General features: G+C 61.2%; 50 protein-coding genes and 2 pseudogenes (2 of these 52 running past the window's edge). 29 read left to right on the plus strand and 23 right to left on the minus strand.

Annotation, left to right across the window (positions count from 1 at the left end; all coding sequences use genetic code 11):
- From DKY63_RS21415 to DKY63_RS21425, 3 genes are all read right to left on the minus strand, one after another.
- A protein-coding gene (locus DKY63_RS21415) for an efflux RND transporter permease subunit (RefSeq protein ID WP_110967960.1) crosses the window boundary here: on the minus strand, positions 1-350 show its start. Its footprint begins 2,740 nt before the window's first position; 350 of the gene's 3,090 nt are visible here — the first part of the coding sequence; it begins with the start codon at positions 348-350; its stop codon lies off the left edge, out of view.
- Positions 350-1,528, minus strand: coding sequence for an efflux RND transporter periplasmic adaptor subunit (locus DKY63_RS21420; protein WP_239499321.1), 1,179 nt, complete (start codon positions 1,526-1,528; stop codon positions 350-352). Before DKY63_RS21420 ends, DKY63_RS21415 begins: the two co-directional genes overlap by 1 nt.
- A gap of 389 nt (positions 1,529-1,917) precedes the next feature.
- On the minus strand, positions 1,918-2,358 hold the full coding sequence (locus DKY63_RS21425) for a YkgJ family cysteine cluster protein (protein WP_110965911.1): 441 nt from the start codon (positions 2,356-2,358) through the stop codon (positions 1,918-1,920).
- A gap of 257 nt (positions 2,359-2,615) precedes the next feature.
- Here DKY63_RS21425 and DKY63_RS21430 point away from each other — a divergent pair, with 257 nt between their 5' ends.
- The 5 genes from DKY63_RS21430 (at position 2,616) to DKY63_RS21450 (ending at position 11,726) form a co-directional block, all read left to right on the plus strand.
- Positions 2,616-5,066, plus strand: a complete 2,451-nt coding sequence (locus DKY63_RS21430) for a glycogen/starch/alpha-glucan phosphorylase (RefSeq protein WP_110965912.1) — start codon at positions 2,616-2,618, stop codon at positions 5,064-5,066.
- A 229-nt stretch (positions 5,067-5,295) separates the two neighbouring features.
- Entirely contained in the window at positions 5,296-8,499 is a 3,204-nt protein-coding gene (locus tag DKY63_RS21435; RefSeq protein ID WP_110965913.1) for a DUF2339 domain-containing protein, read from the plus strand.
- A complete protein-coding gene (locus DKY63_RS21440; protein WP_110965914.1) occupies positions 8,496-9,866 on the plus strand; it encodes a DUF3999 domain-containing protein in 1,371 nt (456 codons plus the stop codon). The genes DKY63_RS21435 and DKY63_RS21440 overlap by 4 nt, the downstream gene beginning before the upstream one ends.
- Before the next feature lie 242 nt (positions 9,867-10,108).
- Positions 10,109-11,119, plus strand: coding sequence for a class 1 fructose-bisphosphatase (locus tag DKY63_RS21445; protein WP_110965915.1), 1,011 nt, complete (start codon positions 10,109-10,111; stop codon positions 11,117-11,119).
- A 4-nt stretch (positions 11,120-11,123) separates the two neighbouring features.
- Positions 11,124-11,726, plus strand: coding sequence for a DUF924 family protein (locus DKY63_RS21450; protein ID WP_110965916.1), 603 nt, complete (start codon positions 11,124-11,126; stop codon positions 11,724-11,726).
- A gap of 117 nt (positions 11,727-11,843) precedes the next feature.
- Here the strand turns inward: DKY63_RS21450 and DKY63_RS33140 are convergent, their stop codons facing one another.
- Together DKY63_RS33140 and DKY63_RS33145 are read right to left on the minus strand one after the other, a co-directional pair.
- Positions 11,844-12,608, minus strand: coding sequence for a methyl-accepting chemotaxis protein (locus DKY63_RS33140; protein ID WP_430523163.1), 765 nt, complete (start codon positions 12,606-12,608; stop codon positions 11,844-11,846).
- Positions 12,609-12,701: 93 nt separating this feature from the next.
- Positions 12,702-13,787 (minus strand): annotated as a pseudogene (locus DKY63_RS33145) (HAMP domain-containing protein); the annotation flags it as partial.
- 230 nt (positions 13,788-14,017) lie between these two features.
- Here DKY63_RS33145 and bamE point away from each other — a divergent pair.
- Together bamE and DKY63_RS21465 are read left to right on the plus strand one after the other, a co-directional pair.
- Positions 14,018-14,272: an outer membrane protein assembly factor BamE domain-containing protein gene (gene bamE / locus DKY63_RS21460; protein ID WP_110965918.1), complete on the plus strand. Its 255-nt coding sequence runs from the start codon at positions 14,018-14,020 to the stop codon at positions 14,270-14,272.
- Between the two features lie 31 nt (positions 14,273-14,303).
- Positions 14,304-14,873, plus strand: coding sequence for a lipocalin family protein (locus DKY63_RS21465; protein WP_110965919.1), 570 nt, complete (start codon positions 14,304-14,306; stop codon positions 14,871-14,873).
- A gap of 107 nt (positions 14,874-14,980) precedes the next feature.
- Here the strand turns inward: DKY63_RS21465 and DKY63_RS21470 are convergent, their stop codons facing one another.
- Complete coding sequence (locus DKY63_RS21470; RefSeq protein ID WP_110965920.1) at positions 14,981-16,345, minus strand: formimidoylglutamate deiminase; 1,365 nt, start codon at positions 16,343-16,345, stop codon at positions 14,981-14,983.
- A gap of 146 nt (positions 16,346-16,491) precedes the next feature.
- Here DKY63_RS21470 and hutC point away from each other — a divergent pair, with 146 nt between their 5' ends.
- From hutC to DKY63_RS21565, 19 genes are all read left to right on the plus strand, one after another.
- On the plus strand, positions 16,492-17,202 hold the full coding sequence (gene hutC, locus DKY63_RS21475; RefSeq protein WP_173677901.1) for a histidine utilization repressor: 711 nt from the start codon (positions 16,492-16,494) through the stop codon (positions 17,200-17,202).
- A complete protein-coding gene (locus DKY63_RS21480) occupies positions 17,199-17,768 on the plus strand; it encodes a HutD/Ves family protein (protein ID WP_110965921.1) in 570 nt (189 codons plus the stop codon). The genes hutC and DKY63_RS21480 overlap by 4 nt, the downstream gene beginning before the upstream one ends.
- A 21-nt stretch (positions 17,769-17,789) precedes the next feature.
- Positions 17,790-17,951, plus strand: a complete 162-nt coding sequence (locus tag DKY63_RS32200) for a hypothetical protein (protein ID WP_162634916.1) — start codon at positions 17,790-17,792, stop codon at positions 17,949-17,951.
- Between the two features lie 282 nt (positions 17,952-18,233).
- Entirely contained in the window at positions 18,234-19,916 is a 1,683-nt protein-coding gene (gene hutU, locus DKY63_RS21490; RefSeq protein WP_110965923.1) for a urocanate hydratase, read from the plus strand.
- Between the two features lie 144 nt (positions 19,917-20,060).
- Positions 20,061-21,533 (plus strand): purine-cytosine permease family protein, encoded by a 1,473-nt coding sequence (locus DKY63_RS21495; RefSeq protein WP_110965924.1) that lies wholly within the window; start codon positions 20,061-20,063, stop codon positions 21,531-21,533.
- Between the two features lie 69 nt (positions 21,534-21,602).
- Positions 21,603-22,571, plus strand: a complete 969-nt coding sequence (locus DKY63_RS21500; protein WP_110965925.1) for an ABC transporter substrate-binding protein — start codon at positions 21,603-21,605, stop codon at positions 22,569-22,571.
- Positions 22,572-22,642: 71 nt separating this feature from the next.
- A complete protein-coding gene (locus tag DKY63_RS21505) occupies positions 22,643-23,494 on the plus strand; it encodes an ABC transporter permease (RefSeq protein WP_110965926.1) in 852 nt (283 codons plus the stop codon).
- A complete protein-coding gene (locus DKY63_RS21510; RefSeq protein ID WP_110965927.1) occupies positions 23,491-24,321 on the plus strand; it encodes a quaternary amine ABC transporter ATP-binding protein in 831 nt (276 codons plus the stop codon). The genes DKY63_RS21505 and DKY63_RS21510 overlap by 4 nt, the downstream gene beginning before the upstream one ends.
- 161 nt (positions 24,322-24,482) lie before the next feature.
- Positions 24,483-26,006, plus strand: coding sequence for a histidine ammonia-lyase (gene hutH / locus DKY63_RS21515; RefSeq protein ID WP_110965928.1), 1,524 nt, complete (start codon positions 24,483-24,485; stop codon positions 26,004-26,006).
- A gap of 115 nt (positions 26,007-26,121) precedes the next feature.
- Entirely contained in the window at positions 26,122-27,654 is a 1,533-nt protein-coding gene (gene hutH / locus DKY63_RS21520) for a histidine ammonia-lyase (RefSeq protein WP_110965929.1), read from the plus strand.
- Positions 27,655-27,755: 101 nt separating this feature from the next.
- Complete coding sequence (gene hutI / locus DKY63_RS21525; protein ID WP_110965930.1) at positions 27,756-28,961, plus strand: imidazolonepropionase; 1,206 nt, start codon at positions 27,756-27,758, stop codon at positions 28,959-28,961.
- Between the two features lie 10 nt (positions 28,962-28,971).
- Positions 28,972-29,775: an N-formylglutamate deformylase gene (gene hutG / locus DKY63_RS21530; RefSeq protein WP_110965931.1), complete on the plus strand. Its 804-nt coding sequence runs from the start codon at positions 28,972-28,974 to the stop codon at positions 29,773-29,775.
- Positions 29,776-30,020: 245 nt separating this feature from the next.
- Positions 30,021-30,992: a prolyl aminopeptidase gene (gene pip, locus DKY63_RS21535; protein ID WP_110965932.1), complete on the plus strand. Its 972-nt coding sequence runs from the start codon at positions 30,021-30,023 to the stop codon at positions 30,990-30,992.
- On the plus strand, positions 30,989-31,426 hold the full coding sequence (dtd, locus tag DKY63_RS21540) for a D-aminoacyl-tRNA deacylase (protein ID WP_110965933.1): 438 nt from the start codon (positions 30,989-30,991) through the stop codon (positions 31,424-31,426). The genes pip and dtd overlap by 4 nt, the downstream gene beginning before the upstream one ends.
- 321 nt (positions 31,427-31,747) lie before the next feature.
- Positions 31,748-33,565 (plus strand): glucan biosynthesis protein G, encoded by a 1,818-nt coding sequence (locus DKY63_RS21545; RefSeq protein WP_110965934.1) that lies wholly within the window; start codon positions 31,748-31,750, stop codon positions 33,563-33,565.
- A complete protein-coding gene (gene mdoH / locus DKY63_RS21550; protein WP_110965935.1) occupies positions 33,558-36,128 on the plus strand; it encodes a glucans biosynthesis glucosyltransferase MdoH in 2,571 nt (856 codons plus the stop codon). The genes DKY63_RS21545 and mdoH overlap by 8 nt, the downstream gene beginning before the upstream one ends.
- Before the next feature lie 307 nt (positions 36,129-36,435).
- Positions 36,436-37,233, plus strand: coding sequence for a transporter substrate-binding domain-containing protein (locus tag DKY63_RS21555; RefSeq protein WP_110965936.1), 798 nt, complete (start codon positions 36,436-36,438; stop codon positions 37,231-37,233).
- A 128-nt stretch (positions 37,234-37,361) separates the two neighbouring features.
- Entirely contained in the window at positions 37,362-38,321 is a 960-nt protein-coding gene (locus DKY63_RS21560) for an amino acid ABC transporter permease (RefSeq protein ID WP_110965937.1), read from the plus strand.
- Positions 38,314-39,048, plus strand: coding sequence for an amino acid ABC transporter ATP-binding protein (locus DKY63_RS21565; RefSeq protein ID WP_110965938.1), 735 nt, complete (start codon positions 38,314-38,316; stop codon positions 39,046-39,048). The genes DKY63_RS21560 and DKY63_RS21565 overlap by 8 nt, the downstream gene beginning before the upstream one ends.
- A 158-nt stretch (positions 39,049-39,206) precedes the next feature.
- Here the strand turns inward: DKY63_RS21565 and DKY63_RS33150 are convergent, their stop codons facing one another.
- The 11 genes and pseudogenes from DKY63_RS33150 to ubiE form a co-directional block, all read right to left on the minus strand.
- Positions 39,207-40,070 carry a methyl-accepting chemotaxis protein gene (locus DKY63_RS33150; protein WP_430523164.1) on the minus strand — a complete coding sequence of 288 codons (864 nt, stop codon included), beginning with the start codon at positions 40,068-40,070 and terminating at the stop codon, positions 39,207-39,209.
- Positions 40,062-41,123 (minus strand): annotated as a pseudogene (locus tag DKY63_RS33155) (methyl-accepting chemotaxis protein); the annotation flags it as partial. The gene DKY63_RS33150 and the pseudogene DKY63_RS33155, both read right to left, overlap by 9 nt.
- Before the next feature lie 232 nt (positions 41,124-41,355).
- Positions 41,356-42,063 carry a 16S rRNA (uracil(1498)-N(3))-methyltransferase gene (locus tag DKY63_RS21575; protein ID WP_110965940.1) on the minus strand — a complete coding sequence of 236 codons (708 nt, stop codon included), beginning with the start codon at positions 42,061-42,063 and terminating at the stop codon, positions 41,356-41,358.
- On the minus strand, positions 42,060-42,854 hold the full coding sequence (gene tatC / locus DKY63_RS21580) for a twin-arginine translocase subunit TatC (protein WP_110965941.1): 795 nt from the start codon (positions 42,852-42,854) through the stop codon (positions 42,060-42,062). Before tatC ends, DKY63_RS21575 begins: the two co-directional genes overlap by 4 nt.
- Complete coding sequence (tatB, locus tag DKY63_RS21585; protein ID WP_110965942.1) at positions 42,851-43,291, minus strand: Sec-independent protein translocase protein TatB; 441 nt, start codon at positions 43,289-43,291, stop codon at positions 42,851-42,853. The genes tatC and tatB overlap by 4 nt, the downstream gene beginning before the upstream one ends.
- A 10-nt stretch (positions 43,292-43,301) precedes the next feature.
- Positions 43,302-43,580 carry a twin-arginine translocase TatA/TatE family subunit gene (locus DKY63_RS21590; protein ID WP_110965943.1) on the minus strand — a complete coding sequence of 93 codons (279 nt, stop codon included), beginning with the start codon at positions 43,578-43,580 and terminating at the stop codon, positions 43,302-43,304.
- 25 nt (positions 43,581-43,605) lie between these two features.
- Positions 43,606-43,938, minus strand: a complete 333-nt coding sequence (locus DKY63_RS21595; RefSeq protein ID WP_110965944.1) for a phosphoribosyl-ATP diphosphatase — start codon at positions 43,936-43,938, stop codon at positions 43,606-43,608.
- Positions 43,931-44,332, minus strand: a complete 402-nt coding sequence (gene hisI, locus DKY63_RS21600; RefSeq protein ID WP_007899278.1) for a phosphoribosyl-AMP cyclohydrolase — start codon at positions 44,330-44,332, stop codon at positions 43,931-43,933. The genes DKY63_RS21595 and hisI overlap by 8 nt, the downstream gene beginning before the upstream one ends.
- Before the next feature lie 81 nt (positions 44,333-44,413).
- Positions 44,414-46,018, minus strand: a complete 1,605-nt coding sequence (gene ubiB, locus DKY63_RS21605) for a ubiquinone biosynthesis regulatory protein kinase UbiB (protein WP_110965945.1) — start codon at positions 46,016-46,018, stop codon at positions 44,414-44,416.
- Positions 46,015-46,638, minus strand: coding sequence for a ubiquinone biosynthesis accessory factor UbiJ (locus DKY63_RS21610; protein WP_110965946.1), 624 nt, complete (start codon positions 46,636-46,638; stop codon positions 46,015-46,017). Before DKY63_RS21610 ends, ubiB begins: the two co-directional genes overlap by 4 nt.
- Positions 46,638-47,408, minus strand: a complete 771-nt coding sequence (gene ubiE, locus DKY63_RS21615) for a bifunctional demethylmenaquinone methyltransferase/2-methoxy-6-polyprenyl-1,4-benzoquinol methylase UbiE (RefSeq protein ID WP_007975568.1) — start codon at positions 47,406-47,408, stop codon at positions 46,638-46,640. The genes DKY63_RS21610 and ubiE overlap by 1 nt, the downstream gene beginning before the upstream one ends.
- Positions 47,409-47,574: 166 nt before the next feature.
- On the opposite strand from ubiE, the gene DKY63_RS21620 reads away from it, so the two are divergent.
- The 3 genes from DKY63_RS21620 (at position 47,575) to DKY63_RS21635 (ending at position 49,420) form a co-directional block, all read left to right on the plus strand.
- Positions 47,575-47,850: a polyhydroxyalkanoic acid system family protein gene (locus tag DKY63_RS21620; RefSeq protein ID WP_110965947.1), complete on the plus strand. Its 276-nt coding sequence runs from the start codon at positions 47,575-47,577 to the stop codon at positions 47,848-47,850.
- A 246-nt stretch (positions 47,851-48,096) separates the two neighbouring features.
- Positions 48,097-48,519 carry a phasin family protein gene (locus tag DKY63_RS21630; protein WP_110965948.1) on the plus strand — a complete coding sequence of 141 codons (423 nt, stop codon included), beginning with the start codon at positions 48,097-48,099 and terminating at the stop codon, positions 48,517-48,519.
- Positions 48,520-48,529: 10 nt separating this feature from the next.
- Positions 48,530-49,420 carry a phasin family protein gene (locus DKY63_RS21635; protein WP_110965949.1) on the plus strand — a complete coding sequence of 297 codons (891 nt, stop codon included), beginning with the start codon at positions 48,530-48,532 and terminating at the stop codon, positions 49,418-49,420.
- 185 nt (positions 49,421-49,605) lie between these two features.
- On the opposite strand, the gene DKY63_RS21640 is transcribed toward DKY63_RS21635, so the two are convergent.
- From DKY63_RS21640 to hslU, 6 genes are all read right to left on the minus strand, one after another.
- Positions 49,606-50,226, minus strand: a complete 621-nt coding sequence (locus DKY63_RS21640) for a TetR/AcrR family transcriptional regulator (protein WP_110965950.1) — start codon at positions 50,224-50,226, stop codon at positions 49,606-49,608.
- A gap of 171 nt (positions 50,227-50,397) precedes the next feature.
- Positions 50,398-52,080 carry a class II poly(R)-hydroxyalkanoic acid synthase gene (gene phaC / locus DKY63_RS21650; RefSeq protein ID WP_110965952.1) on the minus strand — a complete coding sequence of 561 codons (1,683 nt, stop codon included), beginning with the start codon at positions 52,078-52,080 and terminating at the stop codon, positions 50,398-50,400.
- Between the two features lie 128 nt (positions 52,081-52,208).
- Positions 52,209-53,063: a poly(3-hydroxyalkanoate) depolymerase gene (phaZ, locus tag DKY63_RS21655; protein ID WP_110965953.1), complete on the minus strand. Its 855-nt coding sequence runs from the start codon at positions 53,061-53,063 to the stop codon at positions 52,209-52,211.
- Positions 53,064-53,235: 172 nt separating this feature from the next.
- On the minus strand, positions 53,236-54,915 hold the full coding sequence (gene phaC / locus DKY63_RS21660) for a class II poly(R)-hydroxyalkanoic acid synthase (RefSeq protein ID WP_110965954.1): 1,680 nt from the start codon (positions 54,913-54,915) through the stop codon (positions 53,236-53,238).
- 256 nt (positions 54,916-55,171) lie between these two features.
- Positions 55,172-55,543 (minus strand): gamma-butyrobetaine hydroxylase-like domain-containing protein, encoded by a 372-nt coding sequence (locus DKY63_RS21665; protein ID WP_162634917.1) that lies wholly within the window; start codon positions 55,541-55,543, stop codon positions 55,172-55,174.
- 137 nt (positions 55,544-55,680) lie between these two features.
- Positions 55,681-56,906, minus strand: the 3' portion of a protein-coding gene (hslU, locus tag DKY63_RS21670; protein WP_110965956.1) for an HslU--HslV peptidase ATPase subunit. It continues 112 nt past the right edge of the window; the window shows 1,226 of its 1,338 coding nt (coding positions 113-1,338); its start codon lies beyond the right edge, outside the window; it ends in the stop codon at positions 55,681-55,683.

Consider the following 56,906-nt stretch of genomic DNA (forward strand, 5'->3'; position numbering starts at 1 on the left):
GTATTGATCGCCACCTGCACTTCCTGACCTGCAGTGTCGATGTTTTTCTCCAGGCTGAATTGCAGCGTCAGCGTCAACTTCCCCAGCGAACTGGTCGACGTCATTTCGGTGATGCCGGCGATGGAGCTGAGCTGCACCTCCAGGGGCGTTGCAACAGAGGACGCCATGGTTTGAGCGCTGGCGCCGGGCAGCGTGGCGGTAATCTGGATCGTCGGGAAATCCGCCTCGGGCAGCGGCGCGATGGGCAGGCGCAGGTAGGCGACGACACCCAGAAGGACCAGGGCAAAGCTCAGCAGAAGAGTGCCGATCGGGCGGTCCATGCACCAGGCGTAGACATTGCGGCTGGGCATCATGGTGTGCTCCTGCTGGCGACGGGGGTAACCGTTGTTTCGTTGGCTTCGATAAGGTTGACTGCCGATCCGGGGCTCAGTCGCGAATAGCCGTCTGTGACGATTTTCTCGCCCGCCTGGACGCCCTCTACCACAGCGATGGCCGCATCGAAGTACGTCACCTGGACGGGTTGGGGGAAGGCTTTGCCATCGCTGATGCGCCAGACGAATGTATCTTTCGCACCCAGGCGCAGCGCCCGTTGCGGCACGACCAGGGCGTCGTGCAAGGTGCCGGCCTGAAGCTTGATCACGACCGACTGATCCGGCCATAGATGGCCTTGCGGATTGGCAACAGTGCCTTTAATCCGCACGGTCCCGGTGGCCGTGGAAACCCGATTGTCGATCAGGTCCAGATTTCCCTCCGCCAGTAGGGGGCCACCGTCACTGGCGTAGGCGCGCAAGACCACAGACGATTGATCGGCCCGGGTCATCAATGCTTGCAACTGTGGAAGGCGAGCCTGGGGGAGAGCGAATTCAATGCTGATGGGGTCCAGTTGAACGAGCGAGAACAACGCCTGTGCATCGCTTGCCCTCACGTAGTTGCCTTCGTGGAGGTTGTGGATGCCGGCGCGACCATCGGCGGGTGCATGAATCCGGGTGTGGGACAACTGAACCTGTGCGGCGGATACCGTGGCTTGCTGGTTCCTGACTGTCGCTTGCAGTTGGGCAACCAGCCCGGTTTGTTGATCCAGTGTCTGTGTGGAGACAGCCTGCATGCTGGCCAGCTCGCGATAGCGCTTGAGATCGCGAGTTGCCGACGCCAACTGGGCCTGAGCAACGGCCTGCTGTGCCTTGGCCGCTTCCAGGGCCGCGACAATGGCGCGATCGTCGATGCGTGCCAGCAGGTCGCCTTTCTTGACGAACTGCCCCTCGCTCACGGGCAACTCCAACAACTGTCCATCCACCTGGGGGCGGATATCGACACTGCGCAGCGAGCGTACGTTACCGATGGCATTTATAAGGGCGGGGACGTCTTGACGGCCGACTTCGGCTACGGTCACCGGTACTGCGGGAGCAGTTGTCGCGGTGCCCGCAGAGTTGCCTGGCCACAACCAGTAGGTCATCCCGCCAATGATGAGCAGACTGCAAAACGTCAAAGAGGTACCGATGAATACCCGGCGCATTTTGTGTGGAGGCATGAAGAAAACTTCCTTGGTGATTATTGTTTTCACCGCACAAGGCGCACCTGCCATTAACTCTTCAAGAGCAATGCTAAGGACTTGGTTTTGACAGGTATTGCGGGTGAGTAATCGCGATGGTGTTTTTCATGCATTAACAAACTGTTATCAGCTGGCGGTATGAATGTCAGGTATTAATTCATGGTGTTGCAGAGATTAAGTTTGGGTATGTGCTACAGGGGGGATTTAAAGAGGTGCCTTAATATTTAATGTTTTCCTATAATGAAATAGGACTTTTCCTACATTAAATAAAGAAGTTGATACAGCGCGCTGAAAAGCCCGAGCAAGTTTTCGGGCTTTTCAGAAAGTTGGGTGGGAAGTACTTGAAAGTGTTCGTTTAAAAACGACGGTCAGAATTTTTCCAGGGTCCGACGGCTATTGGTCTCGCGCTCGACGTCCTTCGGCTTGTACGCGCAATACCCCGGACGCGGTCCGATTTTCGGATGGTTGCGGCAGGTGTCGGGGCGCTTGTCATAAATGGTGCACAGGCGACTCTTACGATCCAGGTAGTAGCAATCGTTGTTGCTCATGCGCTGGAGAGTGAATATGCCCGTTTTCTGATTGAAGCGCTCGACCAACCCTTCCTTCTGCAGGCGCTTGGCGATGTTCTTCGGCGGATCGCCCAGCTCGAATTCATCGACCACACCGATCCGGACCAGATCCTTGATCTTGACCTCGACCGGCAAGGTGCAGCAGCTGGAGATGCACGAGCCGCACATCGGGGCCGAATATTTGGCCCAGGTCTCGAGACGGTCGATCTCGGCTGCGGCGATCAGGTTGGGCTTCATCATCGGTTGTTACCAGGCGTGTGCATCAGGGCGCGCGATCATACCGGGACTGGTGGATTTTTGAACAACCTTTCGCCAGATTTTTTCAGCACCGGCCGATAACAGGGTCAAACCGGCACAACACCTGCATTGATTCAATGCACACGACAATCAATTGCCGGACCGTTCGCACTCACAGGAAAAACTGCCGAACCAGAGCCTCTACCGCCTGTCAGACCGTCTAGGCTCAGACAACTCAAAGCTCGCTCGAGGTCCAATCGATGACTCAAGAACCACTTGTTCGCGAAGCAGAGGTGGCCGCATTCCGCGACGCCGTCTTGACCAAACTCACCTATGCGGTGGGCAAAGACCCGGATCACGCCTTCGACCATGACTGGTTCGAAGCCATTGCGCTGGCAGCGCGCGATCATATGGTCGAACACTGGATGGACCACACGCGACAGATCTACCGCAAGGGTCAGAAGCGGGTTTACTACCTCTCCCTGGAATTTCTCATTGGCCGGCTGCTCTACGACAGCCTGAGCAACCTCGGCCTGCTCGACGTGGCGCGCGAGGCGTTGACGGAGCTGGGCGTCGACCTTGAACGCATCCGCCTGCTGGAACCCGACGCAGCGCTGGGTAACGGCGGCCTCGGGCGTCTGGCGGCGTGCTTCATGGAAAGCATGTCGACCCTGGGCATCGCCGGTCATGGCTATGGCATTCGTTACGAGCACGGCCTGTTTCGCCAGGCGATTGTCGACGGCTGGCAGCAGGAACAGACCGAGCACTGGCTGGATTTCGGCAACCCCTGGGAGTTCGAGCGTCCCGAGGTGGTCTACCCGATCGGCTTCGGCGGCAGCGTCGAGACCGTGACCGACAGCGAAGGCAAGACCAAACAGGTCTGGCACCCGGCGGAAACCGTCCGGGCCATTGCCTACGACACGCCGGTGGTCGGCTGGCGCGGGGCGAGCGTCAACACCCTGCGCCTGTGGCGCGCCCGGGCCATGGAAGATCTGCACCTGGAACGTTTCAACGCCGGCGACCACTTGGGGGCGGTGGCCGAAGTGGCCCGGGCCGAAAGCATTTCCCGCGTGCTCTATCCGGCGGACAGTACTGAAGCCGGCCAGGAACTGCGCCTGCGCCAGGAGTACTTCTTCGTCGCGGCCTCCTTGCAGGACTTGCTGCGCCGCCACCGCAACATGCACACCTCGGTACTGACCCTGGGTGATCATGCGGCGATCCAGCTCAACGACACCCACCCTTCGATTGCCGTGGCAGAGCTGATGCGGCAGTTGGTTGACGTTTACGATGTCGAATGGGCTGCGGCATGGGAGGTGACTGTCGCCACGCTTTCGTACACCAACCACACCCTGCTGCCCGAAGCGCTGGAAACCTGGCCGGTGGGCCTGATGGAGCGCATGCTGCCACGGCACATGCAGATCATTTACCTGATCAACGCCCAGCACATCGATTCGCTGCGAGCCAAGGGCATCCACGACTTCGACGTGCTGCGCGCGGTGTCTTTGATCGAAGAGGACAACGGTCGTCGCGTGCGCATGGGCAACCTGGCGTTCCTCGGCTCCCACAGCGTCAACGGCGTATCCGGACTGCATACCCAACTGATGCGCAAAACGGTGTTCTCCGAGTTGCACAAGCTCTATCCGGAACGTATCAACAACAAGACCAACGGCATTACCTTCCGCCGCTGGCTGTTCCAGTCGAATTCGGAATTGACCTCGATGCTGGTCGACTCACTCGGGCCAGAGGTGCTGGACAACCCCGAGGAGCGCTTGCTCGCGCTGGAGCCGTTCGCCGAGAAGAACGCCTTCCGCAAGGCCTTTGCCGAACAACGCCTGCACAGCAAGAAAGCCCTGGCGTACATCATTCATGAGCGACTGGGGGTGGCGGTCAACCCGGCGGCGATGTTCGACGTGCAGGTCAAGCGGATCCACGAGTACAAGCGTCAACTGCTCAACCTGATGCACACGGTGGCGCTGTATCAGGCGATTCGCGCCGAGCCGGAAATCGACTGGGTGCCGAGGGTGAAGATCTTTGCCGGCAAGGCGGCGGCCAGTTATCACCAGGCCAAGCTGATCATCAAACTGACCAACGACATCGCCCGGGTGGTGAACAACGACCCGACCGTGCGTGGCCTGCTCAAAGTGGTGTTCCTGCCCAACTACAACGTCAGCCTGGCGGAAAGCATCATTCCGGCGGCGGACCTGTCCGAACAGATTTCCACCGCCGGCTTCGAGGCATCCGGCACCAGCAACATGAAGTTCGGCCTCAACGGCGCGCTGACCATCGGCACGCTGGACGGCGCCAACGTGGAAATGTGCGAGCGCATCGGCGCCGAGCACATGTTCATCTTCGGCCTCAGCGCCCAGCAGGTGGAAGCACGCAAGCAGAATCACGAGTTCAGCGCGGTGCCGGACATCGCCGCCTCCCATCGGCTCAATGATGTGCTGCAAGCGATTCGCGGCGGGGTGTTCTCGCCGGATGATCCGGCGCGCTACAGCGGGCTGATCGACTCGCTGGTGGACTACGACCGCTTCTTTGTCTGCGCCGATTTTGATTCCTACTGGAATGCGCAGATGCGGGTCGAAGCTCACTGGCACGATTCCCAGCAATGGTGGCGTTCAGCGGTGCTGAACACCGCGCGGATGGGCTGGTTCTCCTCGGACCGGACGATTCGCGAGTACGCCACGGATATCTGGAAGGCTCTGGAGTAACGTTCTGATCAGGTCGATATACTGAGCTTCAGATCAGCCAGACTCACGGCCTGGCGCAATCCATTGTGGGAGCGAGCTTGCTCGCGATAGCGGACTGACATTCAGCATTGATGCTGACTGTCATGCCCTCATCGCGAGCAAGCTCGCTCCCACATGTTTTTTGCTGTTTCACACTAAACTGATTCGAACGCTGGACCGCCCGGACTCGGGTCGCTTAGGGATATCAACCATGCAATGGATGTTGATGCTGATTGGCCTGGTGCTGGGCTGGATACTCGATGAGTCGTTCGGCGAAGCGCTGCTGGGCGGGTTGTTCGGGCTGACGATTGGCCAGGCCATACGCATCGCCCGTTTGGCTTCCCAGGCCAACGAGCAGCAGAAGCTGCTGGAGCAGGCCCGGGTTGCATTGCATGGCGTCGAGCAACGGTTGGCCTTGCTGGAGGAGTCTGGCGTCTCGGCGACAGAGCCGTCTCAATCCATTGGTGAATCGGTTCCGATTGCCGAGAATGTCGCTCCTATTGAAGCCCCCGATTTGGTCTGGGAATTGCCACCGGAGCCGGAGTCGGAACCGCTGACGGCTGCTACCGAAACCGCCCGACCACTGCCCGACGACCCGTGGAAAGCCTCATCCGCCCTCCGCCAGTCGCAACAACCCGCGATCCCTCGCGAGCCCAATGTCATCGAACGCGCCCTCGCCGCTGCCCGAGCGTGGCTATTGGGTGGCAATACCGTGTTGCGGGTCGGCGTGGTGCTGTTGTTCCTCGGTCTTGCCTTCCTGCTGCGCTACGCCACCGAGGGCCTGGTGGTACCGCTCGAGCTGCGTTACGCCGGTGTCGCGGCCGCGGCGCTGGGCCTGCTGGGGCTGGGTTGGTGGCTCCGGGCACGTAACGCCAACTACGCGTTGATCCTGCAAGGCACTGGGGTTGCCGTGCTGTACCTGACGGTCTTTGCCGCGATGCGCCTGCACCCGTTGCTCGAACCCTCCGCGGCGTTCGGGCTACTGGTGGCGGTGACGGTGTTCTCGGCCATTCTGGCCATCACTCAGGATTCCCTCGGACTGGCCGCTGCGGCCGCCCTCGGCGGATTCGCCGCGCCGTTGCTGGCGTCCACCGGTGCCGGCAGTCACGTCGCCTTGTTCAGCTATTTCACCTTGCTCAATGCCGGCATTCTCGCCATCGCCTGGTTCAAGGCCTGGCGCCTGCTCAACGTGATCGGTTTCGTCGGCACTTTCGGCATCGGCTTCGCCTGGGGCGCGCGCTCCTACACACCGGAGCTTTTGTGGAGCACCGAGCCGTTCCTGATTCTGTTCTTCTTGATGTACCTGGCCATCGGTCTGCTGTTCGCCCGGCGCAAGTTGCTGGAGATGAGTGATGTGTCGCAAGAGGACAGTCGCGAAGCGTTGCTGCACTGGTCCGCGCGCAAGGGCGCTTACGTCGATGGCACGTTGCTGTTCGGCCCACCGTTGGTGGGCTTCGGCCTGCAATTCGCGCTGGTGCAACACATGGCCTTCGCCCCCGCGTTCAGCGCCCTGGCGTTGGGCATTCTGTACATGGGCCTGGCCCGTTTGTTGTTCAAAGGCCGCACGTTGCTGCTGGCGGAAACCTGCCTGGCCCTGGGCGTGATCTTCACCAGCCTGGCGATTCCCCTGGGCCTGGATGCGCGCTGGACGACGGCCGCCTGGGCCGTGGAAGGCGCGGGGATTTTCTGGCTCGGCCTGCGTCAGCAACGGCGGCTGGCACGAGCATTTGCCTTGCTGCTGCAACTGGGCTCGGCGCTGGCATTTTTCAGCGAGTTGGGCGAAGGCGAGAGCAGCCTGCTCAAGGGTGCACCCTTGGGGGCGCTGATGTTGGGTGTCGCGTTGCTGTTCAGCTTTCATCAGTTGCACACATCGATGCCCGAGCGAACGTCGCCTTGGGAGCGCAAGGGCTCACCGGTATTGGCTGGCCTTGGCCTGTCGTTTCTCTATCTGCTGGCACCGTTGTTTTTCTTGGCCCAAGGCACGGCGATCTGCTGGGCATTGGCCGGGTTGATCACCTTGTTTGTAGGCCTGCGGCTACCGTCGCGCACGTTCGTTTTCACATCGATGGCCATTCAGGTGCTGGGTGGCGCGTTGTTCCTGGTGAGCGGGTGGCTGCTCGAAGAGGGTTTGCGTCCACTGGCCCATGTTGATTTCTGGACGCCGTTGCTGCTCGGTCTGGCGGGGCTGGTCGGGGCCTGGTGCTTGCAGCGTGCGGCAGCCTTTGATGGATTGAACCTGCAACGTCTGTCTGCGGGATTTTTGGTGTGGGGTGCCGGTTGGTGGGCGTTGGCATGGAGCAGTGAAGTCCTGCGGTTCGCCCCGTTGCCGCTGCAAGCGACGCTGTTGCTCGCCGTCGCTGCGCTGAGCGTTGCGCTATGGGCGGTGCTGGCGCTGCGCCTGAAGTGGTCAGCCCTCGGCTTGCTCTGCACCGTGTTGATTCCCGCTGCCGGTCTGGTGCTGCTGGCCGCCTGGCATTCCCGTTATAACCCGGCCGCCGGCTTCGGCTGGCTGGCATGGGCGGCGGTGTTCATCGTGCATTTCATTTCACTGCGACGCCTGGCGCCGATGTTGCCGGCGTGGGCCCTGAGTGGTGCGCATGTTCTGGGTTGCTGGCTGCTGATCGGCGTGCTGGCGCTGGAGTTGCGTTACGGCCTGCTGCTGATGTCCGAGCAATACAACGCCTGGCGCTGGCTGGGCTGGGCGATCCTGCCGAGCCTTTATCTGGTGATGATGGCCGCGCCGCGAAACTGGCCGTGGCCGGTGTCCGAGCATTCGCGCGAGTATCGCGTTCTGGCGGCGGCACCGCTGGCGCTGTTGATGCTCGGCTGGTTCTGGCTGGCCAATGCCTTCAGCGATGGCAACGCGGAGCCGCTACCTTACGTACCTTTGCTCAATCCGCTGGAACTGGGTCTGTTGTTCGCCTTGTTCGGCGTCTACGTCTGGTCACGCAGTGCCTTGGCGTCACTGGCATTGGGCAAGGTCTACCTGAATCAAGCCACGCAGATGATCGTCGGCATTTCGTTGTTTGCCTTCTTTACCGCCATGGTGATGCGCGCGGCACATCATTGGAGCGGGGTGCCGTTCGAGCTGGAGGCATTGCTCGAGTCAATGCGGGTGCAGGCCGGACTGTCCATCGTCTGGACCTTGATGGCCCTGGGCCTGATGATCGGCGGACACCTGCGCCATCGTCGCGAAGTCTGGCTGATCGGCGCGGCGCTGATCGGCCTGGTGGTGGCCAAACTGTTCTTTGTCGAGCTGAGCAACCGCGGCGGACTGGCCCGGATCGTCTCGTTCATCGGCGTTGGCGTGTTGCTGCTGGTGGTGGGTTACTTCGCCCCGTTGCCTCCCAAGCGCGCCGAAGCGCTGCCGGACGCCGAAAACCCGGCATCCAAAACCGAAGGAGTGTCGTCTTGAGTCGGAAGCTGAACCTCAGTTGGTTGGGCATCGTTGCGATGGGTGTGGCGCTGGCGGCCGGTGCCGAGGAAAAACCTGCGGATTTCGCCACTCAGGTGCCGTTGTCGGTGAGCGGCGCGGGCCCCTGGTATCGCCTGGAGCTGCCGCTGGCTGTGCTGCTCAATGCGCGGCAGAGCGATCTGGGCGACGTGCGGGTGTTCAATGCGGCCGGTCAGCCGCAGGCCTACGCCCTGGCCCGGGAAGCCGCGCACACCGAAGAAAACCGCATGCTGACCGAGGTCAAATGGTTCCCCCTGTACAACTCGGCGGACGACACCGAACGCGCACCGAGCGTGCGTGTGCAATCGAGCGCCAATGGCGCCTTGGTCGAGGTCCAGCCTTCCAGTCAGCTGGAACCGGGCGAGGAACAGTTGCGGGGCTGGTTGCTGGACGCCAGCGCCATCAAGGCACCGTTGCAACAACTGGTTCTCGACTGGACCAGCGAGCGCGAGGGCTTCCAGCGTTTCACCATCGAGGCCAGCGACGATTTGCAGCACTGGCAGTCGTGGGGTGAAGGGCAGGTGGCGCGGCTGGCCTTTGCCGACGAACGGGTCGAGCAGCATGAAGTCGGCCTGCCGGGGCAGTCGGCGCGCTATCTGCGCTTGCTGTGGAGCACACCGCAACCGGCGCCGATCCTGACCTCGGCGCAACTGCAAAGCGCCAACCCGCGCAGCCTGCCGCTGCCGCTGGCGTGGTCGCAAGCGTTGGCCGGCACCCGCGTGAAGTCCGGTGAGTACACCTGGCAGTTGCCGATGGGATTGAGCGTCGAGCGAGTACAGGTCGCCCTGGATCAGGCCAATAGCCTGGCGCCCGTGACCTTGTCCGGTCGCCGCGACAGCAGCCTGCCGTGGCAACCGATGAGCAGCGGGTTGCTCTACCGCCTGACGCAGAACGGCGAGGATGTGGTGCAGAACGAATTGCAGCTGTCGGGGCAAACCGTGCAGCAGTTCAAGTTGACGGTGGACGAGCGGGGCGGTGGACTCGGCGAGCAGGCGCCAGGCCTGAAGTTTGCCGTTCGCGCCACGCAACTGGTGTTTCTGGCACGGGGGCCGGGGCCTTATACGCTGGCGTTGGGCAGTGCGACGGCAAAGGCTGCCAGCCTGCCCTTGTCGATGCTGATTCCGGAGTACAACCCGGCGAAGCTGGCGACTTTGGGCAAGGCCTCGGTCGATGGCACGGCGGTGGTGGCGCCGGCTGCCGCAGCGGTTCAAGCGTCTGCGGGCACCGACTGGAAGAAGTTCGGCCTGTGGGCGGTGTTGTTGCTCAGTGTGCTGTTTCTGGCGGCGATGGCGTTCAGTTTGCTGCGCAAGTCCTCGGTCAAACCCTGAAGGCAGAGCGCTACGCACTCTAATCGCGAGCAGGCTCGCTCCCACAGTTGAAATGGGCATTCCTGTGGGAGCGAGCCTGCTCGCGATAGCGGTTTAACCGTCGGTAAAAATGCCCGATTCGATCTACGCTAATCCCCGCGCATGAACTCTCTTCAGCCGATCACGTCTGATAGGAGGCAATGCGCCTCGACTCGCGCTAAACTGCGCGGGTTTTTAGCCCCCCCCATTCCTCGGAGCCTTCCATGTCCCGCGTTACCTTGAGTCGCTATTTGATTGAGCAGACCCGTAGCAACAACACTCCTGCCGATCTGCGCTTCCTGATCGAAGTGGTGGCGCGTGCTTGCAAGGAGATCAGCCACGCCGTTTCCAAAGGCGCCCTGGGCGGCGTTCTGGGCAGCATGGGCACTGAAAACGTTCAGGGCGAAGTGCAGAAGAAGCTCGACGTACTGTCCAACGAAATCCTGCTCGAAGCCAACGAATGGGGCGGTCACCTGGCCGGCATGGCGTCCGAAGAAATGGACAATGCCTACCAGATCCCGGGCAAGTACCCGAAAGGCGCCTACCTGCTGGTATTCGACCCGCTGGACGGTTCGTCGAACATCGACATCAACGCACCGGTCGGCACCATCTTCTCGGTGCTGCGCTGCCCGAACGAATACCTGAGCCAGAACGAAGCCCTGAACGAAAAGGCCTTCCTGCAGCCAGGTACCCAGCAAGTCGCCGCCGGTTATGCTATCTACGGCCCGCAGACCATGCTGATCCTGACCCTGGGCAATGGCGTCAAGGGCTTCACCCTGGATCGCGAAATGGGCAGCTTCGTCCTGACTCACGAAGACATCACCATTCCTGAATCCACCCAGGAATTCGCCATCAACATGTCCAACCAGCGTCACTGGGAAGCCCCGGTGCAGCGCTACGTCAGCGAATTGCTGGCTGGCGAAGAAGGCCCGCTGAAGAAGAACTACAACATGCGCTGGGTCGCAGCGATGGTTGCGGACGTGCACCGCATCCTGACCCGTGGCGGTCTGTTCATGTACCCGCGCGATGCCCGTGAGCCATCCAAGCCGGGCAAGCTGCGCCTGATGTACGAAGCCAACCCGATGTCGTTCCTCGTGGAACAAGCGGGCGGCGCCTCCACCGACGGCCACCAGCGCATTCTCGATATCCAGCCTGAAGGCCTGCACCAGCGTGTAGCGGTGTTCCTCGGTTCGAAGGAAGAAGTGGCCCGCGCCACGGCGTACCACAAGGAGTAAAACCATGAACGAGCCCTGGCAGCCGTTGCTCGAGTGGTGGTTCGGAACGTCCGGATCAGCGAAGGAAGTGGCGGCGCAGAAGGGCAAGTTATGGTTCGGCAAGCGTGACAGTCAGGACCTCGAGGCGCGCGAGCGTTTCGGGGAACTGGTCGAACAGGCACTGGCCGGCGGATTGACCGAGTGGGCGCAACGCCCCGAAGGTTGGCTGGCCTTGGTGCTGTTGCTCGATCAACTGCCACGCATGCTCTTTCGCGATTCCCCCAAAGCCTTTTCCGGAGACATCAGAGCCCAGGCCCTGGTGGCGCAAGGCATTGCCGCGGATTTCGACCGGCAACTGCAGCCGATCCAGCGGGTATTCATCCTGCTGGTATTCGAGCACTGCGAAAACCTCGACGTGCAAAACGAATGCATCTCGCGCTATCTGGAACTGCTGGCGCAACAACCGGAAAGCGACCGGGCGCTATTTGCCGATTACCTGGACTATGCCGAGAAGCATCAGAAGGTGATTGCGCAGTTTGGGCGGTTTCCTCATCGCAATGAGGTGTTGGGGCGGGAGAGTACGGCGCAGGAGCTGGAGTTTCTGAGTAAGCCGGGTTCCAGGTTCTGAATCTTTATTGCGGCTGATACCGCCATCGCGAGCAGGCTCGCTCCCACAGTGGATCTGCGTCGTTCACAAATCCATTGTGGGAGCGAGCCTGCTCGCGATGGGGCCGGTGAGGGCGCGTTAGATTCGGAAGCTACCCACCAGATGCTTCAACCGCGCCGCCTGCTGCTCCAGATCGGCGCACGCGCGCAAGGTCGCCTGCAGGTTCTCCACACCTTCCTGATTCAGCGTGTTGATTTCGGTGATGTCGACGTTGATCGACTCCACCACCGCTGTCTGCTCTTCGGTGGCGGTCGCTACGGATTGGTTCATGCCGTCGATTTCGCCGATGCGCTGGGTCACGCTGCCCAGGCGTTCGCCGGCCTGGTTGGCGATGCCGACGCTGCTCTCGCTCTGGCGCTGGCTGTCGGTCATGGTGCTGACCGCTTCGCGGGCGCCCACTTGCAGCTCTTCGATCATTTTCTGCACTTGCTGCGCCGAATCCTGGGTGCGGTGGGCGAGGTTGCGCACTTCATCGGCGACCACCGCAAAACCGCGCCCGGCTTCACCGGCACGAGCTGCTTCGATGGCGGCGTTCAAGGCCAGCAGGTTGGTTTGCTGGGAGATGCTGGTGATCACTTCCAGGATCTGCCCGATGTTGACGGTGTTGCTGTTGAGCGTCTCGATGTTGCCGCAGGAATCGCTGATCTTCGCCGACAGCTGATGCATCGCCGAGATGGTTTTATCCACCACCTGCTGGCCTTCCTCGGCCAGGGAGCGGGCATCGCTCGAATGCTGGGAGGCGAGGGCGGCGTTCTGCGCGATTTCCTGGGCGGCGGCGCCGAGCTGATTGATCGCTGCGGCAACGCTGCTGGTGCGCGAAGCCTGCTGGTCGGAGTTGAACATCGACGAGTTGGAAGCCGCCACCACGCGCAGCGCCACTTCGTTGACTTGCCCGGTGGCCGAGGACACTTCGCTGATGGAGGTGTGGATACGCTCGACGAAACGGTTGAACGACAACCCCAGCGCGCCGAATTCGTCGTGACCGTGAATGGTCAGGCGCTTGGTCAAGTCACCTTCGCCTTCGGCGATGTCATGCATGGCGCGACCCATGGCCAGCAAAGGCTGCATCAGGAAGCTGATCAACATGCCCAGCAGCGCGATGATGATCACCACCGCGATCACCATGGCAACGATCGCCGAAGTGCGGAACTCACTGAGCATCGAGAAGGCGGTTTGCTGATCGAGCACCAGCGCCACATACCAGTCCGCCGAAGGCACGCCGTTGACGTGGGTGAAGGAGATGAACTGGCGCTTGCCGTCGATCTCGACTTCCTTCATGCCCGGGCTGACTTTCGGGGTGTCGTTCGGGTAAGCCTCGGCCAGGCTCTTGAGCACCAGCTTGCTGTCCGGGTGGATCAGGATTTTGCCGTCGGCACCGACGATGAAGGCGTGGCCGTGGCCGCCAAAGTTCAGCGAGTTGATGATCGCGCTGACGCTGGACAGGTCGATGTCCGCGCCGGCGACGCCAATCATCTGGCCCTGCTGTTTCACCGGCGTGGCGACGGTGATTACCAGTTTTCCGGAAGACGCCGCGACGTAGGGTTCGGTGACGATGGTCTGCTGTGCGCTGTTGGCCGTCTTGTACCAGCCACGGGCGCGCGGGTCGTAATCCGCTTCGCGGTTGCCCGCCGGGATCGAGAACATCACGCCGTCGGTGCCGCCGAAGTAGCTCAGCTGGAAGTTGCCGGTGTAGGCGGGCAGGTCGATGGCACGCTTCAGGCTCGCCGGGGCACTGCCGTCCACGGCGATTTGCTGGGACAGCGATTGCAGCAACTGGATGCGGCTTTCAAGCCAGGTCTGGATGTTGCTGGTGGTCAGGCTGCCGAGTTCCTGCATCGACGCTTCAGTGCTGTTGCGCAACGTCTGGCGTTGACGATAGTCGTTGAACAGGATGAAACAGGCGAATGCAACGGCCACCACGAGGGCGGCAGCCAACAGGATCTTGTGGCTGAACTTCATGTTTCTGGTCATTAAATGATCTACCGCAGAAAGACTCGTCGACAAAGGGGGCAATTGCCACATCCTTGAGCCATTGCGTTGCCTTGCATGTCGGCTGACCGGCGCCAAAGATTAGTCGTTTTTAGATAAAAACGACGAAATGCGCGACAGCTTCACAAAGTGGTTGATTTCTCGGCGCAAGGAGACGAATGGCCCCATAAATAGGCGCTCGGCGAGGGAACCAGAACGGTGTTTGCTCTTCTAAGGATCTGCTTGGCTGTCATGCCAACCCCCTTCGCCCCCGGAGTTACACAATGTCCCTGCGATCCATCGCCTTGCTTTCGTTCTGCGTGTTGTTGGCTGCGTGCAGCAAGGTCAATCAGGAAAACTACTCGAAGCTCGAATCTGGAATGACCAAGGCCGAGGTTGAAACCTTGCTGGGCAAACCGGCCGACTGTTCGGGCGCGCTCGGCATGTCCAGTTGCACCTGGGGCGACAAGAACAGCTTTATCAGCGTGCAGTATGCCGGTGACAAAGTGCTGATGTTTTCCGGCCAAGGCCTGAAGTAAACCGGGGCGGTACGCCCACGGGAGAAAAACAATGAAGCAGTTATTGATCACGCTTTTTGCCTGCCTGGTATTGGCCGGCTGTGCCACTTCTGGCCAGGATCCGTTGGCCCCCAAGACGGCCCACAGCGTGAACCTCAAGCGTTACCAGGGCACCTGGTACGAATTGGCGCGTCTGCCGATGTACTTCCAGCGCGACTGCGCGCAATCCGAAGCCCATTACACGCTCAAGCCTGACGGCAACATGGCGGTGCTGAATCGCTGCCTGACGCCGCAGTGGGAGTGGGAAGAGGTCAAGGGCACGGCGACTCCGCAGGTGCCGGGCAAGACCGACAAGTTGTGGGTCGAATTCGATACCTGGTTCTCGCGCCTGATACCGGGTTCGGCGAAGGGCGAATACTGGGTGTTGTACGTCAGCGATGACTACAAGACCGCCATCGTCGGCGACCCGAGCCGTCGTTATCTGTGGCTGTTGTCGCGCACGCCGACCGTCAACGGTGTGGTGCGTGAAGAGTTGCTGAGCAAGGCGCGTCAGCAGGGTTACGACACCACGCGGCTGATCTGGCGGGCGTCGGATACGCAGATGGCGAAGACTTCCAACTGATTGCACAAAACCCTGTAGGAGCGAGCCTGCTCGCGATGGAGTGTCAGTGACAGCAATGTGTCTGACACACCATCGCGAGCAGGCTCGCTCCTACAGTTGTTTTTGTGTCAGCCCAGCAAGTCGCGCAGGACCTGGGTGAACGCCCGGCTGCTTTCTTCTTCCCCGGCATGGCGCCCATCGCGCACAACCCACTGGCCATTGACCAGCACGTCACGCACCTGACGATCGCCACCGGCAAACAGCCAGCGATTAAGAATCCCGTCACCACTGGCAGTCGCCAGGTACGGATCGCTGCCGTCCAGCACCAGCCAATCGGCGCGCTTGCCGACTTCCAGGGCACCAATCGACTGCCCCAGTGCCTGGGCACCACCATCCAGCGCGGCATCGAACAGTGTGCGGCCGACCATCGGTTGATCCGCGCCATACAAGCGGTTACGGCGCTGATCGCGCAGGCGTTGGCCATATTCCAGCCAGCGCAGTTCTTCCACCACGCTCAGGGACACATGGCTGTCGGAACCGATACCCATGCGTCCGCCCTGGGCGAGGAAATCCACCGCCGGGAAAATCCCGTCGCCCAGGTTGGCTTCGGTGGTCAGGCACAGGCCGGCGATGGCGCGACTCCTGGCCATCAGCGTGACTTCTTCCGGGTTGGCGTGGGTGGCGTGAACCAGGCACCAGCGTTGATCGACTTCGACGTTTTCGTACAGCCATTGCAGAGGACGGCGGCCGGACCAGGTCAGGCAGTCGTCGACTTCTTTTTGCTGCTCGGCGATGTGAATGTGCACCGGGCACTGCTTGTCGCTGGCCGCCAGCACTTCGCTGATCTGCTGCGGCGTGACCGCGCGCAATGAGTGGAAGCACAGGCCCAGGGATTGCGCCTTCTGCTGAGCCAGCAGCGGTTGCAGGCGTTCTTGCAACTTCAGGTAATTCTCGGTGCTGTTGATGAAGCGGCGCTGACCCTCGTTCGGGGTCTGGCCACCAAAACCGGAATGGCTGTAGAGCACCGGCAGCAGGGTCAGGCCGATACCGGCTGAGCTGGCAGCCTGACTGATGCGCAACGCCAGTTCCGCCGGGTCGGCGTAAGGCTGGCCATTGTTGTCGTGGTGTACGTAATGAAATTCGGCGACCGAGGTGTAACCGGCCTTGAGCATTTCGATGTACAGCTGGCGAGCGATGACGCCCAGTTGCTCCGGGCTGATTTTTCCGACGAGGCGATACATCAAATCGCGCCAGGTCCAGAAACTGTCGTTCGGATTGCCCGCCACTTCTGCCAGTCCGGCCATCACCCGCTGGAAAGCGTGAGAGTGCAGATTCGGCATGCCCGGCAACAGCGGGCCGCTCAGCCGTTCGGCGCCATCTTCATGGGAATCGGCCTGGATATGGGTCAGTACGCCGTCGGCGCTGACCTCAAGACGTACATTGTTGGCCCATCCACTAGGCAGCAGCGCGCGTTCGGCAAAGAAGGCGGACATGGTTCAGCACCCCATCGTGTGTTATTTGTATATACATATACAGACGTTTGCCTGCCCGGTAAACTCCGGCAAGCTAGCAATATTCACTAAACGACCAAGGATTAACTGTGCCGACTCCGCCTCCAGTCTCACCGTTGGCCGCGAACATGGGCGACAGTCCGGCGCCCTTGTACGCTCGCGTCAAACAAATGATCACCCAGCAAATCGACAGCGGTAACTGGCCGCCGCACTACCGCGTTCCGTCGGAAAGTGAGCTGGTCAGCCAGTTGGGCTTCAGCCGCATGACCATCAACCGCGCCCTGCGCGAGATGACCGCCGATGGTCTGTTGGTGCGCATGCAGGGCGTCGGCACCTTCGTCGCCGAGCCGAAAAGCCAGTCAGCGCTGTTTGAAGTACACAACATCGCCGACGAAATCGCCTCCCGCGGCCATCGCCATACCTGCAAGGTCATCACCCTCGAGGAAGAGGCCGCCGGTTCCGAGCGCGCATTGGCGCTGGACATGCGCGAAGGGCAGAAGGTGTTCCACTCGCTGATCGTGCATTTCGAAAACGATATTCCGGTGCAAATCGAAGACCGTTTCGTCAACGCGCTGGTGGCCCCGGATTACCTCAAGCAAGACTTCACCCTGCAAACGCCTTACGCCTACCTGAACCAGGTCGCGCCGCTGACCGAAGGCGAGCACGTGGTCGAGGCGATTCTGGCCGAGTCGTCCGAATGCAAGTTGCTGCAGATTGAAAAGGGCGAGCCGTGCCTGCTGATCCGTCGCCGTACCTGGTCCGGTCGTCAGCCAGTGACTGCTGCTCGTTTGATCCATCCCGGTTCCCGTCATCGTCTGGAAGGTCGGTTCCATAAATGAATGAGTTGAAAGTTCTACGCGCCAAAGACTATCCGCGCATGCCCTGGAAAAACGGCGGTGGCAGCACCGAAGAAATCACCCGCGATGCGGGCGAAGGCCTGGAGGGCTTCGGCTGGCGCCTGTCGATTGCCGACATCGGCGAGTCGGGCGGTTTTTCCACCTTCGCCGGTTACGAGCGGATCATTACCGTGCTGCAAGGCGACGGCATGACCTTGTCGGTGGACGGCAGCGACACGCGGCCACTGTTACCGCTGGACCCGTTTGCCTTCAGTGGCGAGAGCAAGGTGGCCTGCACGCTGCTCGGCGGGCCGATCCGCGATTTCAACCTGATCTATGCGCCGCAGCGTTACAGCGCTCGCTTGCAGTGGCTGGATGGCAAGCAGCGGTTTTTCAGCGAAGCCGGGACTGTGCTGGTGTTCAGCGTCAGTGATGAGCTTGAGGTGAAGGTTGGTAACAGTGCCTCGTCGCTGGGGCGTCATGATTGCCTGCAACTCGAAGGTAACAATGGGTTGCTGGAAGTCTCCAGCAACGCTGCTTGTTGTGTGATCGAGCTGATCGCACGCTGAGACCCTCCTGTAGGAGCGAGCATGCTCGCGAAAAATTCAGATGCGCCGCTGGGCATCTGGTTTCCCGCGTTATCGTTCACCACCATCGCGAGCATGCTCGCTCCTACAGAAGAAACAACGTTTCCCATCGCGCACCAACTTGTTACCGAATGCCCCAGCGTGGCGCAAACCACGCTCAAGTAACATCGCCACCCCCTCTTCAAAAAATCCCCCCGAAAAATTTCATCTTCGCCAGAGCCCTTGATTCAGGCGCTCTCCAGCCCTTTCAGAATTTTTCTTGAATGCTCATCCAACAAGTTGGCCGCTTGATTGCATATGCTTGTATGTACAAGTAAAGACGTATGCGTATAAGTCGATCCGGACGACTCGCAACGTCCACTGATTCGCCTGGAGCGCAACGACGCGCACAGGCTGGCTTACCCACCGCCAGGGTTGGTTTGGATTGAACGCTGAGGAGTCTTTTTCGTGACTGACATTAAACGTACCAAGTTTCGCGATGTTGAAATCCGTGCCGCGCGCGGCAATAAGCTGACCGCCAAAAGCTGGCTGACCGAAGCGCCGCTGCGCATGCTGATGAACAACCTCGACCCTGAAGTGGCCGAGAATCCAAAGGAACTGGTGGTCTACGGCGGTATCGGCCGTGCGGCGCGTAACTGGGAGTGCTACGACAAGATCGTCGAGAGCCTGACCAACCTGAATGACGACGAGACCCTGCTGGTGCAATCCGGCAAGCCGGTCGGCGTGTTCAAGACCCACAGCAACGCCCCGCGCGTACTGATTGCCAACTCCAACCTGGTGCCGCACTGGGCCACCTGGGAGCACTTCAACGAACTGGACGCCAAGGGCCTGGCCATGTACGGCCAGATGACCGCCGGCAGCTGGATCTACATCGGCAGCCAGGGCATCGTCCAGGGCACCTACGAAACCTTCGTCGAAGCCGGTCGCCAGCACTACAACGACAACCTGACCGGCAAGTGGGTCCTGACCGCAGGTCTGGGCGGCATGGGTGGCGCTCAACCTCTGGCCGCGACCCTGGCCGGTGCCTGCTCGCTGAACATCGAATGCCAGCAGATCAGCATCGATTTCCGCCTGAAAACCCGCTATGTCGACGAGCAAGCCAAAGACCTCGACGACGCCCTGGCGCGCATCGCCAAATACACCAAGGAAGGCAAGGCGATCTCCATCGCCCTGTGCGGCAACGCCGCTGAAATCCTTCCGGAACTGGTACGTCGCGGCGTGCGTCCGGACATGGTCACCGACCAGACCAGCGCCCACGACCCACTCAACGGCTACCTGCCAGCCGGCTGGACCTGGGACGAATACCGCGCTCGCGCCAAGACCGAGCCAGCTGCCGTGGTGAAAGCCGCCAAGCAATCGATGGCCGTGCACGTCAAAGCCATGCTCGACTTCCAGAAAATGGGCGTGCCGACCTTCGACTACGGCAACAACATCCGTCAGATGGCCCAGGAAGAGGGCGTGGAAAACGCTTTCGACTTCCCGGGCTTCGTACCGGCCTACATCCGTCCGCTGTTCTGCCGTGGCATCGGCCCGTTCCGTTGGGCGGCACTGTCGGGCAACGCTGAAGACATCTACAAGACCGACGCGAAAGTAAAAGAACTGATCCCGGACGACGCCCACCTGCACAACTGGCTGGACATGGCGCGCGAGCGCATCAGCTTCCAGGGCCTGCCGGCGCGTATCTGCTGGGTCGGCCTGGGCCTGCGCGCCAAGCTGGGTCTGGCGTTCAACGAAATGGTGCGCAGCGGCGAGCTGTCGGCACCGATCGTGATCGGTCGCGACCACCTGGACTCCGGTTCGGTATCGAGCCCGAACCGCGAAACCGAATCGATGCAGGACGGTTCTGACGCCGTGTCCGACTGGCCATTGCTCAACGCCCTGCTCAACACCGCGAGCGGCGCGACCTGGGTCTCCCTGCACCACGGCGGTGGCGTTGGCATGGGCTTCTCCCAGCACTCGGGCATGGTGATCGTCTGCGACGGTACTGACGAGGCGGCCGAGCGTATCGCCCGCGTACTGCACAACGACCCGGCCACTGGCGTGATGCGTCACGCCGATGCCGGTTACCAGATCGCCATCGACTGCGCCAAGGAGCAAGGGCTGAACCTGCCGATGATTACTGGCAAGTAATGCTTGCCCTGTAGGAGCAAAGCTTGCTCGCGATAGCGATGTATAAGCCAGCGAAGATGTTGAATTTACTGGCCTCATCGCGAGCAAGCTCAGCTCCTACAGGGATTGAACCAACCCACAATAACAATCCACAGAGGTTGAACCATGGCTGTTAACAGCGAACGTGCAGGCAACAAACCGTTGATCGAGAAACGCTCGATCGACTACATCCCGGAAGCGGAAAGACACGGTCGTCTGTTCAGCCAATTCACCCTGTGGATGGGTGCCAACCTGCAAATCACCGCAATTGTCACCGGGGCCCTGGCCGTGGTGCTGGGCGGTGATGTGTTCTGGTCGTTGATCGGTCTGTTGATCGGTCAACTGCTCGGCGGCGGGGTGATGGCGCTGCACGCGGCGCAAGGGCCAAAGCTTGGCCTGCCGCAAATGATTTCCAGCCGGGTGCAGTTCGGCGTTTACGGCGCGGCGATCCCGATCGTGCTGGTCTGCCTGATGTACCTGGGCTTTACCGCAACCGGTACCGTGCTGTCCGGTCAGGCCCTGGGCCAGTTGTTTGGTGTCAGTGACACGGTCGGCATCCTGATTTTCGCCAGTGTCATCGTGCTGGTCACGGTGCTGGGCTATCGGGTGATTCACTGGATTGGCCGTGTCGCCAGCATCATTGGTGTCATTGCCTTCGTTTATCTGTTCAGCCGTCTGATGAGCCAGACCGACGTTGGCGCGCTGCTGCAAATCCGCAATTTCAGCTGGAGCAGCTTCCTGCTGGCGGTGTCGCTCGCGGCGTCCTGGCAGATCGCCTTCGGCCCTTACGTGGCTGACTATTCGCGCTATCTGCCGAGCAAGACGTCTTCGGTGAAAACCTTTTTCGCCGCGGGCGCAGGTTCGGTGATCGGCGCACAGGTGGCGATGATCCTCGGTGTGTTTGCCGCCGCTTCCGCCAATGGCCAATACGCCGGCCATGAAGTGGCCTACATCGTCGGTTTCGCCGGCAGTGGTGCCACCGCCGCGCTGCTGTACTTCAGCATCGCGTTCGGCAAGGTGACCATTTCCACGCTTAACTCCTACGGCAGCTTCATGTGCATCGCGACCATCATCAGCGGCTTCCGTGGTGACCTGAAGGTCTCGCGCTTGCAGCGTCTGGTGTGGGTGCTGGTGATCGTCGGTGCCGCGACCCTGATGGCCTTGCTCGGCCAGCACTCGTTCCTCGGTGCGTTCAAGTCCTTCATCCTGTTCCTGCTGGCGTTCTTCACGCCATGGAGCGCGATCAACCTGGTGGACTACTACTGCATCACCCGCGAGCGCTATGACGTACCGGCGCTGGCTGATCCGAACGGTCGCTACGGTCGTTGGAACATCCTGGGTATCAGCGTCTATGTGTTCGGTGTGCTGGTGCAGCTGCCGTTCATCTCGACCAAGTTCTATACCGGTCCGCTGGTGGCATCCCTGGGTGACGTGGATATTTCCTGGATCATCGGTCTGGTGATTCCTGCAGCCTTGTATTACGTGTGCGCAAAAAAATGGCATGGCACAGTGCCCGATCGCCTGATTCTGCCGGTCGAGCAGGACAGCGTTGTACAACCTAAAACAAACGGGACCGGGCGCGCTGCGGCGCAGGCCTGATTGGACGTAGACAGGGCTGGATGCCTCTTGACTGCCGTAAGCCAATTCATGATTAGGAGCGTCACAACAATGAAATCGAACAAGACCCTGCTGACCACATTGCTTTCCATGGGCCTGCTGGCCAGCGCCGGCGCCACTCAGGCGGCGGGCTGGTGCGAGTCGGGCAAACCGGTGAAATTCGCCGGCCTGAACTGGGAAAGCGCCATGTTGCTGACCGACGTGCTGCAAGTCGTGTTGGAAAAAGGCTACGACTGCAAGACCGACAGCCTGCCGGGCAACTCCATCGCCATGGAAAACGCCCTGAGCAGCAACGACATCCAGGTGTTTGCCGAGGAATGGGTTGGCCGCAGCGAGGTCTGGAACAAGGCCGAGAAGGCCGGCAAGGTCGTCGGTGTCGGCGCCCCTGTGGTGGGTGCGATCGAAGGTTGGTACGTGCCGCGCTACGTGATCGAAGGCGACGCCAAGCGCAAGCTGGAAGCCAAGGCCCCGGACCTGAAAAACATCGCCGACCTGGGCAAGTACTCCGCCTTGTTCAAGGACCCGGAAGAGCCAGCCAAGGGCCGTTTCTACAACTGCCCGGCCGGCTGGACCTGTGAGCTGGACAACAGCGAAATGCTGAAAAGCTACGGCCTGGAAAACAGCTACACCAACTTCCGCCCAGGCACCGGCCCGGCACTGGATGCCGCCGTGCTGTCGAGCTACAAGCGTGGCGAGCCGATCCTGTTCTACTACTGGTCGCCAACGCCGCTGATGGGCCTGGTTGACGCGGTGAAACTCGAAGAGAAGCCGGGCGTGAACAAGAGCGTGACCATCAAGGTCGGCCTGTCCAAGACTTTCCACGACGAAGCGCCGGAACTGGTGACCGTGTTCGAAAAGGTCAACCTGCCGATCGACCTGCTGAACCAGAACCTGGGACGCATGAGCAAGGAGCGTATCGAGTCGCCAAAACTGGCGAAGATCTTCCTGAAGGAACATCCTGAAGTCTGGCACGCATGGGTGAGCGAAGACGCAGCCAAAAAGATCGACGCGGCCTTGTAGGTTGAGCTTTGCCGGCTGCCGGGAACGGCAGCCGGATGCTTGATCGCAACCCCTTGATTGAGAGTCTCTTTATGTTTCCCGAAAGCTTTACTTTTTCCATCGCCGACTGGGTCAACGGTTGGGTCGATTCGCTGGTTACCAACTACGGCGACGTGTTCCGCCACATCTCCGACACCCTGTTGTGGGCCATCGTCAATCTTGAAGGCCTGCTGCGTGCAGCGCCGTGGTGGCTGATGCTGGCGATCGTGGCGGGCGTTGCCTGGCACGCGACCCGCAAAGTGGCGACCACCGCGGTCATCGTCGGCTTGCTGTTCCTGGTGGGCGCGGTTGGCCTCTGGGACAAGCTGATGCAAACCCTGGCGCTGATGCTGGTGGCGACGATCATCTCGGTGCTGATCGGCGTGCCGCTGGGCATCCTGTCGGCGCGCAGCAATCGCCTGCGTTCGATCTTGATGCCGCTGCTGGACATCATGCAGACCATGCCGAGCTTCGTGTACCTGATCCCGGTGCTGATGCTGTTCGGCCTGGGCAAGGTCCCGGCGATTTTCGCCACCGTGATCTACGCCGCACCGCCGCTGATCCGCCTGACCGACCTGGGTATTCGTCAGGTCGACGGTGAAGTGATGGAAGCGATCAACGCCTTCGGTGCCAACCGCTGGCAGCAACTGTTCGGCGTGCAATTGCCGCTGGCCCTGCCGAGCATCATGGCCGGGATCAACCAGACCACTATGATGGCCCTGTCGATGGTGGTGATCGCCTCGATGATCGGTGCCCGTGGCTTGGGTGAAGACGTACTGGTGGGGATTCAGACCCTCAACGTCGGTCGTGGCCTGGAAGCGGGTCTGGCGATCGTGATTCTGGCAGTGGTGATCGACCGCATTACACAGGCGTACGGTCGCGCACGGCATGAGGTGAGCAAATGAGCAACGCAACCGTAAGCAAGATTGAAGTCAAAAACGTCTTCAAGATTTTCGGCAACCGTTCCAAGGAAGCGCTGGCCCTGGTGGGCCAGGGCAAGACCAAGGATCAGGTGCTGTCCGAGACCGGCTGCGTGGTCGGCGTGAACGACCTGTCGCTGAGCATCGGCAGCGGCGAGATCTTCGTGATCATGGGCCTGTCCGGTTCCGGCAAATCCACCCTGGTGCGCCACTTCAACCGCCTGATCGACCCGACCAGCGGCGCAATCCTGGTGGACGGCGTGGACATCCTGCAATACGACATGGAAGCCCTGCGCGAATTCCGCCGTCGCAAGATCAGCATGGTGTTCCAGAGCTTCGGCCTGTTGCCGCACAAGAGCGTGCTGGACAACGTCGCCTACGGCTTGAAAATCCGTGGCGAAAGCAAAGCCATGTGCAACGAGCGTGCGCTGCACTGGATCAACACCGTGGGCCTCAAGGGCTACGAAAACAAATACCCGCACCAGCTCTCCGGCGGCATGCGTCAACGTGTGGGCCTGGCCCGCGCCCTGGCGGCGGACACCGACATCATCCTGATGGACGAAGCCTTCAGCGCCCTCGATCCGCTGATTCGCGCGGAAATGCAGGACCAGTTGCTGGAGCTGCAAAAGACCCTGCACAAGACCATCGTCTTCATCACCCACGACCTCGACGAGGCCGTGCGCATCGGCAACCGCATCGCGATCCTCAAGGACGGCCGCCTGATCCAGGTCGGCACGCCGAAAGAGATCCTGCATTCGCCGGCGGATGAGTATGTCGACCGGTTCGTGCAGCGCAGGGCGGCGGTGGTTTAAGAAATTTGCAGTGATTGGGCGGGCCCCATCGCGGGCAAGCCCGCTCCCACAGGGATAGGCGTTGTGACACAGATTGTGGGCACACCTCGGAACCTGTGGGAGCGGGCTTGCCCGCGATGAGGCCGGTAGAGCTGCATCAATATTCAGGTATGAGGTTGAAGATGTCCCAGGCTGAAAAAATCGTTATCGCCGATGCCCCGTTGCGTTGGCAGGATGTGGTTGCGGTAGCCCGCCATGGCGCACAGCTGGAGCTGTCGGCGCAGGCCTGGGCACGGATCGAGAACGCGCAGGCCATCGTCCAGCGCATCGTCACCAGCGGCGAACGCGCCTATGGCGTAAACACCGGCCTGGGCGCGCTGTGCAACGTCTCGCTCAAGGACGAACAACTCAGCCAGTTGTCGCGCAACACGCTGCTCAGCCATGCCTGTGGCGTCGGCGCACCGCTGACCAACGAGCAGACCCGCGCGATCATGTGCGCGGGCATCCTCAACTTCAGCCAGGGCAAATCCGGTGTTCATCGCCGGGTGGTCGAAGCCTTGCTGGCGCTGCTCAACAAGGGCATCACCCCGCAAGTGCCGTCCCAGGGTTCGGTCGGTTACCTGACCCACATGGCCCACATCAGCATCACCTTGCTGGGTGTCGGCAACGTCAGCTATCGCGGGCAAATCGTCGCCGCGCAACAGGCCCTGGCCGAAGAAGGCCTGCAGCCGGTTCAGCTCGGCGCCAAGGACGGGCTGTGCCTGGTCAACGGCACGCCGTGCATGACCGGCCTGAGCGCCCTGGCCATTGCCGACGCCACCCGTCTGCTGCAGTGGGCCGACGTGATCAGTGCCATGAGCTTCGAGGCCCAGCGCGGGCAGATCGCTGCGTTCGATGCCGAGATCATCGCGCTCAAGCCGCATCCGGGTATGCAGCAGGTCGGCATCAACCTGCGGGCGCTGCTCGACGGCAGTGAAGTGATCGCCCAGAGCAAAGGCATTCGGACCCAGGACGCCCTGAGCATCCGCTCGATTCCGCAGGTGCACGGCGCCGCTCGCGATCAGCTGGAGCATGCGATCAAGCAAGTTGAAATCGAACTCAATGGCTGCACCGACAACCCGTTGCTGCTGGGCACGCCGGACAACTTCCGCGTCATGTCCCAGGCCAACCCGCACGGCCAATCGGTGGCGATGGCGGCGGATCTGCTGGCCATTGCCATGGCGGAAATCGGCTCCATCGCCGAGCGTCGCCTGGATCGTCTGATCAACCCGCACGTCAGCGGTCTGCCAGCCTTCCTGGTGGCCAACCCGGGGGTAAACTCGGGAATGATGATCGTGCAGTACGTCGCCGCATCGCTATGCGCGGAGAACCGTCAGCTGGCGCAACCGGCGGTGCTCGACAACTACGTGACCTCGGGCCTGCAGGAAGATCACCTGAGCATGGGCACCAACGCTGCGCTGAAGCTGCACCGCGCGCTGGAAAACTGCACGCAGATCCTCGCCATCGAGTACCTGCTGGCGGCCCAGGCCTTCGAATTCCTCAAGGAACAACGTTTCGGCGCCGGCACGGATGCAGCGTGGCGCCTGCTGCGCGAACGCGTACCGGCCTACGATCAGGACCGCTGGCTGGCGCCGGACATCGCCGCAGCAGCGGGCGTATTGAAAGACTCGGCCTTGCTGCAAAAGGCCTTGCCGAATCTGCACTGATTTTCCCGACACCAGCGTGCCAAGGCGCCAGCCCGCTCAAAAGGCGGGCAGCGACGGACAACGGAGATCTCCGGAGCGTCTGGTCAAGCATGACAACTCTCACAAGGAGCCAAAAATGACTGCGCTAAACCTGATTCCCGGCCAACTGAGCCTTGCCCAGCTGCGTGACGTCTATCAACAGCCGGTGAAACTGACCCTCGACAACAGTGCTTCGGCGCAGATCGAAGCCAGCGTCGCTTGCGTGGAACAGATCCTCGCTGAAAACCGCACCGCCTACGGCATCAACACCGGTTTCGGCCTGCTGGCCTCCACTCGTATTGCCAGCGCGGACCTGGAAAACCTCCAGCGTTCGCTGGTGCTGTCTCACGCCGCCGGCGTCGGCGAGCCGATCAGTGACGCGTTGTGCCGCCTGATCATGGTGCTCAAGGTCAACAGCCTGAGCCGTGGTTTCTCCGGTATTCGTCGCGTGGTGATCGATGCACTGATCGCCCTGATCAACGCCGAGGTGTACCCGCACATCCCGTTGAAAGGTTCGGTGGGCGCGTCGGGCGATCTGGCGCCACTGGCGCACATGTCGCTGGTGCTGCTGGGCGAAGGCAAGGCCCGCTACAAGGGTGAGTGGATGGAAGCCACCGAAGCGCTGAAAGTCGCCGGTCTGACCCCGCTGACCCTGGCGGCGAAAGAAGGGCTGGCGCTGCTCAACGGCACCCAGGTGTCCACCGCATTCGCCCTGCGCGGCCTGTTCGAAGGCGAAGACCTGTTCGCCGGCGCATTAACGTTGGGTGGCCTGACTGTCGAGGCCGTACTGGGCTCGCGCTCGCCATTCGATGCGCGCATCCACGCCGCCCGTGGCCAGAAAGGCCAGATCGACGCCGCTGCCGCTTACCGCGATCTGCTGGGCGAGCGCAGTGAAGTCTCCGATTCCCATGAAAACTGCGAGAAGGTGCAGGACCCGTATTCCCTGCGTTGCCAGCCGCAAGTCATGGGTGCCTGCCTGACCCAGTTCCGCCACGCTGCCGATGTACTGGTGATCGAAGCCAACGCCGTGTCCGACAACCCGCTGGTGTTCGCCGCTGAAGGCGATGTGATTTCCGGCGGTAACTTCCACGCCGAGCCGGTGGCCATGGCCGCCGACAACATGGCACTGGCCATCGCCGAAATCGGCTCCCTGAGCGAGCGTCGCATCTCGCTGATGATGGACAAGCACATGTCGCAACTGCCGCCGTTCCTGGTGGCCAACGGTGGCGTGAACTCCGGCTTCATGATCGCCCAGGTCACCGCCGCGGCGCTGGCCAGCGAGAACAAGGCGCTGTCCCACCCGCATTCGGTGGACAGCCTGCCGACCTCCGCCAACCAGGAAGACCACGTGTCCATGGCCCCGGCTGCCGGCAAGCGCCTGTGGGAAATGGCCGAGAACACCCGAGGCATTCTCGCGGTGGAATGGCTGGCGGCCGTTCAGGGCCTGGATCTGCGCAATGGTCTGAAGACCTCGCCGAAGCTGGAAACGGCGCGGGCGATTCTGCGCAAGGAAGTGCCGTTTTATGAGAAGGACCGTTTTTTTGCACCGGACATCAATGTGGCGACTGAACTGCTGGCGTCGCGGTGCCTGACCGAACTGGTCACGGCGAAGTTGCTGCCGAGCCTGTGATGGACCCTTCGCGAGCAGGCTCGCTCCCACATTGGAATGCGTAACCCCTGTGGGAGCGAGCCTGCTCGCGAATCGATTTTGAACATTGTGGAGAACAAGGGATGAAAACCCTCTGGCAACACTGCCACGTTGCAACCATGGCCCAGGGCGTTTACTCGATCATCGAGGACGCGGCCATCGTGACGGCCGGTGCGCACATCGAATGGGTCGGCCCGCGCAGTGAACTGCCGTCCGGCGAGTACCCGGCGGTCAATGATTTGAACGGGGCCTGGGTCACACCGGGCCTGATCGACTGCCACACCCACACGGTGTTCGGCGGCAATCGCAGTGGCGAGTTCGAAAAACGCCTGCAAGGTGTCAGCTACGCGGAAATCGCCGCCAGCGGTGGCGGCATCGCCAGCACCGTGCGCGCCACCCGCGCGGCGAGCGAGGACGAGTTGTTCGCCAGCGCCGCCAAGCGCCTGAAAAGCCTGATGCGTGACGGCGTCACCAGCATCGAAATCAAGTCCGGCTACGGCCTCGACCTGGCCAACGAAGGCAAGATGCTGCGCGTCGCCCGTCGTCTTGGCGCCGAGCTGCCGGTCAGCGTGCGCACCACCTGTCTCGCCGCCCACGCCCTGCCGCCGGAATACACCGACCGCGCCGACGACTACATCGATCACATCTGCACCGAAATGCTCCCGGCCCTGGCCGCCGAGGGGCTGGTGGACGCGGTGGATGCCTTCTGCGAATACCTGGCCTTTTCCCCGGCGCAGGTCGAGCGAGTTTTCATCAAGGCCCAGGAGCTGGGCTTGCCGGTGAAGCTGCATGCCGAGCAACTGTCGTCGCTGCACGGTTCCAGCCTCGCTGCGCGCTATCAAGCACTGTCTGCCGATCACCTGGAGTTCATGGACGAAGACGACGCCATCGCCATGGCCAAGTCCGGCACGGTCGCGGTGTTGTTGCCCGGCGCGTTCTACTTCCTGCGCGAAACCCAATTGCCACCGATGGAAGCCCTGCGCAAACACGGCGTGAAAATCGCCATCGCCAGCGACCTCAACCCGGGCACCTCACCGGCCCTGTCGGTGCGCCTGATGCTGAACATGGCCTGCACATGCTTTCGCATGACCCCGGAAGAAGCCCTGGCGGGCGCGACCATTCATGCGGCCACCGCCCTGGGCATGGCCGACACCCATGGTTCGATCGAGGTGGGCAAGGTCGCGGACTTCGTTGCCTGGCAAATCGATCGTCCGGCCGACCTGTCGTACTGGCTGGGCGGTGATCTGGAAAAACGCGTCGTGCGTCACGGCGTCGAAACGAGCCTGTAGGAGAGTCGTTGTGGATAAGGTGTTGAACTTCAAACAAGGTCGGGTACCGCTGCTGATCAGCATGCCCCACGCTGGTACCCGTCTGACCCCGGCGGTCGAAGCCGGGCTGATCCCCGACGCGAAAAGCCTGCCGGACACCGACTGGCACATTCCGCAGCTGTACGATTTCGCCAGCGAACTGGGCGCCAGCACACTGGCCGCCGAATATTCGCGCTTCGTCATCGACCTGAACCGGCCGTCCGACGACAAGCCGCTGTACGTCGGCGCCACCACGGGCCTGTACCCGGCGACCCTGTTTGACGGCGTGCCGCTGTTCCGCGAAGGACTGGAGCCTTCGAAAGAAGAGCGTGCGACGTATCTGGAGCAGATCTGGACGCCATATCACAGCACCCTGCAGCAGGAGCTGGCGCGACTGAAAGCCGAGTTCGGCTACGCGCTGCTGTTCGACGCGCATTCGATCCGTTCGATCATTCCGCACCTGTTCGACGGCAAGCTGCCGGACTTCAACCTCGGTACCTTCAACGGCGCCAGTTGCGATCCGCAATTGGCTTCGCAGCTGGAAGCGATCTGTGCCGGGCACCCGGACTACAGCCATGTGCTGAACGGGCGCTTCAAGGGCGGACACATCACCCGTCACTATGGCAATCCGGCGCAAGACATCCATGCCGTGCAACTGGAGCTGGGGCAGTGCACCTACATGGAAGAGTTCGAGCCGTTCCGTTATCGGGCGGACCTGGCTGAGCCGACTCGGGTGGTCTTGAAGGAACTGCTGCAGGGCCTGCTGGCCTGGGGCGAAAAGCACTACGCCCGATAAGCCTGACACACAACTCTGTAGGAGCGAGCCTGCTCGCGATGAGGACCTGGCATTCAACATAGATGTTGACTGAAAGGCCGCCATCGCGAGCAGGCTCGCTCCTACAGGTTTTTCCCACAGGTTTCTGGCGCCAAACCTGCGATCCAGCAAGTGCATGCTCATTGACGTAAATCGGGTTTATGATGCCCAACGGCAGAATAATAGAAGTCCCCCCAGGGATGACCCGACCCCTTACGGAGCGCGCAATGCAGACTTTGTACCCGCAGATCAAACCCTACGCCCGGCACGATCTGGCCGTCGACGAAACCCACACGCTGTATGTCGACGAGAGCGGTTCACCGCAAGGTTTGCCGGTGGTGTTCATTCACGGCGGTCCAGGCGCCGGGTGCGATGCGGCGAGCCGCTGCTATTTCGATCCCAACCTGTACCGCATCGTTACGTTCGACCAGCGCGGTTGCGGTCGCTCCACCCCTCACGCCAGCCTGGAAAACAATACCACCTGGGATCTGGTCGCCGACCTTGAGAAAATCCGCCAGCACCTGGGCATCGACAAGTGGGTGCTGTTCGGCGGTTCCTGGGGTTCAACCCTGGCGCTGGCCTACGCGCAAACCCACCCCGAGCGTGTGCACGGTCTGATCGTTCGCGGGATCTTTCTCTGCCGTCCGCAGGAAATCGAATGGTTCTATCAGGCGGGTGCCAGTCGCCTGTTCCCCGATTACTGGCAGGACTACATCGCGCCGATTCCGCTGGACGAGCGCGACGACCTGCTCACTGCGTTCCACAAGCGCCTGACCGGCAATGACCAGATCGCCCAGATGCATGCGGCCAAGGCCTGGTCCACCTGGGAAGGCCGGACCGCGACCCTGCGTCCGAACCCGCTGGTAGTCGATCGTTTTTCAGAACCCCAGCGCGCGCTGTCCATCGCCCGCATCGAATGCCACTACTTCACCAACAACGGTTTCCTTGAGCCGAACCAACTGATCCGTGACATGGGCAAGATCGCCCATTTACCGGGCGTGATCATCCATGGCCGTTATGACGTGATCTGCCCGCTGGACAACGCCTGGGAGCTGCACCAGGCCTGGCCGAACAGCGAGCTGCAAATCATCCGCGACGCCGGCCATGCCGCTGCCGAACCGGGGATTACCGACGCCCTGGTACGCGCCGCCGACAAGATGGCACGGCGCCTGCTCGACCTCGCCCCTGAAGAAGCATGAAGGGCCTGTTGCAACGCGTGCGCGGCGCGCGGGTCGAGGTAGCGGGGGAGGTGGTGGGTGCGGTGGACCAGGGTTTGCTGGTCCTGGTGGCGGTCGAGCCACAAGATACGCGGGCCAGCGCCGACAAACTTCTCAATAAGCTGCTTAACTATCGTGTGTTCAGCGACGCCGAGGGCAAGATGAATCTGTCCCTGGCGGATGTGGGCGGCGGTCTGTTGCTGGTCTCGCAGTTCACCCTGGCTGCCGACACTAAAAGCGGGCTGCGTCCGAGTTTTTCGACCGCGGCTCCCCCGGCCCTGGGAGAGGAGTTGTTCGACTATCTATTAAGCAAAGCGAAACAGGTGCATGGCACTGTGGCATCAGGTAGATTCGGCGCGGATATGCAGGTGCACCTGGTCAATGATGGCCCGGTAACCTTTCTGTTACAGAGCTGAAAGCCCGTGAAACATCTTTTTACGGGTTTTTCGGCTGAAAACAGGCATTTTTCGCGATAAATACTTTGTTACCCCTGATGCGTTGTAACGCGGCCTACTAGATAATCGCGCGCTACGGGGATCAGCGTTCGTTGGTCCATTTTGACTTAGGTAGAGACTTGTCCGGATCCGATTGGGGAATCATTTCGCCCCAGTGGAGTCGGAACAATGCTCGCCAACTTGGCAAGAGTGGTCTGCAAGGCCGGTATTTTCGTACCGTAAGCCTTACAAACCCTTCAACTGGCCGTTGGTTTTTTGATCTGTTTTCGGCGAGGGTTGCTCGTGATTGTTAGTCCCTGTAACGCACCAAAATTGTCTGCCAAACGGTTACGTAGCGCTCTGGTAGCAGGCTCGGCACTGCTCTGCCTGCTCAGCGCCGGCCAGCTTTGGGCATTCAATCTGGATGATGTATCGGCCAAGGCTAAAGAGCTGGCGGGTCAGAAGTTCGAAGCGCCGCGCAGTAACCTGCCGAACGAATTCCGTGAGATGAAATTCGCCGACTATCAGAAAATCCGTTTTCTGACAGAAAAAGCCGAATGGGCGGATCAGAAAACCCCGTTCAAGCTGTCCTTCTATCACCAGGGCATGCACTTCGATACGCCGGTGAAAATCAACGAAATCACCGCGAACAACGTCGAAGAGATCAAATACGACCCAAGTCGTTTCGATTTCGGCGACCTCAAGTTCGATCCGAAGGCCACCGAGCAACTGGGCTACGCGGGTTTTCGCGTGCTGTACCCGGTCAACAAGGCCGATAAACAGGACGAAATCATGACCATGCTGGGCGCGAGCTACTTCCGCGTTGTCGGCAAGGGTCACGTCTACGGTCTGTCGGCTCGCGGTCTGGCGCTCGATACCGCCTTGCCGTCCGGCGAAGAATTCCCGCGTTTTCGCGAGTTCTGGATCGAACAGCCGAAACCGGGCGACAAGCATCTGGTGATCTTCGCGCTGCTGGATTCGCCCCGTGCGACCGGCGCCTACCGCCTGACCCTGCGTCCGGGCAGCGACACCATTGTCGACGTCAAGGCGCAGATGTACCTGCGCGACAAGGTCGGCAAGCTGGGTATCGCCCCGTTGACCAGCATGTACCTGTTCGGTGCCAACCAGCCGTCGAAAGTCCTCAACTACCGTCGCGAGCTGCACGATTCCAGCGGCCTGGCGATCCATGCCGGCAATGGCGAGTGGATCTGGCGTCCGCTGAATAACCCGAAACACCTGGCGGTGAGCAACTTCTCGGTCGAGAACCCGCGTGGTTTCGGCTTGCTGCAACGTGGCCGTGACTTCAGCCACTACGAAGACCTCGACGACCGCTACGACAAACGCCCAAGTGCCTGGATCGAGCCGAAAGGCGACTGGGGCAAGGGCACCGTCGATCTGGTCGAGATTCCGACCGCTGATGAAACCAACGACAATATCGTGGCTTTCTGGAGCCCGGAAAAGATGCCGGAGCCAGGCCAGCCGCTTGACTTCGCCTACCGCATGCACTGGACCATGGACGAAGCCGCGTTGCACGCACCGGACAGCGCCTGGGTCAGCCAGACCCTGAAATCCACCGGTGACGTCAAACAGTCCAACCTGATTCGTCAGCCGGACGGCAGCGTTGCCTACCTGGTCGATTTCGAAGGCCCATCCCTGGCGGCATTGCCAGCGGATACCGATGTGCGCAGTCAGGTCAGCGTCGGCGACAACGCCGAGCTGGTCGAAAACAACGTGCGCTACAACCCTGAAACCAAGGGCTGGCGCCTGACCCTGCGCCTGAAGGTCAAGGACCCGAGCAAATCCACCGAGATGCGTGCGGCACTGGTACAGAACATTGTGCCTGTCGATCTGGCCAAGACTTCTATCCCAGCGTCCAACTCTTCCGTGGCCAAGGCCGACAAGGTCGCCGCCAAACAAGCGGAGAAAGCGGAGAAGGATGCCAAGGCCGCCGCCGAAGCCAACAAGGCTGACGCCAAGCCGGTCGCAGATGCCAAGGACAAGGCGAACAACAATGACGCCAAGCAGCCTGCAGCTGCTGCGGCCCCAGCCACACCGGAATCGGCACCGACTGAAGAAGTCCTGACCGAGACCTGGAGCTATCAGTTGCCTGCCGATGAGTAATTCTCAAGTTCAGCCAGAAACTCTGTCCGAGTATCTGGCCCATCTGCCGATGACCGACCAGCAGCGCGCGGAACTCGCGGGCTGCCAGTCTTTCAGCGAACTGCATGAACGTCTGTCGTCCTCTACGTTCGACGCACCGACCGAGGCCGCCCAGGCTTCGGTGGGCCAGCGCCTGATCCTGAGCACCGCCGAAGAATTGCAGGATGCCGAGATGCTGGGGGTCGACGCCAGCGGTCGGGTTTGCCTCAAGGCGACCCCGCCGATTCGTCGGACCAAGGTCGTGCCCGAGCCGTGGCGCACCAACATCCTGGTGCGTGGCTGGCGCCGCCTGACCGGTCGCACCAACCCGCCCAAGCCGCCGAAAGATGCCAACGTACTGCCGGCAGCGCGCTGGCGCACCGTCGGTTCGATCCGTCGCTACATCCTGCTGCTGTTGATGCTCGGCCAGACTATTGTCGCGGGCTGGTATATGAAGGGCATCATGCCGTACCAGGGCTGGTCGTTCGTCGACCTTGAAGAAGTCCTGCACCAACCGCTGCTGCAAACCGCTACACAAGTGCTGCCGTACGCATTGCAAACCAGCATCCTGATCCTGTTCGGGATCCTGTTCTGCTGGGTATCGGCCGGTTTCTGGACGGCGTTGATGGGCTTCCTCGAGTTGTTGACCGGTCACGATAAATACCGGATTTCCGGTAAAAGTGCCGGCAACGAGCCGATTCCGAAGAACGCGCGCACCGCCCTGGTGATGCCGATCTGCAACGAAGACGTACCTCGGGTATTCGCCGGTCTGCGTGCAACCTTCGAGTCGGTCGCGGCCACGGGTGACCTGGATCGCTTCGACTTCTTCGTCCTCAGCGACAGTAACGACGCCGATATCTGCGTTGCCGAACAGCAGGCCTGGCTGGACGTCTGCCGCGAAGCTGGCGGCTTCGGCAAGATCTTCTATCGCCGCCGTCGCCGTCGCGTGAAGCGCAAGAGCGGCAACCTCGACGACTTCTGCCGTCGTTGGGGCGGTGACTACAAGTACATGGTCGTGCTCGACGCCGACTCGGTGATGAGCGGCGAGTGCCTGACCAGCCTGGTACGCCTGATGGAAGCCACGCCGGACGCCGGGATCATCCAGACCGCGCCGCGTGCGTCGGGCATGGACACGCTGTATGCGCGCATGCAGCAGTTCGCCACCCGGGTGTACGGTCCGCTGTTCACCGCCGGCCTGCACTTCTGGCAGTTGGGCGAATCCCACTACTGGGGCCACAACGCGATCATCCGCATGAAGCCGTTCATCGAGCACTGCGCCCTGGCGCCGTTGCCCGGTAAAGGCGCGTTCGCCGGTGCGATCCTGTCCCACGACTTCGTTGAAGCCGCGCTGATGCGCCGTGCCGGTTGGGGCGTGTGGATTGCCTACGATCTGCCGGGCAGCTACGAAGAGCTGCCGCCGAACCTGCTGGACGAACTCAAGCGTGACCGTCGCTGGTGCCACGGTAACCTGATGAACTTCCGCCTGTTCCTGGTCAAGGGCATGCACCCGGTGCACCGCGCGGTGTTCTTGACCGGCGTGATGTCTTACCTGTCGGCGCCGTTGTGGTTCTTCTTCCTGGTGCTGTCGACGGCGCTGCTGGCGGTCAACACCCTGATGGAGCCGCAGTACTTCCTCGAACCACGTCAGCTTTATCCGTTGTGGCCGCAATGGCATCCGGACAAGGCGATTGCGCTGTTCTCGACCACGGTGGTGCTGTTGTTCCTGCCGAAGCTGTTGAGCGTGATCCTGATCTGGGCCAAGGGCGCGTCAGAGTTCGGCGGCAAGTTCAAGGTGACGATGTCGATGCTGCTGGAGATGCTGTTCTCCATGCTGTTGGCGCCGGTGCGGATGATTTTCCACACCCGTTTCGTTCTCGCCGCGTTCCTCGGCTGGGCCGCGACCTGGAATTCGCCGCAGCGTGACGACGACTCCACACCATGGAGCGAGGCGGTCAAGCGCCACGGTCCGCAAACCCTGCTGGGCTTCCTGTGGGCCTTGCTGGTGATCTGGCTGAACCCGAGTTTCCTGTGGTGGCTGGTGCCGATCGTCGGTTCGCTGATGCTGTCGATCCCGGTGTCGGTGATTTCCAGTCGTGTCGGCCTGGGCCTCAAATCCCGTGACGAGAGCCTGTTCCTGATCCCTGAGGAATACAATCCGCCACAGGCGCTGCTGGCTACTGACCAGTACACCCACGAAAACCGTTATCACGCGCTGAACGACGGCTTCATCCGTTCGGTGGTCGATCCGCAGCAGAACGCCCTGGCGTGTTCGCTGGCGACTTCGCGCCACCGTCAGGCCGAGCCGATCGAGTGGATGCGGGCCGAGCGGGTGCGACATGCGATGAAGGTCGGGCCGCATGGCCTGAACAACAACGAGCGTGTGCAACTGTTGAGTGACCCGGTAGCCCTGGCCCGCCTGCATGAGCAGGTCTGGAGCGAGGGCCATGCCGAGTGGCTGGACGCATGGCGCAAGTCGGTCAAGGCCGATCCCCATGCACCGCTGCTGCCGCTCAAGCCGTTGAGCGTTCAGGCGCAACTGGCCTGATGAAAAACCCCGCTGACCAGCGGGGTTTTTTGTTGATCGTTCCCACGCTCTGCGTGGGAATGCCTCAACGGACGCTCCGCGTTCGGCTGTTGATGGGACGCAGAGCGTCCCGGGCTGCGTTCCCACGCGGAGCGTGGGAACGATCAGAGCAAACAAATCCTGCCTAAACCCTTGTGCATTCGACCCAGTGCGTTAGCATCCGCCCCCGAAAAAGGTGCGCCCGGACCGTTTTGCGTCCGTATCTATCGGTTTTCATTGGAAAACTGTCGATTTCGCGGCGCCAATGCAATGGTTTGGGGAGTTGAAGATGAAGAAGTACCTGTCGATGCTGCTGGCCGGCGTCACGGCAATGGTCGCGGTAAGCACGGCGCAGGCCGGGGCCATCGATGACGCGGTCAAGCGCGGCACCTTGAAAGTCGGCATGGACCCGACCTACATGCCGTTCGAAATGACCAACAAGCGTGGCGAGATCATCGGTTTCGAAGTCGACATCCTCAAAGCCATGACCAAAGCCATGGGCGTCAAGCTGGAGCTGGTTTCCACCGGTTACGACGGCATCATCCCGGCCCTGATGACCGACAAGTTCGACATGATCGGCAGCGGCATGACCCTGACCCAGGAGCGCAACCTGCGCCTGAACTTCAGCGAACCCTTCATCGTGGTCGGCCAGACCCTGCTGATCCGCAAGGACCTGGAAGGCACCATCAAGTCCTATAAAGACCTGAACACCGCCGACTACCGCATCACCTCCAAGCTGGGCACCACTGGCGAAATGGTCGCCAAAAAGCTGATCGCCAAGGCCAAGTACCACGGTTACGACAACGAGCAGGAAGCGGTGCTGGATGTGGTCAATGGCAAGGCCGACGCCTTCATCTACGACGCGCCTTACAACGTCGTGGCTCTGAGCAAGGTGGGCAACGGCAAGCTGGTGTTCCTCGACAAGCCGTTCACCTACGAGCCACTGGCCTTCGGTCTGAAGAAAGGTGACTACGACAGCATCAACTTCATCAACAACTTCCTGCACCAGATCCACGAAGACGGCACCTACGATCGCATCCATGACAAGTGGTTCAAGAGCTCCGAGTGGCTCAAGGACATGGAATAACCCGGTCAGCTAGACCGAGTCGCCTCAATCGCGAGCAGGCTCGCTCCTACAGGGGAACGCATTCCAATGTAGGAGCGAGCCTGCTCGCGATGAGGGCCTCCAAGGCAACACAAATCCCGGAACCTGCAATGAAACAGAAAAAAGCCCAATGGCCCTGGCACGCACTGACCGTGCTGGTGCTGATCGGCCTGGCCGGCGCGCTGTACTACGCCACTTCGCTGATGTCCTACGAATGGCGCTGGAACCGTGTGCCGCAGTACTTCGCCTACCACGCCGAAGAGTCCCAGCGCGCCGCCGACATCTCCACCGTCAGCGAACTGCTGCGCAAGGGCGACAAGGCTGAAGTCACCCTGCGCAACGACGCGGGAGACGAGCAGCACCTGACCGTTGATGAAAACAGCCTGCAAGTCGCCCAGGGCGATGATGTGGCCGAAGGCGATGTCATCGGCGTGACCCGCCATTGGGCGGCGGGGCCGCTGCTGTGGGGCCTCTGGACCACCCTGTGGCTGTCTGTGGTTTCTGGCGTGTTGGGCCTACTGATCGGCCTGGCTACTGGCTTGTGCCGGCTGTCGAACAACCCGACCCTGCGCGACCTCTCGACCATTTACGTCGAGTTGGTGCGCGGTACGCCGCTGCTGGTGCAGATTTTCATTTTCTACTTCTTCATTGGCACCGTGATGAACCTGTCCCGGGAATTCGCCGGGATTGCCGCGCTGTCGCTGTTCACCGGCGCCTATGTGGCGGAAATCATCCGTTCCGGCGTGCAGTCGATCGCCCGTGGCCAGAACGAAGCCGCACGCTCCCTGGGCCTGAGCGCAGGGCAATCGATGCGCCACGTGGTGCTGCCGCAAGCGTTCAAGCGCGTGCTGCCACCGCTGGCGGGGCAGTTCATCAGCCTGGTGAAGGACACCTCGTTGGTGTCGGTGATCGCCATCACCGAACTGCTCAAAAGCGGTCGCGAGGTCATTACCACCTCGTTTTCGCCGTTCGAGATCCTGTTCTGCGTGGCAGGCCTGTATTTGTTGATCAACCTGCCGCTGTCGAAAATCGCCGGCCGGCTTGAGCGGAGGCTCGCGCAAAGTGATTGAAGTCCGCGATCTGGTAAAAGTCTTCGACACCCGTGGCCAGGTGGTGCGCGCGGTGGATAACGTTTCGACCAGCGTCGCCAAGGGTGAAGTGCTGGTGGTGCTCGGCCCGTCCGGCTCCGGCAAGTCGACCTTCCTGCGTTGCCTCAATGGCCTGGAGGAGTTCGATTCCGGCTCGGTGAGCATCGACGGCCTGCAACTGGCCGACCCGAAAACCGACGTCAACGCCTATCGCCGTGAAGTCGGCATGGTGTTCCAGCATTTCAACCTGTTCCCGCACATGACCGTGCTGGAAAACCTGTGCCTGGCGCAGAAGGTCGTGCGCAAGCGCGGCAAGAAAGAGCGCGAGGCCAAGGCCATGGCGTTGCTGGCAAAGGTCGGCATTGCGCAGAAGGCCAACGAGTTTCCGTCGCGCCTGTCCGGTGGTCAGCAGCAGCGCGTGGCGATTGCCCGGGCGCTGGCAATGGAACCGAAGGTCATGCTGTTCGATGAACCGACTTCGGCACTGGACCCGGAAATGGTCGGCGAGGTGCTGGACGTGATGAAGACCCTGGCCGTGGAAGGCATGACCATGGTCTGCGTGACCCATGAAATGGGTTTTGCGCGGGAAGTGGCGGACCGGGTGTTGTTTTTCGATCACGGCAGGTTGCTGGAAGATGCTTCGCCGGCGGAGTTCTTCGAGGCGCCGAAGGATCCGCGGGCTCAGGCGTTCCTTCGCCAGGTTCTTTGATCGCTGCGTCTATGCGATCGCTTTCGCGAGCAGGCTCGCTCCCACAGTGGGTTATGCGTCAGGCACAAATTTTGTGTACGCCGCCGATCATTGTGGGAGCGAGCCTGCTCGCGATGGCATCACCTCGGTCCCATGCGAACCGAGGTACATGGATCAACTCAAACCTTGAACCGCCCCACCAGCATCTGCAAATGCGTCCCCAACCGCGCCAGCTCCACGCTGGACGCTGCGGTTTCCTCACTCGCCGCCGACGTCTGATCCGACACGTCCCGCACATTCAGCACGCTACGGTTGATCTCTTCGGCCACGGCGCTTTGCTGCTCGGCTGCGGCGGCGATCTGCTGGTTCATGGCCTGGATCGCCGAGACGGTGCGGGTGATGCTTTCCAGTGAGCCGCCGGCGCGGCGAGTCAGTTCGACGCTGCTGTCGGTCAGGCTGCGGCTGTTGTCCATGATGGTCGACACTTGTTGTGTGCCGTTTTGCAGGCCGACGATCAGTTCCTCGATCTCTTCGGTGGACTTCTGGGTGCGCTGGGCCAGGCTGCGCACTTCGTCGGCGACCACGGCAAAGCCACGACCGGCCTCACCGGCACGCGCGGCTTCGATGGCAGCGTTGAGCGCCAGCAGGTTGGTTTGCTGGGCTACGGACTTGATCACATCGAGGACGCTGCCGATCTTGTCGCTTTCACGCTTGAGTTCGCCCATCGCCTCGGTGGAATGTCCCACTTCCAGGGCCAGGCGTTCGATCTGGGCGATGGCTTCTCCAACTACCTTGTCACCTTCGCGGGCCTGCTGGTCGGCGGCAACGGCGGCCTCGGAGGCTTCCTCGGCGTTGCGCGCGACTTCCTGCACGGTGGCCGTCATTTCGTTCATGGCGGTGGCCACCTGATCGGTTTCGACCTTCTGGCTGTTAACCCCGGCGCTGGTCTGCTCGGTGACCGCCGACAGTTCTTCGGCGGCGCTGGCGATCTGTGTCACGCCATCGCTGATGCCGCCGATCAATTCGCGCAGGCCCTGGGTCATGCCTTGAATGGAGCGCTGCAGCTGGCCCAGTTCGTCCTGGCGTTTGGAAACAAGGTTGTGGGTGAGGTCGCCGGCGGCAATGCGTTCGGCCACTTTGAGGGTCTGGTTCAGCGGAATCACGATCTGCCGGGTGATGGCCCAGGCGGCGAACAGGCCGAATACCAGCGCCAGAACGGTGGCCAGCAACAGCATGTTCTTGGCGTGTGCCACGTCGATGTCGCGCTTGTTGGTTTGCGAGGTGGTGAGCGCCTTGCTGACATCCAGCAGGATTTCGCCCTGGGCCGCCATGTGTTTCAGCGCTTCGGTGCTGGCGGCCTGGGAATCACGGTACTGGCTGACGGCGGCGCGATAGGCCTTGAGCGAGTCGGTCGCCTGCTGCAGGTTGGCGATGTGCTGCTCCGGCAGTTTCGATGGCAGGCTGTCGAGGTATTTGAGCGCATTGTCGATGGCGTCCAGCGCCGGCTGCTCGGCCTCGGTTTTACCGCTGTAGGTGTAACCACGCACCTGGAAGCGCGCTTGCTGGATCAGTTTGCTCAGGTCGATCACGCTGTTGAATTGCACAACGCTGTCGCCTTGCAGCATGGACTTCTCAACCTCGGAAACCTTGGCGACGGCATTGTCAGCGGTCGCGCCGAGCTTGCTGCGGGCGTCTTCGCGGTTGACTGCGGCCTGGGTCATGGCGGCGAAGGCCTGTTTGTACTGACCGACGGCGGCCATTTGCTGATCGATCATCGCGATGTCGGCGGGTTGTTCGATCAGCTTGCGCGCGGCCTGCAGGTTGCTGTCGAGCTTGCCGAGCATGTCGTTGACGGCGCCCGGGCCTTGTTCGCCGCGACGCATTTCATAGTCCAGGCGGGCAATGCGCAGGTCCTTGGTCATCCCGTTGATGTCGGAAATGAGCCCCAGTTTGTCGCCACGATTGCTGACTTCGCTCAGGCCGTTCCAGCCCGTGACGGTGATCAACAAAGTCAGCAGCAACACAAGCCCGAAACCGACACCCAGCTTGCGATTGACGCTTACGTTCCCCAGCTTATCGGCCATCCATTGGTACATGGTGTAACTCTCCCGGGCCACATTGGTTTATTGGGGGGTATATCGGCAGGAGATGGGGGTTCTGTAGGCGGCATCCGATGGACGGAGCGTTGTGAATGATGACTTGTTGATGGCCTGTGGGAGCGAGCCTGCTCGCGATGGCGGCGTGTCAGCCAACTTATGCATTGACTGACTCACCGCTATCGCGAGCAAGCTCGCTCCCACAGGTTTTGAGGCAACAGATAAAACGGAATTAGAAGAGGCGTGCCAGCAGGGCGGTAACGGCGGTTTCCACGCGCAGGATGCGCTCGCCCAGTTGCACCGGTTGCAGGCCGGATTTGCCGAGCAGGTCGATTTCGTAGGGAATCCAGCCGCCCTCGGGGCCGATGGCCAGGGTTACCGGTTCGCTCAGGGCGCGTGGGCAGGGCGGGTAGTTGCCCGGATGGCCGACCAGGCCGAGGGTGCCTTCGCTGATGGCCGGCAGGCGGTCTTCCACGAACGGCTTGAAGCGCTTCTCGATAGTGACTTCAGGCAGCACACTGTCCCGGGCCTGTTCGAGGCCGAGGATCAACTGCTCGCGAATGGCTTCAGGCTCCAGGAACGGGGTCTGCCAGAAGCTCTTCTCGACGCGATAGCTGTTCACCAGCACGACACGCGGCACTCCCATGGCGGCGACGGTCTGAAACACCCTGCGCAGCATTTTGGGGCGTGGCAGGGCCAATACCAGGGTCAGTGGCAGCTTGGCGGGTGGTGGCTGGTCGAGGGTGACGCGCAATTCCGCTTCAGCGGCGTCCAGGCGCAGCACTTCTGCCGAGCCCATCAGGCCGCCAATGCGGCCGACGCGCATGCTGTCGCCGACTTCACAGCGATGGACTTCCTGCATGTGGGTCAGCCGGCGATCACGCAGGATCACCCGGTCGGCTGCAATGAAGTCGGCCTCCTCGAGGAGCAGCAGGTTCACGCTTGGGTCGCTGGCGGCTGGTCGTTGTGGTCGTCAGCCGGCTGATCGTCCGGGTGTTCGCCGCGTTTGCTGACCAGGCCGCCAAACAGCACGCCGATCTCGAACAGCAGCCACATCGGTACCGCCAGCAGGGTTTGCGAGAAGATGTCCGGCGGGGTCAGGATCATGCCGACCACGAAGCAGCCGATGATCACGTACGGGCGGATTTTCTTCAGGTATTTGACGTCGACCACGCCGATCCACACCAGCAGCACCACGGCCACCGGGATCTCGAACGCCACGCCGAAGGCGAAGAACAGCGTCATGACGAAATCGAGGTAGCTGGTGATGTCGGTCATCATTTCCACGCCGGCCGGGGTGGCGGAGGCGAAGAACTTGAAGATCAGCGGGAACACCAGGAAGTAGGCGAAGGCCATGCCGGCGTAGAACAGCAGGATGCTCGATACCAGCAAAGGCACGGCGATGCGTTTTTCATGCTTGTACAGGCCTGGCGCGATGAAGCCCCAGATCTGGTGCAGGATCACCGGGATCGCCAGGAACAGCGAGACCATCATCGTCAGCTTCAGGGGCGTCAGGAACGGCGACGACACGTCGGTGGCGATCATCGTCGCACCCGCCGGCAGGTATTGGCGCAGCGGCGTGGAGACGAAGGTGTAGATCTGCTGGGTGAAGGCGAACAACCCGGCGAAGATGATGAACACCGCCGCTACGCAGCGCAGCAGGCGGGTACGCAACTCGGTGAGATGCGAAACCAGCGGCATGTGCTGGTCGTTTTCAGGGAGATCGCTCATGGGGCTCGCGGCGGCAGTGTGGGGTCATGAGGGGCTGGCGCAACGGGCGCAGCCGCAGGTGTGACAGGTTCAGCCGGTGTCGCTGCAACGACGGGTGCAGGTTCTGGCGTTGCTGCAGGTGTGGCGACGCTCGCGGCGGGAGCCTGGATCGTCTGCTCTCCCACATGTTCCACCGGCGTCGGCTCCTGCTGAGTTGGCGTGAAGATTTTCCGCGCCTCCTGCTCCAGCGACAGAATGTGTTCGTTGTGCAGTTGCCGACGAATTTCGTCGGCACCGATTTCACGCTCAACTTCCTGTTTGATCGCATTGAAGCTGCGCTTCAGGCGCCCGACCCACAGGCCGGCGGTGCGTGCAGCATGCGGCAGGCGCTCGGGGCCCAGCACCAGCAGGGCTACGAGGCCAACGAGCAGCAGTTCAGAGAAGCTGATACCAAACATTAGTCAGTGCTCACACGTCTTTGCGGATCGGCTCTTCGACTTTCTGCGCCTGCACGTCGATGGTGTGCGGCTGGTTCACGGACTGTGTGGCTTGTGGCTGAACAGGCGGAACCGGTTGGGCCGGGGTCGCGTTTGGATCGGCCGGTTTTTCGTCGTCGTTCATGGCCTTGCGAAAGCCCTTGATCGATTCGCCGACGTCGGTGCCGAGGTTTTTCAGTTTCTTGGTACCGAATACCAGTACGACAACCACCAGGATGACGATCCAGTGTTTCCAGTCAAAAATGCCCATGGTGCTGCTCCTCTCTAATAATTGTTCAGTTGGCCGGACGCGAGGCTTTCTCTACATGTCCGGAGAGACCGAAGCGACGGTCCAGTTCATCGAGTACAGCCTGTGGATGCTGCCCCAATTGGGCGAGCATGACCATGCTGTGGAACCACAAATCGGCGGTTTCGTAGATCACATCGCTGCAGTCGCCACTGACGGCGGCGTCCTTGGCGGCAATGATGGTTTCGACCGACTCTTCGCCGACTTTTTCCAGAATCTTGTTCAAGCCCTTGTGGTACAGGCTGGCGACATACGAGCTGTCGGCGGCGGCGCCTTTGCGCTCTTCCAGTACCTGGGCCAGACGGTTCAACGTGTCACTCATGTGTGTGTCCTGCGGAGTAGATGGCGTGCGGGTCTTTGAGGACCGGATCGACGGTTTTCCAGTCGCCGTTCTCGAAGACGCGGTAGAAGCAGCTCTGACGGCCGGTATGGCAGGCGATGTCGCCGATCTGCTCGACCATCAGGATGATGACGTCGGCATCGCAATCCAGGCGCATCTCATGCAGGGTTTGCACGTGGCCGGACTCTTCGCCCTTGCGCCACAGCTTGCCACGGGAGCGCGACCAGTAGATGGCGCGGTTTTCGGCGGCGGTCAGTTCCAGCGCTTCACGGTTCATCCAGGCCATCATCAGGACGCGCCCGGTCTTGTGATCCTGGGCAATTGCCGGCACCAGGCCATCGGCGTCCCACTTGATCTCGTCCAGCCAGTTTTTCATCTTTGACTCCGACAGCGGGCTCGACACTTCATTAGTCGAGCTCAAGCGTTCAAACAGTGTGCCAGTCGTTCACACAACTGGCTATCGGCGCACGACCAGATACAAGCCGACGGCCATCATGATTCCAGCGGGCCAATAAGCCAACTGATTCAGCGGCCCCCCGGCGGCGAGGATGGCGCCACCGGCCAGATGGGCGGTTCCCAGCAGGCGCAGGAACCAGTCGTCGCGGCGGCGGTGCCAGGGTGGCGGCGGGTCGCTGGCGTGAGGCTGGGACAGGCGCTCGAGCAGGTCGCGGGTCATGTTGGCCAGGTGCGGGATCTGTTCGATCTGGCTCTGCACGTTGCCGAACAGGGCCTTGGGGCTGACACGCTCGCGCATCCAGCGCTCGAGGAACGGTTGTGCGGTGTTCCACAGGTCGAGGTCCGGGTACAACTGGCGGCCCAGGCCTTCGATGTTCAGCAGGGTTTTCTGCAACAGCACCAGCTGCGGCTGCACTTCCATGTTGAAGCGGCGCGCGGTCTGGAACAGGCGCATCAGCACCTGGCCGAAGGAAATGTCCTTCAACGGCTTTTCGAAGATCGGCTCGCACACGGTACGGATCGCCGCTTCGAATTCATTGAGTTTGGTTTCCGCCGGCACCCAGCCCGAATCGATGTGCAACTGTGCCACGCGGCGGTAGTCGCGCTTGAAGAAGGCGAACAGGTTGCGTGCCAGATAGTCCTGGTCTTCCGGGGTCAGGCTGCCGACGATGCCGCAGTCGATCGCGATGTACTGCGGGCTCCACGGGCTCACGGTGCTGACGAAAATGTTGCCGGGGTGCATGTCGGCATGGAAGAAACTGTCGCGGAACACCTGGGTGAAGAAGATCTCCACGCCGCGCTCGGCGAGCATTTTCATGTCGGTGCGCTGGTCGGCCAGGGTGGCCAGGTCGGTCACCTGAATGCCGTAGATGCGTTCCATCACCAGCACTTTCGGCCGGCACCAATCCCAATAGACCTGCGGCACGTAAAGCAGCGGCGAGCCTTCGAAATTGCGCTTGAGCTGGCTGGCGTTGGCCGCCTCGCGCAGCAGGTCGAGTTCGTCGTAGATGGTTTTTTCGTAGTCGCTGACCACGTCCACCGGGTGCAGCAAACGCGCATCGGCCGAGACCTTTTCGGCGGCGCGGGCGAGGATAAACAGCCACGCCAGATCCTGCTTGATCACTGGCTTGAGACCCGGGCGGATCACCTTGACCACGACTTCTTCACCGGTTTTCAACTGCGCGGCATGCACCTGCGCCACCGAGGCCGAGGCCAGGGGTTCGACGTCGAAACGGCTGAACACTTCGCTGATCTTCTTGCCGAGCTGGTCTTCGATCAGCTTGACCGACACCTTCGAATCGAACGGCGGCACGCGGTCCTGCAACTTCATCAGCTCGTCGGCGATGTCTTCGGGCAGCAGATCGCGGCGGGTGGACAGGATCTGCCCGAACTTGATGAAAATCGGTCCCAGATCCTGCAACGCCAGGCGCAAGCGTGCGCCACGGCTCAGGTCCAGGGTCTTGCGCGGGAACCAGCGCCACGGCAAGGCGTAGCGCAGCACCAGCAGGAACCAGGGCAGCGGCAGGTCGAACAGCAGGTCATCAAGGCGGTAGCGGATCACGACGCGCTGGATGCGCAACAGACGGCGGACGGCAAGCAGCTTCATGCGTTATCGCTTGGGTCGAGGGATCGGGAAAGGCGCTCGAAACGCGCCTCGAGTCGTTCCAGATCAAGCTTGATCTGGTCCAGTTCACGGAATCGGGCTTCGGCTTCGCGCTGGCCGACAAGGCTGCGCGATTCTTCGGCCAGGTATTCGGCGAGGTTCTGGTTGAGGCTGGCAAATCCTTGTTGATACCAGCGCGCGCGGCTGCGCAGGTGGCCACCCACCAACTGTGTGGCGACCGGACCGAGCCAGCGCGAGAGTTCGTACTCCCAGTCCAGCTCGAGGTCCTGGAGGATGGCCGCCAGTTCCAGCAGTACGCCGCTGTCGCCGTCGAGTTCGACTTCGGGGGCATGCAGCACCGAAGTCTTGTCCTTGCTCATCGCCAGTTTCAACAGGCTCGAAGCCGGTGCACGCAGGGTGCAGTCGGCGCCGGTTTCCCACTGGGAGGCGAGCATCAGGCCTTCATCGCTGGGCAGGATGAACAAGTGCAATGCCGGGCTGCGGCAATCGACGGCAATCACCTTGCCAGTCAAATGCGCGAGCCGCGGCAGCGCCGTGCTGTCGAGACGTAGCACCCGGTTCAAACCGAGTTCAACGCTGGCGAGCAGTCCGGCGAGCAGCATCAGGGCTTGATGCCGCGATGCAGGGCGACGATGCCTGCGGTCATGTTGTGATAAGTCACGCGGTCGAATCCGGCTTCGACCATCATCGACTTCAGGGTTTCCTGGTTCGGGTGCATGCGGATCGATTCGGCCAGGTAGCGATAGCTTTCCGAGTCGTTGGTGATCAGCTTGCCCATCAACGGCATGAAGGCGAACGAGTAGGCGTCGTAGGCCTTGGACATCAGTGCGTTGGTTGGCTTGGAGAATTCCAGCACCAGCAGGCGGCCGCCGGGCTTGAGTACGCGCAGCATGGAGCGCAGGGCGTCTTCCTTGTGCGTCACGTTACGCAGGCCGAAAGCGATGGTTACGCAGTCGAAATGGTTGTCCGGGAACGGCAGTTTTTCCGCGTCGGCCTGGACGAATTCGACGTTGCCGGCCACACCCAGGTCCAGCAGGCGGTCACGGCCGACCTTGAGCATGGACTCGTTGATGTCGGCCAGCACCACCTGGCCGGTCGGGCCTACCAGATGCGAGAACTTGCGGGTCAGGTCGCCCGTGCCACCGGCGATGTCGAGCACGCGGTTGCCGGCGCGTACGCCCGACAGTTCGATCGCGAAACGCTTCCACAGGCGGTGCATGCCGCCCGACAGGAGGTCGTTCATCAGGTCGTACTTGGCGGCTACCGAGTGGAAAACTTCAGCGACTTTTTCCGCTTTCTGGCTTTCCGGAACGTTTTTGAAGCCGAAGTGAGTGGTGGGTTCGGCATCGCTGCCTTTGCGCTGATCAGTCATATCGCTGTCACCAAGAGAGAATGCGCGACATTCTAATCCCCAAGGGATGCTTTGTCTTGGAATGGCTACAGGTAAGATGGGCAACCCTCGGGACCTTTTGCCGCAGGCGGTCAGGATTCTCCGAGCAACCTTCAATGAGCGGCAGTCATAAAACAGGAGTCATTCGATGGCCCATATCAGTGTTGAGCGTGCCCACGGCCTGGGTAAGGAAGCGGCTCGCGAGAAGGCCGACAAGCTGGCGCAGAAACTGCGCGACCAATATGGCCTGGAGCCGCAATGGTCCGGCGACACCCTGAATCTCAAGCGCTCCGGCGTTAAAGGCGCGGTGCATGTGAGCGACGATTCGATCCGGGTCGACGTGGAACTGGGCCTGATGATGTCGGCCATGAGTGGCATGATCAAAGCGGAGATCGAGAAGGCGTTGGATAAAGCCCTCGTCTGATTGCTGATTGAAATCACATCCCCCTGTAGGAGCGAGCCTGCTCGCGATGACGGCGTGTCAGTCGACATCAATGTTGATAGAACCACCGCTATCGCGAGCAGGCTCGCTCCCACAGTTTTTGATGTGGCGCATCCAAAGGTTTATGTCAGTTGTTAGGGTGCCGTTTCTAATTTTTCTCCCTACTTTGTGCCAGAGCCCGACACTTATCCGGGCAGTTCCTCAAACCTTCTGCGCGTGAGGTGGACCATGGCCAAAGTAATTTTGAAGAAAAAAATCGACGCATCGACGGCAGCTCTGAGCGACGTCAAATCCTATGCCCGCAAGATCTGGCTGGCAGGCCTGGGCGCCTACGCCAAGGTTGGCCAGGAGGGCGCCGAGTACTTTCAGGAGCTGATCAAGGCCGGTCAAGCTGTTGAATCGAAAGGTAAAAAGGCAGTCGCCGCAAAGCTCGAAGCGGCGAACTCCGAGATCGCTGAAGCCAAGAGTGAAGTAAGCACTTTCAAGGGCCGTGTCGAAGTTCAACTCGACAAGGTCGAGAAGGCGTTCGACTCGCGTGTCGCAAGTGCCTTGAATCGTATCGGCATTCCGTCTAAACATGACGTGGAGACACTCTCTGTCAAGCTCGATGAGCTGACGGCACTGCTCGAACGCGTCGCGCGTAAATCTTAAGGAGAACGGGATGGCTGTTAAAAAGAACACCGAAAAAGAAGGCAGCTCGTGGATCGGGAAAGTAGAAGACTACTCCCGAAAAATCTGGCTGGCTGGTTTAGGCGTGTACTCGAAGATCGACACTGACGGCAGCAAAATCTTCGATGCATTGGTTAAAGACGGCGAGAAAGCCGAGAAAGCAATCGGCAAGAAAGTCGACACTGCCAAGGACAGCGCCAAAGACACCGCTTCTTCTGCCAAGTCGCGCATCAGCGGCGTGAAAGACAAGGCGCTGGGCAAGTGGGATGAGCTGGAAGGGGCTTTCGACAAGCGCCTGAACAGCGCCATTTCGCGCCTGGGCGTGCCAAGCCGCAATGAGGTCAAGGCGCTGCACACCAAGGTCGAGCAACTGACCAAGCAGATCGAAAAACTGACCGGTGCCAAGGTGACGCCGGTTGCGGCCAAAACCGCCGCGGCCAAACCGGCTGCTGCCAAGCCGGCTGCCAAACCACTGGCCAAGGCTGCAGCCAAACCTGCCGCCAAAACCGCGGCCAAGCCAGCGGCTAAAACTGCTGCGGCAAAACCAGCCGCTGCCAAGCCTGCGGCTAAACCGGTAGCTGCCAAGGCTGCCGCCAAACCAGCAGCCAAGCCGGCAGCGGCGAAAACCGCTGCTGCAAAACCAGCCGCCGCCAAGCCTGCAGCTGCAAAACCTGCGGCAAAACCGGCTGCCGCGAAAAAGCCAGCCGTGAAAAAGCCGGCTGCTCCGAAAGCTGCCGCAAAACCAGCCGTGGCCGCCGCCAAACCGGCAGCCCCGACCGCACCGGCCGCACCTGTCAGCGCATCGAATTCCGCTTCCGCGCCGACCCCTGCTGTCACCCCGACTGCCGCGCCAGCTCCATCGACGCCAACCAGTCAGTCCTGATTTCTCGGGGCTCAAAAAAACGCCCGACCTGCCAAGGTCGGGCGTTTTTGTTTGTGCGCGATCCAATGAACACCACGATCCCCTGTAGGAGCCGAGCTTGCTCGCGATGGCGGAGTGTCAGCCAAATCAATATCGGCTGATACGACGCCATCGCGAGCAAGCTCGGCTCCTACAGGGGTTGGCGGTTATTCGTGTTCTTCCAGGTACTGCAAGGCCAGTTGCTCGGTCGCCACTTTGATCGGCGGCAACAGGTGCGGCGCCACCAGCATCATGATCTGGTAAACCACCAGTCTCACCTCGCCCTCGCGATCGAGAATCCGCTGATAGTCCAGGGAAAACAGCAGGGTCATGGTGATCTGTTCCACCAGTTGGCCGAGGGCCTGGGTGTCGCTGACCAATTGCCCTTGAGCCTTCAGGCGCGCCAGCAGCGTCGCCAGTGTGCGCTTGAGTGCGTTGAGCAGGTTGCGAATGCCCTTGGCCAGTTTCGGCAAGCGTCCGGCCAGGTTCGACAGGTCCTGGAACAGGAAGCGGTAGTGGGACAGGCGCTCGACGATCAGGTGCAGGAACAGCCAGTAATCATCGGGGCCCAACTCGGCGTCGAGGGGTGGGTCGAGCAACGGTGTCAGTTCGGCCTGGAAGCGCTCGAACAGCCCGAGAATCAACGGCTCCTTGCCGTGGAAGTGGTAGTAGAGGTTGCCCGGGCTGATGCCCATTTCGTTGGCAACTTCCATGGTGGAGACGTTCGGTTCGCCCTTCTGATTGAACAACTGCAGGGCACATTCGAGGATGCGGTCGCGGGTTTTCATCCAGTCTTCTTAGTATTCATGCCAAGCCAACCCCAAACCCTGTAGGAGCGAGCATGCTCGCGATGGACGTCAACGATAACGCGTGCTTTCTAGGTGAACGCGTTGCCTGGACGTTTTTCGCGAGCATGCTCGCTCCTACAGTGGTGGGTGCCGGTTGTAGTGTGTTGGGTTTCAGCGCACGCGCACATAGGTGCCGGGTGCGGCCTCCATCGGTGGATAGTTCTGGTTGCCGAGGGTCATGAGGGTTTCCTTCTGCGCCCCCGAACGCTCCTGAATCCAGCCCAGCCATTGCCCCCACCAACTGCCTTCGACCTGATTTGCATCGTAGTACCAGGCTCTGGGATCGCTGCTCAGTTTGGCGCCCTCGACGTAGTTGGCTTTAGGGTTGCCCGGCGGGTTGAGGATGCTCTGCACGTGACCGCTGTTGGACAGCACGAAGCGGCGCTCGCCACCCAGCAGCAGGGTCGAGCGATACACCGCGTCCCACGGTGTGATGTGGTCGTTGATGCCGGCGACGCTGAAGCTGTCGACGGTGACTTTCTGCAAATCGATCGGTGTGCCGCACACTTCGAGGCCGCCCGGATGACCCAGCGGGTTGTGCTTGAAGAAGTCCAGCAAGTCGCCATGCAGGGCTGCCGGCAGGCGCGTGGTGTCGTTGTTCCAGTAGAGGATGTCGAAAGCCGGCGGCTCCTTGCCCAGCAGGTAGTTGTTGACGAAGTAGCTCCAGATCAAGTCGTTGGGGCGCATCCAGGCGAAGACCTTGGCCATGTCCCGGCCGTCGAGCACGCCTTTCTGATAGGAACGGCGCTTGGCGGCTTCCAGGGTCTGTTCGTCGGCGAACAGGGTGGCCGGCGTGTCCAGATCGCTGTCGAGCAGGCTCACCAGGTAGGTGGCGCTCGATACCCGGCGCAACTGTCGCTTGGCTTGCAGGTGGCCTTGCAGTGCGGCAATGGTCAGCCCGCCGGCACAGGCGCCCATCAGGTTGACCTCGCGCGCGCCGGTGATCGCCCGACAGACATTCATCGCCTCTTCCACGGCTTCAACGTAGGTCGACAGGCCCCATTCGCGGTGGCGCACATCCGGGTTGCGCCAGCTGATCATGAAGGTTTGCAGGCCGTTCTTGAGCGCGTACTGGACGAAGCTGTTGTGCGGGCTCAGGTCGAATATGTAGAACTTGTTGATCTGCGGCGGCACAACCAGCAATGGCTTGGAATACTGCTTTTCGCTCATCGGCCGGTACTGGATCAACTCCAGCAGTTCGTTGCGAAACACCACGGCACCGGTGGTGGTGGCAACCGTCTTGCCGACCTCGAACGCCTGCTTGGTGATCTGCCGGGGCAGACCGTCGTTGTGCAGCAAGTCGTCCACCAGATGGCCGATCCCGCGCACCAGGCTGTTGCCGCCGGAGTTGAAGAGTTCCTTGATCGCCAGCGGATTGAGCAAGCTGTTGGACGGCGATACGGCATCGTTGAGCAGGGAGAATACGAACTGTGCCCGGGCGCGATCGTCCGGGCTCATGCTGCTTTCGTCGATCCAGCTGCGGACCTGCTTTTGCCAGCTCAGATAGGCCTGCAAGCTGCGACGATAGAACGGGTTGAGGCTCCAGGCCGGGTCGGCGAAGCGACTGTCATGGGGGTTGGTCGGGTGCAGGGTTTCGCCCAACAGCACACGCCCCAATTGACCACCCAGTTTCAGGGCGTGCCGGGCGCTGTGCACCGGGTTGCGCAAACCATGGGCGGCGACGCTGCGCAGCGTTGAAAACAGATCACGACCGCGCAGGCCGGTGATCGCACTCTGTGCATTGATGAATGCGGCGGGAGAGGGCGCCAGGTCCCTCGCTGGTTTTTCTCGCATCAGTCAACACTCCTTCGTCCTCAGGCCAAAAACAAACTCACCGAACCAGAACACCATAGTCGCTGTATTGGGTTGTTGCGCGGCGCGGCGTCCTGCCGTGCCCTTTTCATGGCAACCGGGCGGGTCGATCAGCCGCCCAAGGGTGCCGGACGCGGGTGCATCACCGCACGCTGCCGCTCTTCCTGGAGGAACTTCATGATGATCGGCGCCACGGCTTCTGCCCGGGTAATCAGGAACAGATGTCCGTCGTCGATGATGTGCAACTGGGCATTGGGAATCCGCCAGGCCAGCAGGCGCATGTTCACCAGCGGGATCAGCGGGTCGTCGTCACCGGCCAGGACCAAGGTCGGCTGCTTGATCTTGTGCAGCCAGTGAATGCTGGTCCAGCCAAGGCCCGCGAACAGTTGCCAGTAGTAACCCAGCTTGCCCGCCGAACGCACCTTGGCCGCGTGGTTTGCGGCCAGCGTCGGGTCGCGACGGAACGCGCCGCCGTAGATCATCGGCGCGATGCGAATCACGTGGGAAGGCTGGATGTAGCGGCGTGGGCTGGCCATCATCCACAGCACCTTCGGCTTGCCCGGCACCATCACTGCGCCAGCCGCTGTTGCGGCCAATACAAGCTTCTTGCAGCGTTCCGGGTAGTCGTAGGCGAATTGCTGGGCCAGCGCTCCGCCCCAGGAAACGCCGATCGCATTGACCTGTCCGTAGTCGAGGTAGTCGAGCATGCGGGCCGTTAGTTTTGCCAGGCCCGGAAACCGGTACGGGCGATTGGGCGTCGACGAGCCGCCGACACCGGGAACGTCGAAAGCGATGACTTCCAGGTCCGGGTCCAGCGCCGCGACGAACGGGAACACCAGCTCGAGGTTGGCGCCGATGCCGTTGAAAATCAGCAAGGGCGTCAAGTGAGGCTTGCCGGGGCGAACCGCCGTGCGGAGGGTCTGGCCATCCAGTTCGACGGTACGGAATATGAACGGTTGCGGCATGCTCTGGCCCTGTGGATCTCTCAAGTTCTTCCTCAACCCCTATCCCTCTGTAGGAGCGAGCATGCTCGCGATGGACTCGAAAACATCGTGGGGTTTCAGATCCCCCGCGTCATCGTTAGCGACCATCGCGAGCATGCTCGCTCCTACACAAGGGTAGGGCGAGGTGTGTCAGTTACCGCTCATGCACATAGGTGCCCGGTGCTGCTTCGCCCGCCGGGTAAGCCTTGTTGCCCAGCTTCAAAGGCGCCTTTTTCATTTCGCCCGAACGTTGGGCCAGCCAGGCATGCCAGTGCAGCCACCAGGAGTCGGTGTGTTTGGTGGAGTTCTCCTGCCATTCTTCGGCAGTGCCTGCTGCGTCACTGTTGGTCATGTAGCGGGATTTCGGATTGCCCGGCGGGTTCAGGATGCTCTGGATATGGCCGCTGCTGGAGAGCACGAACTCGACATTGCCGCCAAACAGGTGCGCCGACTTGTAGCAGCACTTCCACGGGGTGATGTGGTCGGTGGTGCCGGCCAGGGAAAAGATGTCGGCCTTCACTTGCTTGAGGTCAATCGGCGTGCCGCACACTTCCAGTGCATTCGGACGAATCAGTGGGTTGTTTTTGAACAACTCGATCAGGTCGCCATGGAACGCGGCGGGCAGTCGCGTGGTGTCGTTGTTCCAGAACAGGATGTCGAATACCGGCGGCTCGTTGCCCAGCAGGTAGTTGTTGACCCAATAGTTCCAGATCAGATCGTTGGGGCGCATCCAGGCGAAGACTTTCGCCATGTCGCGGCCTTCCAGCACGCCGGCCTGATAGGAGTGGCGCTTGGCGGCTTCCAGGGTCTGTTCGTTGACGAACAGGGCGACATCGGTGTCCAGGGTGGTGTCGAGCACGCTCACCAGCAGGGTGAGGGCGTTGACCTTGTTCTCGCCGATCGCGGCATAGTGACCCAGCAGGGCGGTGCAGGTGATGCCACCGGAGCAGGCACCGAGCATGTTCACGTCCTTGCTGCCGGTAATCGCCGTGACCACGTCGACCGCTTCCTTGAGCGCCTCGATGTAGGTCGACAGGCCCCACTCGCGCTGCTCCTTGGTCGGGTTGCGCCAGCTGACAATGAAGGTCTGCACGTTGCTGCGCAGGCAGAAGCGCGCCAGGCTTTTTTCCGGGCTGAGGTCGAAAACGTAGAACTTGTTGATCTGTGGCGGCACCACCAGCAGCGGACGCTCGTGGACCTGTTCGGTGGTTGGCTTGTACTGGATCAGTTCCAGCACATCGTTGCGAAACACCACCGCGCCTTCGGACACGCCCAGGGTCTTGCCGACCTCGAAAGCGCCCATGTTGACCTGGCTCGGCATGCCGTTGTTGTGCACCAGATCCTTGGCCAGATGGGAAAGACCGTCGAGCAGGCTCTTGCCGCCGGTTTCGAAGAAGCGCTTGACCGCCGCCGGGTTGGCCGCGCTGTTGGTCGGGGCCATGGCTTCGGTCATGAGGTTGATCACGAAGTGCCCGCGGCTGACATCGTTGGGCGGCAGGTTACTGTCGTCGATCCAGTCGTGAAGCTCCTTGCGCCACGCCAGGTAGGTTTGCATGTAACGTTTGTAGAGCGGGTTCTGGCTCCAGGCCGGGTCGGCGAAGCGACGGTCATCGCCTGCCGGTTGCAGCCCGGATTTGCCGAGCAGTACGTTTTTGAGTTCCAGACCGAAATGCGCGACATGCTTTGCGCTGTGAATCGGTTGTTTGATGGCCTGTCTGAGCACCATTCGAGCAGAAGCCAGTAGATCCTTTCCACGCAGCCCAACGACAGGATTCAGACCCAGGGTGTTCTCCGAGGCCTGATACTTCAAGTCATCGTTATTCTCTTTACTCATCTACGACGCTCCATTGTCCTGAGACGAGTACCCGGTCCTGCTGCACAGTCACTCAGCAACTACCAGGTACCGAACTCGGGTGACCGTTAAGACTGCACCGCTGCTTTTTTTCGCAGAGAGCACTGCAGGGAACTTGCCAGTTCCATTGGTTACCCGAGTTTAATTTTTTTCGCAAGCAGGCCAGTTGCTTGCCTTGGAGCGGAGCATTCAAACAGATGAAATTAGAAAATGCCTTCTAATGAACAAGAGGCTCGGTCTAGAGCATCAGCTTGACGACGGACTCGTTCGGGTCGCGGGATTTTCCGGTGGCTTTGAGCTCAGCCAGGTAGTCCTCCCAGAGTGCGTCATAACGTCGCCCCAGTTCGTAGAGGTATTCCCAGGTGAACAGGCCGCTGTCGTGGCCATCGTCGAAGGTCAATTTCAGTGCGTACTGACCGGCCGGTTCCAGCTTCGTCAGGCCGACGTTGATCTTGCCAAATTGCAGGATGGGTTTGCCGTGGCCCTGGACCTCGGCGGAGGGAGAATGCACGCGCAGGAACTCGGCGGGCAGGGTGTATTCCTCGCCGGACGCGTACTTGAGCGTCAGGGTTTTCGAGGCTTTGTGCAGTTTGATATCGGTGGGGATCATGGCCAAAGTTCCGATCGGGAGGGAACCCTGTAGGAGCGAGCATGCTCGCGATGGAGTATCAGGCGACGCGGGCATTCAGATAGCCCGCGTCATCGTTGACCACCATCGCGAGCATGCTCGCTCCTACAGGTCTTGGCTTACAGGATATAACGGGACAGGTCTTCGTTCTGCGCCAATTCACCCAGGTGGCTGTTGACGTAGTCGGCGTCGATCTGGATCGCCTTGTCATCGTGGGCGCTGGCCAGGTCGCCGGCGCTGAAGGACACCTCTTCCAGCAGACGCTCAAGCAGGGTGTGCAAGCGACGGGCACCGATGTTTTCGGTTTTCTCGTTGACCTGCCAGGCAATCTCCGCGATGCGCTTGATACCGTCCGGCTGGAACTCGATGGACAGGCCTTCGGTTTTCAACAGTGCACAGTATTGCTCTGTGAGCGACGCGTGCGGCTCGCTGAGGATGCGCTCGAAATCTTGCGGCGACAGCGCCTTGAGTTCCACGCGAATCGGCAGGCGGCCTTGCAGCTCGGGCACCAGGTCGCTTGGCTTGCTCAGGTGGAATGCGCCGGAGGCGATGAACAGGATGTGGTCGGTCTTGACCATGCCCAGCTTGGTGTTGACGGTGCAGCCCTCGATCAGCGGCAGCAAATCGCGCTGTACGCCTTCACGGGACACATCGGCGCCGCCGACATTGCCACGCTTGGCGACCTTGTCGATTTCGTCGATGAACACGATGCCGTGCTGCTCGACCGCTTCCAGGGCCTTGGCCTTCAACTCTTCATCGTTGACCAGACGGCTGGCTTCTTCGTCACGCACCAGTTTCAGCGCTTCCTTGACCTTGAGCTTGCGGCTCTTGCGCTTGCCCTTGCCCATGTTGGCGAACAGGCTCTGCAACTGGTTGGTCATCTCTTCCATGCCCGGAGGCGCGGAGATATCGACGCCGGCCATTTCGGCGACTTCGATTTCGATTTCCTTGTCATCCAGCTGGCCTTCGCGCAGGCGCTTGCGGAACAGCTGACGGGTATTGGAATCGGAAGTCGGTGCGTCGTCGTTGCTGAAGCCCATGCGTGCCGGTGGCAGCAGTGCGTCGAGGATGCGCTCTTCGGCGGCGTCTTCGGCGCGGTGGCGAACCTTGGTGATTTCCTGTTCGCGCAGCAGCTTGATCGCGGCGTCGGCCAGGTCACGGATGATCGATTCGACGTCACGACCGACGTAACCGACTTCGGTGAACTTGGTAGCTTCAACCTTGATGAACGGCGCGTTGGCCAGCTTGGCCAGGCGACGGGCGATCTCGGTTTTACCGACACCGGTCGGACCGATCATCAGGATGTTTTTCGGGGTGACTTCAACGCGCAGCTCTTCCGGCAGCT

The sequence above is a fragment of the Pseudomonas putida genome, from assembly GCF_003228315.1.
GTDB lineage: Bacteria > Pseudomonadota > Gammaproteobacteria > Pseudomonadales > Pseudomonadaceae > Aquipseudomonas > Aquipseudomonas putida_S.

What these genes read in the sequence shown, in the direction of transcription:
- DKY63_RS21420 (WP_239499321.1), bottom strand. Translation starts at nt 1,528, where the DNA reads ATGCCTCCACACAAAATGCGCCGGGTATTCATCGGTACCTCTTTGACG.
- DKY63_RS21425 (WP_110965911.1), bottom strand. Translation starts at nt 2,358, where the DNA reads ATGATGAAGCCCAACCTGATCGCCGCAGCCGAGATCGACCGTCTCGAG.
- DKY63_RS21430 (WP_110965912.1), top strand. Translation starts at nt 2,616, where the DNA reads ATGACTCAAGAACCACTTGTTCGCGAAGCAGAGGTGGCCGCATTCCGC.
- DKY63_RS21435 (WP_110965913.1), top strand. Translation starts at nt 5,296, where the DNA reads ATGCAATGGATGTTGATGCTGATTGGCCTGGTGCTGGGCTGGATACTC.
- DKY63_RS21445 (WP_110965915.1), top strand. Translation starts at nt 10,109, where the DNA reads ATGTCCCGCGTTACCTTGAGTCGCTATTTGATTGAGCAGACCCGTAGC.
- DKY63_RS21450 (WP_110965916.1), top strand. Translation starts at nt 11,124, where the DNA reads ATGAACGAGCCCTGGCAGCCGTTGCTCGAGTGGTGGTTCGGAACGTCC.
- DKY63_RS33140 (WP_430523163.1), bottom strand. Translation starts at nt 12,608, where the DNA reads ATGTTCAACTCCGACCAGCAGGCTTCGCGCACCAGCAGCGTTGCCGCA.
- bamE (WP_110965918.1), top strand. Translation starts at nt 14,018, where the DNA reads ATGTCCCTGCGATCCATCGCCTTGCTTTCGTTCTGCGTGTTGTTGGCT.
- DKY63_RS21465 (WP_110965919.1), top strand. Translation starts at nt 14,304, where the DNA reads ATGAAGCAGTTATTGATCACGCTTTTTGCCTGCCTGGTATTGGCCGGC.
- DKY63_RS21470 (WP_110965920.1), bottom strand. Translation starts at nt 16,345, where the DNA reads ATGTCCGCCTTCTTTGCCGAACGCGCGCTGCTGCCTAGTGGATGGGCC.
- hutC (WP_173677901.1), top strand. Translation starts at nt 16,492, where the DNA reads ATGGGCGACAGTCCGGCGCCCTTGTACGCTCGCGTCAAACAAATGATC.
- DKY63_RS21480 (WP_110965921.1), top strand. Translation starts at nt 17,199, where the DNA reads ATGAATGAGTTGAAAGTTCTACGCGCCAAAGACTATCCGCGCATGCCC.
- DKY63_RS32200 (WP_162634916.1), top strand. Translation starts at nt 17,790, where the DNA reads ATGCTCGCGAAAAATTCAGATGCGCCGCTGGGCATCTGGTTTCCCGCG.
- DKY63_RS21495 (WP_110965924.1), top strand. Translation starts at nt 20,061, where the DNA reads ATGGCTGTTAACAGCGAACGTGCAGGCAACAAACCGTTGATCGAGAAA.
- DKY63_RS21500 (WP_110965925.1), top strand. Translation starts at nt 21,603, where the DNA reads ATGAAATCGAACAAGACCCTGCTGACCACATTGCTTTCCATGGGCCTG.
- DKY63_RS21505 (WP_110965926.1), top strand. Translation starts at nt 22,643, where the DNA reads ATGTTTCCCGAAAGCTTTACTTTTTCCATCGCCGACTGGGTCAACGGT.
- DKY63_RS21510 (WP_110965927.1), top strand. Translation starts at nt 23,491, where the DNA reads ATGAGCAACGCAACCGTAAGCAAGATTGAAGTCAAAAACGTCTTCAAG.
- hutH (WP_110965928.1), top strand. Translation starts at nt 24,483, where the DNA reads ATGTCCCAGGCTGAAAAAATCGTTATCGCCGATGCCCCGTTGCGTTGG.
- hutH (WP_110965929.1), top strand. Translation starts at nt 26,122, where the DNA reads ATGACTGCGCTAAACCTGATTCCCGGCCAACTGAGCCTTGCCCAGCTG.
- hutI (WP_110965930.1), top strand. Translation starts at nt 27,756, where the DNA reads ATGAAAACCCTCTGGCAACACTGCCACGTTGCAACCATGGCCCAGGGC.
- pip (WP_110965932.1), top strand. Translation starts at nt 30,021, where the DNA reads ATGCAGACTTTGTACCCGCAGATCAAACCCTACGCCCGGCACGATCTG.
- dtd (WP_110965933.1), top strand. Translation starts at nt 30,989, where the DNA reads ATGAAGGGCCTGTTGCAACGCGTGCGCGGCGCGCGGGTCGAGGTAGCG.
- mdoH (WP_110965935.1), top strand. Translation starts at nt 33,558, where the DNA reads ATGAGTAATTCTCAAGTTCAGCCAGAAACTCTGTCCGAGTATCTGGCC.
- DKY63_RS21555 (WP_110965936.1), top strand. Translation starts at nt 36,436, where the DNA reads ATGAAGAAGTACCTGTCGATGCTGCTGGCCGGCGTCACGGCAATGGTC.
- DKY63_RS21560 (WP_110965937.1), top strand. Translation starts at nt 37,362, where the DNA reads ATGAAACAGAAAAAAGCCCAATGGCCCTGGCACGCACTGACCGTGCTG.
- DKY63_RS33150 (WP_430523164.1), bottom strand. Translation starts at nt 40,070, where the DNA reads ATGACCCAGGGCCTGCGCGAATTGATCGGCGGCATCAGCGATGGCGTG.
- tatC (WP_110965941.1), bottom strand. Translation starts at nt 42,854, where the DNA reads ATGAGCGATCTCCCTGAAAACGACCAGCACATGCCGCTGGTTTCGCAT.
- tatB (WP_110965942.1), bottom strand. Translation starts at nt 43,291, where the DNA reads ATGTTTGGTATCAGCTTCTCTGAACTGCTGCTCGTTGGCCTCGTAGCC.
- DKY63_RS21590 (WP_110965943.1), bottom strand. Translation starts at nt 43,580, where the DNA reads ATGGGCATTTTTGACTGGAAACACTGGATCGTCATCCTGGTGGTTGTC.
- DKY63_RS21595 (WP_110965944.1), bottom strand. Translation starts at nt 43,938, where the DNA reads ATGAGTGACACGTTGAACCGTCTGGCCCAGGTACTGGAAGAGCGCAAA.
- hisI (WP_007899278.1), bottom strand. Translation starts at nt 44,332, where the DNA reads ATGAAAAACTGGCTGGACGAGATCAAGTGGGACGCCGATGGCCTGGTG.
- ubiB (WP_110965945.1), bottom strand. Translation starts at nt 46,018, where the DNA reads ATGAAGCTGCTTGCCGTCCGCCGTCTGTTGCGCATCCAGCGCGTCGTG.
- DKY63_RS21610 (WP_110965946.1), bottom strand. Translation starts at nt 46,638, where the DNA reads ATGCTGCTCGCCGGACTGCTCGCCAGCGTTGAACTCGGTTTGAACCGG.
- ubiE (WP_007975568.1), bottom strand. Translation starts at nt 47,408, where the DNA reads ATGACTGATCAGCGCAAAGGCAGCGATGCCGAACCCACCACTCACTTC.
- DKY63_RS21620 (WP_110965947.1), top strand. Translation starts at nt 47,575, where the DNA reads ATGGCCCATATCAGTGTTGAGCGTGCCCACGGCCTGGGTAAGGAAGCG.
- DKY63_RS21630 (WP_110965948.1), top strand. Translation starts at nt 48,097, where the DNA reads ATGGCCAAAGTAATTTTGAAGAAAAAAATCGACGCATCGACGGCAGCT.
- DKY63_RS21635 (WP_110965949.1), top strand. Translation starts at nt 48,530, where the DNA reads ATGGCTGTTAAAAAGAACACCGAAAAAGAAGGCAGCTCGTGGATCGGG.
- DKY63_RS21640 (WP_110965950.1), bottom strand. Translation starts at nt 50,226, where the DNA reads ATGAAAACCCGCGACCGCATCCTCGAATGTGCCCTGCAGTTGTTCAAT.
- phaC (WP_110965952.1), bottom strand. Translation starts at nt 52,080, where the DNA reads ATGCGAGAAAAACCAGCGAGGGACCTGGCGCCCTCTCCCGCCGCATTC.
- phaZ (WP_110965953.1), bottom strand. Translation starts at nt 53,063, where the DNA reads ATGCCGCAACCGTTCATATTCCGTACCGTCGAACTGGATGGCCAGACC.
- phaC (WP_110965954.1), bottom strand. Translation starts at nt 54,915, where the DNA reads ATGAGTAAAGAGAATAACGATGACTTGAAGTATCAGGCCTCGGAGAAC.
- DKY63_RS21665 (WP_162634917.1), bottom strand. Translation starts at nt 55,543, where the DNA reads ATGATCCCCACCGATATCAAACTGCACAAAGCCTCGAAAACCCTGACG.